The following is a 57,671-nucleotide window of genomic DNA, read 5'->3' on the forward strand; positions in this document are numbered from 1 at the left end:
AATCAATCAGGGTTTCTACGATGAGCACTTTCTTGCCTGCCGAAACATGCGATACTAGCGCCACATGCCTTATTCAGGAGCTATAAAAGGTGGCAAAGTCCGTACCCGCTATTTTTCTCGACCGTGACGGCACAATTAATGTTGATCACGGCTACGTACACGAAATCGACGAGTTCGAATTTATCGACGGTGTTATTGATGCAATGCGCGAGCTTAAAACACTGGGCTATGCGCTGGTAGTTGTCACCAACCAGTCAGGGATTGCGCGCGGCAAATTTACCGAAGCGCAGTTTGAAACATTAACAGAGTGGATGGACTGGTCACTGGCCGATCGCGATGTCGACCTCGACGGTATCTATTATTGTCCACACCACCCGCAAGGCAGTGTGGAAGAGTATCGCCAGGTTTGTGATTGTCGTAAGCCGCATCCCGGTATGCTGATCTCGGCCCGCGATTTCCTGCACATTGATATGGCCGCGTCTTATATGGTGGGCGACAAATTAGAAGATATGCAGGCTGCGGTTGCGGCAGGAGTCGGGACAAAAGTGTTAGTGCGAACCGGCAAGCCCATTACTGCGGAAGCAGAAAATGCGGCAGATTGGTTATTAAATAGTCTTGCTGATCTGCCATCGGCGATAAAAAAGCAGCAAAAATAAGCATTGTGGTTAAAAGGTGAGCGGTTGAAATAAAACTGCATTTTTCCGCTTGTCTTCCTGAGTCGACTCCCTATAATGCGCCTCCATCGACACGGCGGATGTGAATCACTTCACACAAACAGCCGGTTCGGTTGAAGAGAAAAATCCTGAAAATCAGGGTTGACTCTGAAAGAGGAAAGCGTAATATACGCCACCTCGCGACAGAGCGCTAAAGCGCGTCGCAACTGCTCTTTAACAATTTATCAGACAATCTGTGTGGGCACTCAGAGTGACATGGATTCTTAACGTCGCAAGACGAAAAATGAATACCAAGTCTCAAAGAGTGAACACGTAATTCATTACGACGTTTAATTCTAAGAGCATCAAACTTAAATTGAAGAGTTTGATCATGGCTCAGATTGAACGCTGGCGGCAGGCCTAACACATGCAAGTCGAACGGTAACAGGAAGCAGCTTGCTGCTTTGCTGACGAGTGGCGGACGGGTGAGTAATGTCTGGGAAACTGCCCGATGGAGGGGGATAACTACTGGAAACGGTAGCTAATACCGCATAATGTCGCAAGACCAAAGAGGGGGACCTTCGGGCCTCTTGCCATCGGATGTGCCCAGATGGGATTAGCTAGTTGGTGAGGTAACGGCTCACCAAGGCGACGATCCCTAGCTGGTCTGAGAGGATGACCAGCCACACTGGAACTGAGACACGGTCCAGACTCCTACGGGAGGCAGCAGTGGGGAATATTGCACAATGGGCGCAAGCCTGATGCAGCCATGCCGCGTGTATGAAGAAGGCCTTCGGGTTGTAAAGTACTTTCAGCGGGGAGGAAGGGGTTAAGGTTAATAACCTTAGCCATTGACGTTACCCGCAGAAGAAGCACCGGCTAACTCCGTGCCAGCAGCCGCGGTAATACGGAGGGTGCAAGCGTTAATCGGAATTACTGGGCGTAAAGCGCACGCAGGCGGTCTGTCAAGTCGGATGTGAAATCCCCGGGCTCAACCTGGGAACTGCATTCGAAACTGGCAGGCTTGAGTCTCGTAGAGGGGGGTAGAATTCCAGGTGTAGCGGTGAAATGCGTAGAGATCTGGAGGAATACCGGTGGCGAAGGCGGCCCCCTGGACGAAGACTGACGCTCAGGTGCGAAAGCGTGGGGAGCAAACAGGATTAGATACCCTGGTAGTCCACGCCGTAAACGATGTCTATTTGGAGGTTGTGCCCTTGAGGCGTGGCTTCCGGAGCTAACGCGTTAAATAGACCGCCTGGGGAGTACGGCCGCAAGGTTAAAACTCAAATGAATTGACGGGGGCCCGCACAAGCGGTGGAGCATGTGGTTTAATTCGATGCAACGCGAAGAACCTTACCTGGTCTTGACATCCACAGAACTTGGCAGAGATGCCTTGGTGCCTTCGGGAACTGTGAGACAGGTGCTGCATGGCTGTCGTCAGCTCGTGTTGTGAAATGTTGGGTTAAGTCCCGCAACGAGCGCAACCCTTATCCTTTGTTGCCAGCGGTCCGGCCGGGAACTCAAAGGAGACTGCCAGTGATAAACTGGAGGAAGGTGGGGATGACGTCAAGTCATCATGGCCCTTACGACCAGGGCTACACACGTGCTACAATGGCATATACAAAGAGAAGCGACCTCGCGAGAGCAAGCGGACCTCATAAAGTATGTCGTAGTCCGGATTGGAGTCTGCAACTCGACTCCATGAAGTCGGAATCGCTAGTAATCGTGGATCAGAATGCCACGGTGAATACGTTCCCGGGCCTTGTACACACCGCCCGTCACACCATGGGAGTGGGTTGCAAAAGAAGTAGGTAGCTTAACCTTCGGGAGGGCGCTTACCACTTTGTGATTCATGACTGGGGTGAAGTCGTAACAAGGTAACCGTAGGGGAACCTGCGGTTGGATCACCTCCTTACCTTAAAGAACCTGCCTTTGTAGTGCCCACACAGATTGTCTGATGAAAAGTAAAAAGCAAGGCGTTTACGCGTTGGGAGTGAGGCTGAACAGAATAAGGCCGCTCGCTTTCTATTGATGAAAGCTCACCCTATACGAAAATATCACGCAGCGCGTGATAAGCAATTTTCGTGTCCCCTTCGTCTAGAGGCCCAGGACACCGCCCTTTCACGGCGGTAACAGGGGTTCGAATCCCCTAGGGGACGCCACTTGCTGGTTTGTGTGAGTGAAAGTCGCCGGCCTTTGTATCTCAAAACTGACTCAGCGAGTCATGTTTGAGATATTTGCTCTTTAAAAATCTGGATCAAGCTGAAAATTGAAACGACACACTGTTAATGGTGTGTTCGAGTCTCTCAAATTTTCGCAATCAGAGGTGAAACATCTTCGGGTTGTGAGGTTAAGCGACTAAGCGTACACGGTGGATGCCCTGGCAGTCAGAGGCGATGAAGGACGTGCTAATCTGCGAAAAGCGTCGGTAAGGTGATATGAACCGTTATAACCGGCGATGTCCGAATGGGGAAACCCAGTGCAATTCGTTGCACTATCGTTAACTGAATCCATAGGTTAACGAGGCGAACCGGGGGAACTGAAACATCTAAGTACCCCGAGGAAAAGAAATCAACCGAGATTCCCCCAGTAGCGGCGAGCGAACGGGGAGCAGCCCAGAGCCTGAATCAGCATGTGTGGTAGTGGAACGGTCTGGAAAGGCCGGCGATACAGGGTGACAGCCCCGTACACAAAATTGCATGTGTTGTGAGCTCGATGAGTAGGGCGGGACACGTGGTATCCTGTCTGAATATGGGGGGACCATCCTCCAAGGCTAAATACTCCTGACTGACCGATAGTGAACCAGTACCGTGAGGGAAAGGCGAAAAGAACCCCGGCGAGGGGAGTGAAAAAGAACCTGAAACCGTGTACGTACAAGCAGTGGGAGCCTCTTTAATGGGGTGACTGCGTACCTTTTGTATAATGGGTCAGCGACTTATATTCTGTAGCAAGGTTAACCGAATAGGGGAGCCGAAGGGAAACCGAGTCTTAACTGGGCGTTAAGTTGCAGGGTATAGACCCGAAACCCGGTGATCTAGCCATGGGCAGGTTGAAGGTTGGGTAACACTAACTGGAGGACCGAACCGACTAATGTTGAAAAATTAGCGGATGACTTGTGGCTGGGGGTGAAAGGCCAATCAAACCGGGAGATAGCTGGTTCTCCCCGAAAGCTATTTAGGTAGCGCCTCGTGAATTCATCTCCGGGGGTAGAGCACTGTTTCGGCTAGGGGGCCATCCCGGCTTACCAACCCGATGCAAACTGCGAATACCGGAGAATGTTATCACGGGAGACACACGGCGGGTGCTAACGTCCGTCGTGAAGAGGGAAACAACCCAGACCGCCAGCTAAGGTCCCAAAGTCATGGTTAAGTGGGAAACGATGTGGGAAGGCTCAGACAGCCAGGATGTTGGCTTAGAAGCAGCCATCATTTAAAGAAAGCGTAATAGCTCACTGGTCGAGTCGGCCTGCGCGGAAGATGTAACGGGGCTAAACCATGCACCGAAGCTGCGGCAGCGACACTAAGTGTTGTTGGGTAGGGGAGCGTTCTGTAAGCCTGTGAAGGTGTGCTGTGAGGCATGCTGGAGGTATCAGAAGTGCGAATGCTGACATAAGTAACGATAAAGCGGGTGAAAAGCCCGCTCGCCGGAAGACCAAGGGTTCCTGTCCAACGTTAATCGGGGCAGGGTGAGTCGACCCCTAAGGCGAGGCCGAAAGGCGTAGTCGATGGGAAACAGGTTAATATTCCTGTACCAGGTGTTACTGCGAAGGGGGGACGGAGAAGGCTATGTTGGCCGGGCGACGGTTGTCCCGGTTTAAGCGTGTAGGTGTGTGTTCCAGGTAAATCCGGTTCACTTTAACACTGAGGCGTGATGACGAGGCACTACGGTGCTGAAGTGACAAATGCCCTGCTTCCAGGAAAAGCCTCTAAGCATCAGGTAACATCAGATCGTACCCCAAACCGACACAGGTGGTCAGGTAGAGAATACCAAGGCGCTTGAGAGAACTCGGGTGAAGGAACTAGGCAAAATGGTGCCGTAACTTCGGGAGAAGGCACGCTGATATGTAGGTGAAGCGATTTACTCGTGGAGCTGAAATCAGTCGAAGATACCAGCTGGCTGCAACTGTTTATTAAAAACACAGCACTGTGCAAACACGAAAGTGGACGTATACGGTGTGACGCCTGCCCGGTGCCGGAAGGTTAATTGATGGGGTTATCCGTAAGGAGAAGCTCTTGATCGAAGCCCCGGTAAACGGCGGCCGTAACTATAACGGTCCTAAGGTAGCGAAATTCCTTGTCGGGTAAGTTCCGACCTGCACGAATGGCGTAATGATGGCCAGGCTGTCTCCACCCGAGACTCAGTGAAATTGAACTCGCTGTGAAGATGCAGTGTACCCGCGGCAAGACGGAAAGACCCCGTGAACCTTTACTATAGCTTGACACTGAACACTGGTCCTTGATGTGTAGGATAGGTGGGAGGCTTTGAAGCGCGGACGCCAGTTCGTGTGGAGCCGTCCTTGAAATACCACCCTTTAATGGCTGGTGTTCTAACGTGGGCCCGTAATCCGGGTTGCGGACAGTGTCTGGTGGGTAGTTTGACTGGGGCGGTCTCCTCCTAAAGAGTAACGGAGGAGCACGAAGGTTAGCTAATCCTGGTCGGACATCAGGAGGTTAGTGCAAAGGCATAAGCTAGCTTGACTGCGAGCGTGACGGCGCGAGCAGGTGCGAAAGCAGGTCTTAGTGATCCGGTGGTTCTGAATGGAAGGGCCATCGCTCAACGGATAAAAGGTACTCCGGGGATAACAGGCTGATACCGCCCAAGAGTTCATATCGACGGCGGTGTTTGGCACCTCGATGTCGGCTCATCACATCCTGGGGCTGAAGTAGGTCCCAAGGGTATGGCTGTTCGCCATTTAAAGTGGTACGCGAGCTGGGTTTAGAACGTCGTGAGACAGTTCGGTCCCTATCTGCCGTGGGCGCTGGAGAATTGAGGGGGGCTGCTCCTAGTACGAGAGGACCGGAGTGGACGCATCACTGGTGTTCGGGTTGTCATGCCAATGGCACTGCCCGGTAGCTAAATGCGGAAGAGATAAGTGCTGAAAGCATCTAAGCACGAAACTTGCCCCGAGATGAGTTCTCCCTGACCCTTTAAGGGTCCTGAAGGAACGTTGAAGACGACGACGTTGATAGGCCGGGTGTGTAAGCGCAGCGATGCGTTGAGCTAACCGGTACTAATGAACCGTGAGGCTTAACCTTACAACGCCGAAGCTGTTTTGGCGGATTGAGAGAAAATTTTCAGCGTGATTACAGATTAGATTAACCGGCGAAAGGCGGGTTAATAAACAGAATTTGCCTGGCGGCTGTAGCGCGGTGGTCCCACCTGACCCCATGCCGAACTCAGAAGTGAAACGCCGTAGCGCCGATGGTAGTGTGGGGTCTCCCCATGCGAGAGTAGGGAACTGCCAGGCATCAAATTAAGCAGTAAACTGATGTAAAAATCAGTGGTTGTAGAAAAATTCGGTGGAGCGGTAGTTCAGTTGGTTAGAATACCTGCCTGTCACGCAGGGGGTCGCGGGTTCGAGTCCCGTCCGTTCCGCCACTTATTAAGAGCCCTGAGTTAACACTCAGGGCTTTTTCTTTGCCTTAAATCTAATTGTTGCTAAAAACGCAAAAATCCTCTGCATTTTTCGCTCTTTTTCAACAAAACGCAAAACGTCATAATCCTCTCAGTTAACGAACATGATGAATCAAAGAGGAATTATTATGACTATCCCAGCATTCGGTTTAGGTACCTTCCGTCTTAAGGACGATGTTGTTATTGCATCCGTAAAATCGGCTCTGGCGCTCGGTTACCGTGCTGTCGATACTGCACAAATCTATGATAATGAAGCCGCAGTTGGCCAGGCAATTGCAGAGAGCGGCGTTCCGCGCAATGAGTTGTACATTACGACCAAGATCTGGATTGAGAATCTGAGCAAAGACAAGCTGATCCCTAGCCTGAAAGAGAGCCTGAAAAAACTGCGTACTGATTATGTTGATCTGACGCTGATCCATTGGCCATCACCAAATGATGCTGTATCGGTTGAGGAATTCATGCAGGCGCTGCTGGAAGCGAAAAAGCAGGGACTGACGCGTGAAATCGGTATCTCTAACTTCACTATCCCGCTGATGGAAAAAGCCATTGCAGCGGTCGGTGCTGAAAATATCGCGACTAACCAGATTGAACTGTCTCCTTACCTGCAAAACGGCAAAGTGGTTGACTGGGCGAAAGCACACGGTATTCACATCACGTCTTACATGACGCTTGCATATGGTAAGGCTCTGAAAGATGAAGTGATTACCCGCATCGCGGCGAAACACAATGCCACCGCAGCTCAGGTGATCCTGGCATGGGCGATGGATGAAGGTTACTCGGTCATTCCTTCTTCCACTAAGCGAGAAAACCTGGCAAGCAACCTGTTGGCGCTGGATCTAACGTTAGATGCCGAAGATAAAAAAGCGATCGCTGCTCTGGATTGCAACAATCGCCTGGTAAGCCCGGAAGGACTGGCTCCGCAGTGGGATTAATGCGTTAACCCCTGAATGCCTTTAACCCTCTTTAACAGCTCCTCCGGGAGCTGTTCTTATATATTCACTCAGAAAATCGATAAATGCCCGAATACGCGTACTCACGGCACGATCGCTGTAATAGACGGCGCTGAACGGCATCTCTACCGGCAGGCGTTTATCGGCCATCAGCTCCACCAGTTCACCTCGCGCAATTTCCCGATCAATCATGTAGTCCGACAGGCAGGCAATGCCGTTTCCGCTGAGGCAGAGCTGTTTAAGCGTTTCGCCGCTGTTTGACGAAATTCCACAGACAATCTCGTGAAGTTGCCCATCGCTACAAGCGATAGGCCAGGTGTTGAGGGATACGGGTTCGGTGAAACCCAGGCACAGGTGTGCTTTTAGCTCTTCCACTGTTTCCGGCTTCCCGTATCGTTCAAGATAGTCCGGCGAGGCAATAATCTTCCGATAGCTGTTAAAGAGCGGTCGGGCGCGGAGACTGGAATCCGTCAATGTGCCTGCACGGATTGCAATATCCACTTTTCTCTCGATCAAATTGATAAAGGTTTCAGAGGAAACAAGAGAAAGCGTAATTTCCGGGTAACGTTCGCGGAAAGGCTTTATCAACGGCATCAGAAAATGCAGCATCACCGGCGTGGCGGCATCGATACGGAGCACCCCGCGTGGAGTGCTGCGTGTCTCCATGATTTCCGTTTCTGCCGCCGCCATCTCCTGCAACAAAGACTGGACGCGGCGAAAATAGCGTTCACCTTCTTCTGTCAGGCTGAGCTGCCGGGTTGTGCGGTTGAGTAAACTCACGCCAAGCTTCATTTCCAGCTTTTTTACTGCCCGGCTTACCGCTGAGTTTGCCTGACCTAACTGTTCTGCCGCCCGGCTGAAACTTCCGCTTTCTACCACTGAAACAAAAATGGCGAGTTCTTCTGAAGTTGCTTTCATTTTTGCACCCGAAGCAAAATTGTATTGAGATTTTGGATATTTTTGTTATTAAACCATTCCGGCATACTGCGTGTCATCCGAATACTGATGATATGGAGCGATTTATGCCTCTCGCGTTATTTGCGCTGACAATAAGTGCTTTTGCTATTGGCACAACCGAATTTGTGATTGTAGGCCTGGTGCCGACAATTGCCGAACAACTGGCCATTTCTCTGCCTTCTGCGGGGATGTTGGTTTCCATCTATGCTCTCGGCGTGGCGATTGGCGCGCCAGTACTGACGGCATTGACTGGACGTCTGCCGCGTAAGCCGTTGTTGGTTGCGCTGATGGTCCTGTTCACGGCGGGCAACCTGCTGGCATGGCAGGCTCCTGGCTATATGACGCTGATTGCGGCCCGTTTACTGACCGGTCTGGCTCATGGCGTGTTCTTCTCGATTGGCTCCACCATTGCCACCAGTCTGGTAGCAAAAGAAAAAGCGGCTTCTGCCATTGCCATCATGTTTGGTGGTCTGACGGTTGCTCTGATGACCGGGGTTCCTCTGGGGACGTTCATCGGTCAGTATTTTGGCTGGCGCGAAACCTTTCTGGCCGTTTCTGTGTTGGGCGTGATTGCGCTGATCAGCAGTCAGTGGCTCATTCCGGCGAACATTCCGGGACGCGCCGCGGCGACGCTGCGTGACCAGTTGAGTGTCTTAACGCATCCACGCTTGTTGATCATCTATGCGATCACGGCATTGGGCTACGGCGGCGTCTTTACCGCATTTACCTTTCTGGCGCCGATGATGCAGGATCTGGCGGGTTTCTCGCCTGCCGCAGTGAGTTGGATCTTATTAGGCTATGGCGTATCCGTCGCGGTAGGTAACATCTGGGGCGGAAAACTGGCGGATAAACATGGGGCGGTGCCTGCGCTGAAGTTTATTTTCGCCGCACTGTTTGTACTATTGCTCGTCTTTCAGTTTACCGCCACTATGCATTACGCCGCGCTGGCAACGGTACTGGTGATGGGGATCTTTGCTTTCGGCAATGTACCGGGTTTGCAGGTCTATGTGGTGCAAAAAGCCGAACAATTTACGCCGAATGCGGTAGATGTGGCATCCGGCCTCAACATCGCGGCTTTTAACATCGGGATTGCGATCGGTTCTGTTGTCGGCGGACAGACGGTGGAGCACTTCGGCCTGACGCAAACACCGTGGATTGGGGCATTGATTGTGTTGGGAGCCTTCCTGTTGATGGGGATTAGTGGTCGACTGGATAAACCCGCACGCGTAGCCGTGCTGGGTTAAGTACTTGATGTAAGTGTGTGCTTACAAAACAATCTGCAATTGGTCGTTGAAAGTGTGAGCTAAAATCCCTATAACAGAAGAACCAGTCCGGCACCGGGCTGGTTGACGTTACAGAGGTTTGAAAGTCAAAAGTGCGAAAAAACACCTATGCCATGCGCTATGTTGCCGGACAACCCGCTGAGCGGATTTTGCCGCCCGGGTCATTTTCGAGCATCGGCCAGGCATTACCCGCCGGGGCGCCGTTAAGCAGTGAAGATCGGATCCGTATCCTGGTGTGGAATATCTTTAAGCAGCAGCGAGCGGAATGGCTTTCGGTGCTGAAGAATTTTGGCAAAGATGCGCACCTGGTGTTGTTACAGGAAGCGCAAACGACGCCGGAGCTGGTGAAGTTTGCGACGGCGAATTACCTGGCGGCCGATCAGGTGCCGGCATTTGTTCTGCCACAGCATCCGTCAGGGGTGATGACGCTCTCATCCGCGCATCCCGTATACTGTTGCCCACTTCGTGAGCGAGAGCCTATCCTGCGCCTGGCAAAATCGGCGCTGGTTACCGTCTATCCGTTGCCCGATACGCGACTGTTGATGGTCGTTAATATCCATGCGGTTAACTTTAGTCTGGGGGTCGATGTGTATAGTAAGCAGTTACTTCCAATCGGTGACCAGATTGCGCATCACAGTGGCCCGGTGATTATGGCCGGAGATTTTAATGCCTGGAGCCGACGCCGCATGAATGCGCTGTATCGCTTCGCGCGCGAAATGTCGTTGCGCCAGGTTCGTTTTACTGACGATCAGCGCCGTCGCGCGTTTGGTCGCCCCCTGGATTTTGTCTTTTATCGTGGTCTGAACGTCAGTGAGGCTTCAGTACTGGTCACACGCGCATCCGATCACAATCCGCTACTCGTTGAATTCAGTCCCGGCAAACCTGTGCAGTAAGGTGTGTCAGGTCTGCCGTTGGGGCAGACCTGTAGTGGTGCTGCCCTTTATCTTGCAAACAACCAAAGGACAGCATAATGACAACACACTCCCACCACGATAACGTCGAAAAGCAGTTTGGCTCCCAGGCGAATGCCTATTTAACCAGTGCCGTGCATGCAACCGGTCGCGACTTGCAGCGTCTGGCTGAGCGTCTGTCTGCGTTCCCTCATGCCAGCGTACTGGATATGGGCTGTGGCGCCGGGCATGCAAGCTTTATCGCCGCGCAGAATGTGAAACAAGTGGTGGCTTACGATTTATCTTCGCAGATGCTTGACGTTGTGGCGCAGGCGGCAAAAGAGAAGGGATTAGCCAACATCACCACCAGGCAGGGCTATGCCGAAAGCCTGCCGTTTGAGGATGCTGTCTTTGACGTTGTTATCAGTCGTTATTCCGCGCATCACTGGCATGATGTGGGCAGAGCGCTGCGCGAAGTTAATCGGGTATTAAAACCGGGCGGTGTCCTGATTATTATGGATGTCATGTCCCCAGGGCATCCGGTCCGCGATATCTGGTTACAGACGGTGGAGGCATTGCGCGACACCTCGCACGTTCGCAACTATTCCAGCGGCGAATGGCTGGCGCTGATGAATGATGCAAACCTGATTGTTGATTCGTTGATAACCGACCGTTTGCCGCTGGAGTTTAGTTCATGGGTGACGAGAATGCGCACGCCCGCTGAACTGGTAGATGCGATTCGTCTGTATCAGGTAAGCGCCTCTGCGGAGGTGAAAGCTTACTTCGCTTTACAGGACGAGGGATCGTTTACCAGCGATACCATCATGGCCGAAGCGCACAAAGCGGCATAAAGAAAAAAGGCACCGGGGGAAATCGGTGCCTTTTAATATTGTGAGCTATCAGGAGTCTGGCGTGTTGTTGTTTTTCACAAACAACGTCAGTTGATCGCCGGGCTTCAGATTGTCCGTATCGTTGTTCCAGCGCATGACATCTTTGATGTTAACGCCGTGACGTTTAGCAATGCTCGAAAGCGAATCGCCCTTACGTACACGATAGGTAATGCTGTCGCTGTTTTTAGCCAGTTGCTGTGCACTGTTACCGGCACCCACCGTCAGACTTTGGCCCACTTTCAGCGTTGAACCACGCAGCTTATTCCACTGCTGCAGATCCTTCGTGCTCACGCCGAGACGTGAAGCAATGCCTGAAAGCGTATCGCCAGAGCGAACGGTGTAACTACGACTGTTCAGCGGGGTGTTATCAGCCACCAGAGTGGACTGTACGGCAGCAATTTCGCCAGAGGCCAGAGATTCACGCAGTTTCTCTGCATGCTTCTTTGGTACCATTACGTATTGCGGACCGCTTGCGCCCAGCGTGGAGCCTTTCACACCAGCATTAAAGGTCTTCAGCTTGCTGACGGGAATCCCCGCCATATCGGCAACCTGCGCCATTTCAACCGGACTGCTTAAACGAACACGCGCCAGTGCACGACTTTCGTCTGTGGTTGGCAGACGTACGCCATAACGTTTGCTGTTCTTGAGAATATCACTCAGGGCCAGCATTTTTGGCACGTACAGCTTCGTTTCCTGAGGCAACGGCAACGACCAGAAGTCGGTGGATTTCCCACGCGCTTTGTTCGTTTTAATCGCCTTCATGACCCGACCTTCACCGCTATTATAAGCCGCAACGGTCAGCAGCCAGTCGCCGTCAAACATTTTGTTCAGACGTTGCATCATGTCGAGCGCTGCGGTTGTGGAAGCCACCACATCGCGACGCGCGTCATAACTGCGGGTCTGTTTTAAACCATAATTGCGCCCCGTGCTCGGAATGATCTGCCAGATGCCTGCGGCATTGGCGCCAGACGTCGCATGAGGATCAAAAGCGCTCTCCACTATGGGTAGTAGTACCAGTTCCATTGGCATGTTACGTTTCTTAACTTGCCCGGCTATCCAGTACATATACGGCTCTGCCCGTAAAGTTACATCGTGGAGATAGCTCTTATTGCGTAAATATTTCTGTTTTTGTTCGCGAATCCGGTCGTTTTCCGGAATTCCCATCTTTAGCTCGTCGCCAATGAAAGCCCACAAGTCTTGATCCGGCGCGAGGGACGTCCCATCGTCCATCCATCGAGCCTGACTCGTAAACTTTCCTGCTTCCCCTTGACCAGCTGCAGAAAGGCTCTGTGCGTGCTGTTGGACATTACCGGCGTTTTGAGACGACTGGCAACCCACGAGCAGGACAGAGGCGAGTAAGATCGCTTTTGCCTTCATGTGTGTGTCAATAGTTGCTTAAAAGACGACCGATCATAACGGCGAAGTTTTGAAAAGGCAACCTGCAATTATCAGAAGCTGTCTTTCTTTGACCTTAACCAGGCAAATCGCTCTTCAGGGTGTTGCAATATTGTTTCTTTGTTAATTTCATTAATTAAATCAATATCTTCTGTTCTCAAAAAAATATTATTTTGCCGCTCATTTTTCAGAATAACGGGGAGTGTCATTTGTTTTTTTACCCGTAACTCATTAACTTTACGATAATAATCATTTATGAACGAATCGTGCGGCAGGATGCTCAGAGCAAACTTCATATTTGCTAAAGTATACTCATGGGCGCAACAAATGAGTGTATCGTCTGGAAGTGCGGATATTTTTTTAACTGATTGATACATCTGACTCGCTGTGCCTTCGAACAGGCGTCCACAACCACCCGAAAACAGCGTATCTCCGCAGAAAAGATAAGGATGGCTAAAGTAACAGATATGTCCTAAAGTGTGACCGGGTGTAGCAAATATACTAAATTCATGCCCCAAAATGAGGGCGGAATCGCCATCTTCGACTATATGAGTGACCCCCTTATCTTGTGTCTCTGCTGGTCCGTAAACCACTAGTTTAGGAAAGTTCTGTACCAGTTCTTTCACGCCACCCACATGGTCCTGATGATGATGAGTGAGTAGAATAGCCTCTGGTTGCCACTGGTTTTCGGCAATCGCTTTTAACACCGGCGCGGCGTCGCCCGGGTCCACGATCAGACAACGTCCTTCATCATTACTCAGAACCCAGATGTAATTGTCCTGAAACGCCGGAATACTGTTAAGATTCATAAATTACCTCTCTGTCTATGCATAACGGATGGTTGTGATGAAACCGGCAAGGAACCCTCAAACAGTCGTAGCACCCGATCGCTGGAGCGATTTGCCCTGGGGAGAGTACTATCGTGAGGCGCTGGAAAAACAGCTTAACCCGTGGTTTGCAAAAATGTATGGTTTTCACCTGCTTAAGGTGGGCAATTTAAGTGCAGAAATCAACTCGGAAGCCTGTGCGGTTTCGCATCAGGTTAACGTTTCTGCCAAAGGCTCGCCGGTTCAGGTTCAGGCCGATCCGCTTCATCTCCCTTTTGCCGATAAATCGGTCGACGTCTGTCTACTGGCGCACACGCTACCCTGGTGCGCCGATCCCCACCGCTTGTTACGTGAAGCCGATCGGGTACTCATTGATGATGGCTGGCTGGTACTGAGCGGATTCAACCCGGTGAGCCTGATGGGGCTGCGCAAGCTGGTGCCGGTACTGCGTAAATCGTCGCCTTATAATAGTCGTATGTTTACGCTGATGCGCCAACTGGACTGGCTGTCGCTGCTGAATTTTGAAGTGCTGCACTATAGCCGTTTTCACGTCCTGCCGTGGAAAAAGCAAGGAGGAAAGATGTTGAGTGCACACCTTCCTGCGCTGGGCTGTATGCAGATGATTGTGGCGCGTAAGCGAACGATTCCGCTTACGCTCAATCCGATGAAACAGAACAAGGCGAAAGCGCGCATACCGCAGGCCGTTGGCGCGACCCGGCAATATCGCAAGCCGGACGTTTAAGCTTCGGGCTGATAACCAACGTCTTCCTGAGTAGGATTCATGGCGGCGGCACGGGCAAGCTCATCGCAACGCTCGTTTTCTGGATGGCCGGCATGGCCTTTTACCCACTCCCATTTGATCTGATGCTGCCCGAGAGCGGCATCAAGACGCTTCCAGAGATCGACATTTTTTACCGGTTTTTTGTCGGCAGTTTTCCAGCCGCGTTTTTTCCAGTTATGAATCCATTGGGTGATCCCCTGGCGCACATACTGACTGTCAGTGCTCAAAATGACTTCACAATGTTCTTTCAGGGCTTCCAGGGCGACGATCGCCGCCATCAGCTCCATGCGATTATTGGTCGTGAGGATATAGCCCTCATTAAAGGTTTTTTCGCGCCCGCGATAGCGTAAAATTGCCCCGTAACCGCCCGGACCTGGATTGCCCAGGCACGAACCGTCGGTGAAAATTTCTACCTGTTTAAGCATCTCTGGTAGACTTCCTGTAATTGAATCGAACCGTAAAACGACAAGTCTGACATAAATGACCGCTATGAGCACTGCAATTACACGACAGATCGTCCTCGATACCGAAACCACCGGTATGAACCAGATCGGCGCGCACTACGAAGGGCACAAGATCATTGAGATCGGTGCTGTAGAGGTGGTGAACCGCCGTCTGACGGGGAATAACTTCCATGTCTATCTGAAGCCTGATAGGCTGGTGGATCCGGAAGCGTTCGGCGTCCACGGAATTGCGGATGAGTTCCTGCTGGACAAGCCGACATTTGCCGAGGTGGCGGATGAATTTCTCGATTATATCCGCGGGGCGGAACTGGTCATTCATAACGCGTCGTTTGATATCGGCTTTATGGACTACGAGTTCAGCAAGCTCAACCGCGATATCCCGAAAACCAATACCTTCTGTAAAGTTACCGATAGTCTGGCGCTGGCGAGGAAGATGTTCCCTGGCAAGCGTAATAGCCTGGATGCATTGTGCTCGCGTTATGAGATAGACAACAGCAAGCGTACGCTGCACGGCGCATTGCTCGATGCCCAGATTCTGGCTGATGTTTATCTGATGATGACCGGCGGTCAGACGACGATGGCGTTTTCGATGGAAGGGGAAACCCAGCAGCAGGGCAATACGGGGATCCAGCGGCTTGTACGTCAGGCCAGCAGGCTACGCGTCGTTTTCGCCACCGATGAGGAAGTGGCGGCCCATGAATCGCGCCTCGACCTGGTGGAAAAGAAAGGGGGAAGTTGCCTCTGGCGGGCGTAGAAAGTCGGCAAATGGGGTAAAAACCGCCGCTCGGGTGATTTTTAGAGCAAACGATTAAAAACGTGAGAAAAAGCGTTGACGAGGTGTCTGGCAATCCGTAATATGCGCTTCGTTCCCAAGTGGAACACATCGCGGAGCGGTAGTTCAGTTGGTTAGAATACCTGCCTGTCACGCAGGGGGTCGCGGGTTCGAGTCCCGTCCGTTCCGCCACTATTCAGGAAGCCTGAGTCAGTAATGATTCAGGCTTTCGTCGTTTTTATCTCGTCAAAAAATCAGCGCAGAATAAACGGGTCGGCATCCTGCCAGGCCGGAAACGTCTCCCGATACGCTTTCAGCGCACTCAAAGAAAGTTCCGCGTCAATGCGAGTAGCCTGATGGGCTTCCGCTGTCGCAATGATTTCGCCCTGTGGACTGATAACCCGACTGTCGCCACGATAGTGATGCCCGTTGCCGTCGGTGCCGACGCGGTTACATCCAGCCACCCAGACCTGATTTTCAATCGCGCGAGCCGCCAGCAACGTCTGCCAGTGCTGAGAACGAGGCGCCGGCCAGTTGGCGACATACAGCGCCAGATCATAATCATTCAAATTGCGTGACCATACCGGAAACCGCAGGTCATAACAGACCTGCGGGAGAATGCGCCACCCGCGCCATTCCACGATCACGCGGCGGTTGCCTGGCTGGTAATGATGATGTTCGTCAGCCATTCGAAACAGGTGGCGTTTATCATAAAAGTGCACGTTACCTTCTGGCTCGACCAGTAAAAAACGGTTCACCGCGCCACGTTCTGTCTGAAGCGCGGCGCTACCGGCAATCAGAGCGTTTGTTCGCTGCGCCTGTTTTTGCATCCATGAAATCACCTCCTCCTGAGTGGGCGCTTCTCTGGCAGCCTCCATCGCAAACCCCGTGGTGAACATTTCGGGTAAGACGATGAGATCGCGCCCCATTACCGGTTCCAGTAAAAGGTCAAAGTGACGCAAATTGGCGGGTCCATCCATCCAGACCAGCGGTTGTTGCAGCAGCGTAATTTTCAAACCAGGCACGGTAGGGTCTCCTTGTTGAACAGCATTCTGACACTGTAGCACGTGATTTCAGGAAACGCGGATGATAAAAAGCCCCGCCGAAGCGAGGCTAAAAGGTCATGCGTAAGCGTTACGCGGCTTCGACTTTACGCACTTTCTCTGGCAGCTTTACCGGCTTTGTCGCCAGCTCCTCGGGTTCAAAATCGTCCACATTGATGCTGCGCAGTCGGCTTTCTTCCGCTTTGACCAGAATCGCCGCTTCGTCTTTATCAATGAGCCCTTTGGCCAGCGCATTTTGCGCCAGTTCATCCAGACGGGTGAACGGCAGGTTTTTGCCAATCTCTTTGCAAATACGCTGATGAATAGGGTCGGCGGCCATCACATCCAGCAGCGCTTCTTCCAGTAATCCCACCGGGTTATGCTCGCTCGGCGTCAGATACTGTCCACGGCCGATACGGTCACGGGTGGCGCTCGGTACCTGCAATATCTTCGCGACTTTATGATCCAGCTTATCGGAAGGGGCCAGGTAGTGACGACCGGTCGGGAAGATCACCACGTTCAGCAGGCCAGCCACCAGGCGGTTCGGGAAGTTCTGCAGCAGATCGTCGATTGCCTGTTCCGCTTTATACAGTGCATCCTGCACACCCCAGTGAACCAGCGGCAGGTCCGCTTCATGACGGCCTTCGTCGTCGTAACGTTTCAGAACCGCAGAGGCCAGATACAGCTGGCTCAACACATCACCCAGACGAGCAGATATGCGCTCGCGGCGTTTGAGACTTCCGCCCAGCACAGCCATCGACACGTCAGAGAGTAGCGCCAGGTTCGCGCTCAGGCGGTTAAGATGCTGATAATAACGCTTCGTCGCATCGCGGGTGGGCGTTTGGCTGGTTAAACCACGCGTCAGACCCAACCAGAAGCTGCGCACTTTGTTGCTGCCGACGTGGCCGATATGTTTAAACAGGAGTTTGTCGAACGCATTCACATCGTTATTCTGTGCGGCCGCCATCTCTTCGAGGACATACGGATGGCAGCGAATTGCCCCCTGACCGAAGATCATCATGCTACGGGTCAGAATGTTCGCGCCTTCCACGGTGATGGCGATCGGCGCGCCCTGATAGGCCCGCGCCAGGAAATTACCTTCGCCCAGCATAATGCCCTTGCCACCGGTGATATCCATCGCGTCAATAATTGACTGCTGACCACGATGAGTACAGTGATACTTGACGATTGCCGACAGCACTGCCGGTTTCTCACCGAGCATAATGCCGTAGGTGATGAGGGACGCAGCGGCATCCATTACGTAGGCGTTACCGGCAATGCGTGCCAGCGGTTCTTCAATCCCTTCCATTTTACCGATAGAGATTTTGAACTGACGACGAATGTGGGCATAAGCACCGGTAGCCATCGCAACGGATTTTACGCCGCCGGTCGAGTTAGACGGCAGGGTAATCCCGCGGCCCACCGACAGACATTCCACCAGCATACGCCAGCCCTGACCGGCCATTTTCGGGCCGCCGATGATGTAATCGATCGGAACAAATACATCGTTACCGCGAGTCGGACCGTTCTGGAACGGGACGTTCAGCGGGAAGTGACGACGACCAATTTCCACGCCCGGCGTCGAGGTTGGGATTAACGCGCAGGTGATCCCCAGTTCTTCTTCGCCGCCCAGCAGCTTATCCGGGTCAGAAAGTTTAAATGCCAGTCCCAGGACGGTGGCGATAGGCGCGAGGGTGATATAACGCTTGTTCCAGGTCAAACGCATCCCCAGCACCTGCTGGCCTTGCCATTCGCCCATACAAACAATACCGGTATCCGGAATGGCGCCCGCATCAGAACCCGCTTCCGGGCTGGTCAGCGCAAAGCAAGGGATCTCCTGACCACGCGCCAGACGAGGCAGGTAATGGTCTTTCTGCTCTTGTGTACCGTAATGTTGCAGCAGCTCGCCTGGGCCTAAGGAGTTCGGCACGCCCACGGTAATCGCCAGGATCCCGGAGACGCCAGAAAGTTTTTGCAGCACGCGAGACTGGGCGTAAGCGGAGAATTCCAGCCCGCCGTACTCTTTCTTAATGATCATCGCGAAGAAGCGATGTTCTTTCAAAAACGCCCACAGTTCCGGCGGGAGATCGGCCAGCTCGTGGGTGATCTGGAAGTCGTTCGCCATGCGGCACGCTTCTTCCACCGGGCCGTCGATGAACGCCTGCTCTTCGGCGGTCAGACGCGGCTGCGGATAGTTGTGCAGTTTTTTCCAGTCCGGATTGCCCTGAAACAGATCGCCTTCCCACCAGGTGGTACCGGCATCAATCGCTTCTTTCTCCGTACGTGACATCGGCGGCATCACCTTACGGAAGCCACGGAACACCGGCGCGGAGATCATCGATTTACGCATCGGCGTCACATTGAACGGGACGAGGAGAATGGCCAGCGGAACCAGCAGCCAGATATTCCACAGTCCGGCCACGCCAAGCGCGGCCGTCCATGCGAGCAGAATCAGGCTGCTGAGGAACAGGCTCACGCGGTGATAAAACAGCGCGCCGAGCAGAACAATCGTAGCGAGAATACTCAAAATCATCATAACGAAAAGCTCCCTTGCTTGTAGGAGGTCTGACCACTTGTGATGATATGGTTGTAGTGGATGTGAATTCTTTTAGCAATGTGTTTACAAAATAATTACAACAAAGCTCACATTGTTGCCGATTTCTGCGGCACGAAAAATCAAAAGCCGTCGCCATTGATGTGGCTTATGCTTCTCGCTGCCAGTGCTATCCGGTACACTGCATCCTGTCATTTACATTCATGCTGAAGGATATCCTCATGTACCAGGATCTTATTCGTAACGAACTGAACGAAGCGGCGGAAACGCTGGCGAATTTTTTAAAAGATGATGCCAATATTCACGCCATTCAGCGCGCGGCGGTCCTGCTGGCAGACAGTTTTAAAGCAGGAGGTAAGGTACTGTCCTGCGGTAACGGCGGCTCTCATTGTGACGCCATGCACTTTGCCGAAGAACTGACCGGGCGTTATCGCGAAAACCGTCCGGGCTATCCGGCCATTGCGATTTCCGACGTTAGCCACATCTCCTGCGTCAGCAATGATTTCGGTTACGACTACGTCTTTTCCCGTTATGTGGAAGCGGTAGGGCGCGAAGGCGATGTGCTGTTAGGCATCTCAACCTCCGGCAATTCGGGTAACGTGATCAAAGCCATCGCCGCGGCACGCGAGAAGGGAATGAAGGTCATCACCCTGACCGGTAAAGACGGCGGCAAAATGGCCGGTACTGCCGATATCGAAATCCGCGTTCCGCATTTCGGCTATGCTGACCGTATTCAGGAAATTCATATTAAAGTGATTCATATCCTGATTCAGTTGATCGAAAAAGAGATGGTTAAGTAAGTCTTCGCCGGGGGTTTTGCGCCCCCGCAGTTGTGGAGGTGATGTATGTGCGAACTGCTCGGGATGAGCGCCAATGTGCCTACCGATATCTGCTTTAGTTTTACCGGGCTGGTTCAGCGTGGAGGGGGAACCGGACCGCACAAAGACGGCTGGGGCATCACCTTCTATGAAGGCAAAGGCTGCCGGACGTTCAAAGATCCGCAACCCAGCTTTAACTCCCCCATCGCCAGACTGGTACAGGACTACCCGATCAAATCCTGTTCCGTGATTGCCCATATTCGCCAGGCGAATCGGGGCGAAGTGGCGCTGGAGAATACCCATCCCTTCACGCGTGAACTGTGGGGCCGCCACTGGACCTACGCGCACAATGGTCAGCTTTCGGGCTATAAAACGCTGGAAACCGGCAATTTTCGCCCGGTGGGTGAAACCGACAGCGAAAAGGCATTCTGCTGGTTGCTGCACAAACTCACTCAGCGCTATCCGCGCACGCCTGGCAACATGACGGCAGTGTTCAGGTATATCGCAACGCTGGCGGGCGTACTGCGTGAGAAAGGGGTCTTTAACATGCTGTTGTCTGACGGGCGCTATGTGATGGCATTCTGCTCGACGAATCTGTTCTGGATCACGCGCCGTGCACCGTTTGGCGTCGCCACGTTGCTCGATCAGGATGTGGAGATAGATTTTCAGAAAGAGACCACACCGAACGATGTGGTCACCGTCATTGCCACGCAACCACTGACAGGCAACGAAACCTGGCAAAAGATTATGCCAGGCGAGTGGGCGTTATTTTGTCTCGGGGAGCGTGTAGTTTGACGCCAGCTGCGGCTGAACCACTTCATGACTCAACGGTTTGCTGACGACATAGCGGCCATCGACAACCGACACGGTCGGTGGCTTGCGGGTCTGCTCGAAATAATCGTATCCCGGTTTTAACTGCGACCAGAACTCTTTGTAATACGAATACTTGTGACGCTGCATATTGGCATCGGTCATGCGGAAGGGATAAATACTGACCTGCACACTCGACTGACCAAAGACCAACGCACCGGTGACAAACTGGAAAATCTCATCAATGCCGCTGTCGGTCATGGCGTAACAGCCAACCGAGACGCAGGCACCGTGAATCATCAGATATTTGCCTTCATAACCATGAGCACGGTCATAGGCATTGGGGAAGCCTATATTAATGGCTTTATAAAAGCGGCTGTCAGGTTTGAGCTGGCTACGCTGGACGTTATAAAAACCTTCAGGACTTTTAAAATCGCCCTGGCGTTGTTTTGGACCTAATCCGCCGGAGTAATTACAAATTTTGTAGCTGTCGAGAAGTTGATACTGTTCGCCCATCTTGACGTAGAGATCGAGCGTGCGCTCTTCCTTGAAGATCTGAATATAGACCGGCGATCCCATCAATTGCTGCTTATACTCTTTGCTGATGGGGGTTGTGGAGCTATTGCTACTCAGCAAGCCGGCGAATGACACGCACGGGATCAAAAGCATCGCAATAAATAATGCGATTTTACGCATACTGCTTGTTCCTTGATAAAACGATTGCACACGCCAGAACGGCAAAAATAAGATCCCCAAATCGGACTAATCTGGATTTGGAACGCTCACATTAACACCACGACAGTTTTTCGCAAGCCCCTCGTGGTGCGTTTACAATTTATACAGAACGTTAGCGACACTGGCTGTCAGAACCGGCCCGATTTTGTCCATTTCCGCAGAACGGATGTCAGGCTCGTTGCCAGGGGCATGGCGGATACAATTCACTGATAATAAACCATTAATTTTTTAATTATTGATTATTAAGCCTGGTCAGTTCCTCGCCTGGTTAAACTGTCGCCTCACTGTTTATTTAGGTTATGTTTTTTTATGTTTTTATCCGGTGCTCCGCGCGCCATTCTGCCGGGGCTACTCTCGTTATGTCTCCTTTATTCACCGTTATCTGCAGCCGTCTCTTCACATCAGACGTTTAGCTATGCCGCGACGTTGCGGATGCATAACCGTGAACGTCTGCTCAGTAAATATCAGGCGAAGCGCAGAAGGCAGGCGCATTACATTGTTTCCGGAACCCCGCAGAGCAAGAGAGCGTTGCGCCAGCACAACCGTGAGTTGCTTGAACAGCATCCAGAATGGTTCCCGGGGCCGCTGCGCGCGGACAACCATCGCTGGCAGGAACTGGCAGAAAATAAGGCGTTCCTCACTAGCGACCATTTGCAGAACATCACGGAAGTGGCGATTCATCGCCTTGAGGCGCAACTGGGGAAACCGTACGTATGGGGAGGCGTCAATCCGGATCGCGGATTCGACTGTAGTGGGCTGGTTTTCTACGCCTACAATAAAATCCTGGCGGCCAAATTACCGCGCACGGCAAATGAAATGTATCATTACCGTCGGGCAACCATTGTCGCTAACCGTGACCTGCGCCGTGGCGATCTGCTGTTCTTCCATATACACAGTCAGGATATCGCCGACCATATGGGTGTTTATCTGGGGGATGGACAGTTTATCCAGTCCCCGCGTACGGGCGAAACCATCCGGGTGAGCCAATTGACCGATCCGTTCTGGCAGGATCACTTCCTCGGCGCACGCCGGATCCTCAAGGAAAATACCATCATCTAACAGGCAAGCAGCAACAGGATGATGAAGACAAGCATCATCGTGCCTGCCAGCAACAGATCGACGGGTTCGATGAGCGCGACGTGCGCGGGCATCGCGTCATCTGTTGATTGCGTTTCATTATGTTGTTGCAACTCTTGCTGGCGCACAAACTCCCGGTATGTGCGCCAGTACAATCTGGCGTCATCATGCTGAGCGTCGTTTTCTGAAGGGGATGGGATATTCTGTTGAATGGTCACTCATCAATCCTTTAACTTGAGCAGGCATTTGAAATGCAACCTCCTTGTCGCGTCATCTTTATAAAGCGGCAGAAAAAACGCCGACTTAAACAGCCGGGTAATTATTTAACTCAGTGCCCCCATAATTTTCAGCTCCAGTTCATCTGCCACTTCGTTATAAGACAGAACGTTCAGACCCGGCGCGAAGAGTCGGGCATAGCGCGCCAGCAGCGGACGTAGCGACGGCGCGACCAGCAGCACCGGCTCTTTGCCTGCGGCTTTCATCTGCTCCTTAATTTGCGGCATATTGCTCTGGAACTGATTGAGCATGTTCGGATCCACCGGCACGCTATCGAGCATCACCTTACCGCTCTGCTGCGCCTGATTCACCACGTTAGAAAGCAGGTTTTCCAGTTCGTTATTCAGCGTATAGACCGCCAGTTCCTGCTTGCGGACAAACGGGTGCGTAATGCTGCGACGCAGCGCAAGGCGGATATCAGCGACCAGCAGAATGGGATCTTTCGTTACGCTACTGCTGGCAACCAGCACGGTGGCGATAGTCACAATGTCGCGCAGTGATACGCCTTCAGTCAGCAGCGCCCGATACACTTTCAGCAACTGGCTGTAGTTGAGCGCGGCGCTGAGATCTTCCGCCAGGCGCGGTGCCATTGACGAGAGACGGTTATGCAGCTGCGTAATGTCATCATAATTAAACAGATCGGGAATATAGTTGCGCACCACCTTATTCACGTGCGTGGCAATCACGCTGGCGCTGTCGATCACCTGATACCCCATATTCAACGCTTTCGCCTTCTGCGCTGCCTGGATCCAGGTCACCGGCATCCCGTACGCCGGGTCATTACCCAGAATGCCATCTATCTCGCCGTAAGTTTCGCTGGAAGGCAGCGCCATCAGGCGGTCAGAGGGAATATCGGCTTCATCGGCCTTAATCCCGTTGATATAGATCGCGTACTGGCTGGGCTTTAACCTGAAATTTTCACGAATGCGAATTTCCGGCAGCAGCACGCCGTTGGTATCGGAGATCACCTGGCGCACGCCACGGATACGCTGGGTCAGCGGATTGCCTTTTGATTTATCCACCAGTGAGACCAGCTTATACCCCAGGCTCAGGCTGATTGGCTCAATCAGCGGGATGGTTTCCCAGGTAATCTGCTGCTCGGTCGTTTCGACGATTGTTTTCGTCAGCGTTTCGAGGTTTTTCTCTTCAGCCTCAGCGGCTTTCGGGCGTTTACTCATCCGCCAGGCGGTAAAGCCCAGCAGACCGCTGAACGCGAGGAACGGGAAATGTGGCATTCCCGGCACCACTGCCAGTACAAACATAATGCTGGTGGCGGTATACAGCACCGACGGGTTGGCCAGTAACTGTGCGCGAACATCGGTGGCGATATCGCCATTGTCACTGACGCGGGTCACGATGATCGCGGCGGCGGTAGAGAGCAGAAGAGAAGGGATCTGCGCCACCAGACCGTCACCGATGGTCATCAGCACGTACTGCTGGAATGCCGCTTCGGCACTGAGATTGTATTTAAAAATCCCGATGCACACGCCGCCGATCAGGTTGATCGCCAGAATCATCATCCCGGCGATGGCGTCGCCGCGCACGAACTTCGAGGCCCCGTCCATCGCGCCATAGAAATCGGCTTCGCCGGCGACGTCCTTACGTCGCGTCTGCGCCTGCTGCTGGTTGATAAGCCCGGCATTCAGGTCGGCGTCGATCGCCATCTGTTTGCCTGGCATCGCATCAAGGGTAAAGCGGGCGGACACTTCGGAGATACGTTCAGCGCCTTTGGTGACGACGATGAAGTTGATTGTGAACAGCGTCAGTAAATCCGATCGAGAAAACATTGTGGCGGCGTTGCATGGCCAGTCGATCTTTAATGGCGGGGGCTTAACGGCGCTGAATAAAATTGGTCAAAAGCCGATTACCGCGATGGCAAGCAGGAGTAGCACCCCGCGTAATAAGTCCACCACCGAGGAAACGAACTCAGCAAAAGAACGGATAAAAGTGAGTGAGGCAACCGAAAGAAAAGCGCGTGATGTGAATGAGAAAACGGCGCTGCTGAAAAGAAAATCCGCCTCAGAATTAGGTGAATTGGCCACCAGTATTAATACTGTTGCGCGAAATGCGCACATGGAAACTAACCTGGAAATGGAGATAGTGCCCCAGGGGTTACGTGTGCTGATTAAAGACGACCAAAACCGCAGTATGTTTGAGCGTGGCAGTGCACGGATCATGCCGTTCTTTAAATCGCTTCTGGTTGAGCTGGCGCCGGTTTTTGACTCGCTGGACAATAAGATCATTATTACCGGGCATACGGATGCCATGGGTTATAAAAATAATATTTATAACAACTGGAACCTGTCAGGGGACAGAGCGTTATCCGCACGTCGCGTACTGGAAGAAGCGGGGATGCCGGAGGATAAAGTGATGCAGGTTAGTGCGATGGCTGACCAGATGCTGCTGGATACCAATAATCCGGAAAGCGCAGGAAACCGACGCATCGAAATAATGATTCTGACCCAGAGCGCAGCCGATACTTTGTATCAATATTTTGGTCAGCATGGTGAAAAAGTGGTTCAACCGTTGGTGGAGAAACTGGATAAAAAACAGCACCTCGCTGCATTACATCGCAACCCGATACCACAGTAGTCACGACGCTGGAATTCGTCGCGTTGTTCGGGTGAGCGATCGCTTCCCATTTATTGATTTCACTGTATACTTAAACAGTGTTTCGGGAGGTGGGTGATGCGTAAAATCATACATGTTGATATGGACTGTTTTTTCGCCGCGGTTGAGATGCGGGACAACCCGGCGTTGCGCGACATCCCTATTGCCATTGGCGGCAGCCGTGAGCGCAGAGGCGTTATCAGCACCGCCAACTATCCCGCCCGTAAATTTGGCGTGCGCAGCGCGATGCCGACCGGTATGGCGCTGAAACTGTGTCCGCACCTCACGTTATTACCGGGCCGTTATGAGGCCTACAAAGAAGCCTCCCGCCAAATCCAGTCCATTTTCGCCCGCTATACCTCATTAATTGAGCCGCTGTCACTGGACGAGGCGTATCTGGACGTCACGGACAGTACACACTGTCATGGGTCAGCCACGCTTATCGCTCAGGAAATACGCCAGACGATTTTCAACGAGCTGCAACTTACCGCCTCGGCGGGCGTGGCGCCGGTGAAGTTTCTGGCCAAAATTGCCTCCGATCTGAATAAACCCAACGGACAGTATGTCATTACGCCGGATGATGTGCCGGCGTTCCTCAGTACGTTGCCGCTGGGGAAAATTCCCGGCGTCGGTAAAGTGTCTGCGGCAAAACTGGAAAGCATGGGGCTACGCACCTGCGGTGATGTCCAGCAGTGCGATTTGGCGACATTACTTAAGCGCTTCGGTAAGTTTGGGCGGGTATTGTGGGAGCGTAGCCAGGGAATCGACGAACGGGATGTCAATAATGAACGCTTACGCAAATCGGTCGGCGTGGAACGCACCATGGCGGAAGATATTCATCAGTGGTCTGACTGTGAGGCGATCATTGAGCAGTTATATCCGGAACTCGAACGGCGACTGGCGAAAGTCAAACCCGATTTATGCATTGCTCGCCAGGGGGTAAAGCTCAAGTTCAATGACTTTCAGCAAACCACCCAGGAACACGTCTGGCCGAAGCTGAATAAAGAAGACCTGATTTCTACTGCGCATAAAACCTGGGATGAGCGGCGGGCAGGGCGGGGGGTAAGGCTGGTGGGGCTGCACGTAACGCTACTCGATCCGCAACTGGAACGGCAGTTATTGCTGGGGTTATAAAGAGCAAAATGCCGGATAAGGCGCAACGCGCCGCCATCCGGCATTTTTATAGCACGACAGCCGTAACTTACTTCGTCGGAATCGCTTTCAGCAGTTCGGTCAGAAGCGTCCAGTAATGACTGACGCTTTCGATATGCACCTGCTCATCCGGTGAGTGTGGACCGGTAATGGTTGGCCCGATAGAGACCATATCCATATCCGGGTACGGTTTCTTAAACAGACCGCACTCCAGACCCGCGTGGATAATCTGGATGTTCGGCGTCTTGTTGAACAGACGCTGATAGGTTTCGCGCACCAGATGCATCACCGGTGAGTTCGCATCCGGCTGCCAGCCAGGGTAGCTCCCTTTCGCTTCGGTTTTCGCGCCTGCCAGTTTCCCCAGCGAATCCAGCATGCTAACGACATAGTCTTTACCGGTGTCGATCAGCGAACGGATCAGGCAATGGATTTCGACGTTGTCGTCGGTCATGGTGACGACGCCCACGTTCAGTGAGGTTTCAACCACGCCTTTTGCGACGTCGGAATTGCGGATCACACCGTTCGGCGTGGCGTTCAGCAGACGGATAAAGCCATCGCGAGATTGTGCGGTCAGTGCGGCTTTATCGCTCGCGGCGCTCTCCAGCAGAACCACCAGGTTTTTCTCTTTTTCAGCCAGTTCGTTTTTCAGAATGTCCTGATAAGCGTTAACCCGCGCTTTCAGAGCCTCTACGTTGTCTGCCGCAACGGCAACGGTCGCAAAGGCTTCACGTGGAATTGCGTTACGCAGCGTACCGCCGTTGAAATCGACCAGACGCAGATCCAACTCTTCAGCATGACCGGCCAGGAAACGAACCAGCAGTTTGTTCGCGTTGCCAAGACCAACGTGGATTTCGCCACCGGAGTGACCGCCTTTCAGCCCTTTCAGCGTCAGCTTAAAGGTCTGGAAACCTGCCGGAACGGCTTCGCGGGTCAGCGGCAGGTTAGAGGTGAAGTCGATCCCTCCTGCGCAACCCATGTAGATCTCACCTTCTTCTTCCGAGTCGGTGTTGATCAGAATATCCGCCTGCAGCCAGTTGGCCTGCAGACCAAATGCACCGTCCATCCCCGCTTCTTCGGTCATGGTCAGCAGCACTTCCAGCGGTCCGTGAACGACGCTGTCGTCAGCCAGAACCGCTAATGCGGAAGCCATCCCGATGCCGTTATCGGCGCCCAGTGTGGTACCACGCGCTTTCACCCATTCGCCATCAATATAAGGCTGGATCGGATCTTTGGTGAAATCGTGCACAGTGTCGTTGTTTTTCTGCGGCACCATGTCCAGGTGCGCCTGCAGAACCACCGGTTTACGGTTTTCCATTCCCGCACTGGCCGGTTTGCGAATCAGGATATTCCCTACCTGGTCGCGCTCGACGTGGAAACCTTTCTCGTTTGCCCAGCCGATGATGTGCTCAGCGAGCTGCTCTTCATGATAGGACGGGTGAGGAATTGAACAGATTTTTGCAAAAATATCCCACAGCGGTTGCGGGGAGAGTTGAGATAGTTCAGACACGATAATTCTCCTTGTATACCCGTCATACTTTAGGTGGTATTCAGGCTATAGATGCGCTGCAAACAGGCTTGCAGGTCACAGGGTTAGCAGGTTAATTATTACCACAAGTCTGGCTTGCGAGATGCGCTTGAGAATACCACTTTCTGCGCCCGCTGCGAGTATAAAGCACGTAAAAAGAGGGCCCGATTCCGCGAAACACTGGTTTTTGGTGGCTCAGATCTCTATAATCTCGCGCAACCTATTTCCCCCTCGAACACTTTTTAAGCCGTAGATAAACAGGCTGGGACACTTCACATGAGCGAAAAATACGTCGTCACCTGGGACATGCTGCAGATCCATGCACGCAAACTGGCAAACCGCCTGATGCCTTCAGAACAGTGGAAAGGCATCATTGCCGTTAGTCGTGGTGGTCTGGTGCCGGGCGCATTGCTGGCACGTGAACTGGGCATTCGTCATGTCGATACCGTATGCATTTCCAGCTACGATCACGACAACCAGCGTGAACTGAAAGTTCTGAAACGCGCTGAAGGCGATGGTGAAGGCTTTATCGTCATCGACGATCTGGTGGATACCGGTGGTACCGCCGTGGCTATCCGTGAAATGTACCCAAAAGCGCACTTTGTCACTATCTTCGCGAAACCGGCGGGTCGTCCGTTAGTCGATGATTACGTGATTGATATCCCGCAGGATACCTGGATTGAGCAGCCGTGGGACATGGGCGTGACCTTCGTTCCGCCGATTTCTGGCCGCTAATCTCTGACTTTTTCAACGCCTGGCACAGCCGGGCGTTGTTCTATTTAGCCGGTGTCGGGTTACAATAAGCCTCAGTGAGTACTTCAGGAGGCTGTACGCATGTCACAGGCTAATCTAAGCGAAATCCTGTTCAAACCCCGTTTCAAACACCCCGAAACGTCGACCCTGGTCCGCCGTTTTAATGCCGGGATGCAGCCGCCTGTGCAATCGGCGCTGGATGGCAAGAATATTCCCCACTGGTATCGCATGATTAACCGCCTGATGTGGATCTGGCGCGGGGTGGATCCGCGAGAAATTCTGGATGTTCAGGCGCGCATCGTGATGAGTGACGCCGAGCGCACCGATGCCGATCTTTACGATACGGTGATCGGTTACCGTGGCGGCAACTGGATTTATGAATGGGCAAAACAGGCGATGGACTGGCAGCAGAAAGCCTGCCAGGAAACGGACCCTGAGCGCAGTGGTCGCTACTGGCTACACGCTTCGACGCTGTACAACATCGCTGCCTATCCGCACCTGAAAGGGGACGATCTGGCGGAACAGGCGCAGGCCTTATCTAACCGTGCCTATGAAGAAGCCGCGCAGCGACTGCCCGGTACGCTGCGTGAGATGGAATTTAGCGTGCCTGGCGGCTCGCCCGTCACCGGGTTCTTGCATATGCCGAAAGGCGACGGCCCGTTTCCGACGGTGCTGATGTGCGGCGGTCTGGATTCAATGCAAACCGATTACTACACCCTGTATGAGCGTTATTTTGCGCCGCGCGGCATCGCCATGCTGACGCTGGACATGCCTTCCGTCGGTTTCTCGTCAAAATGGAAGCTCTCTCAGGACTCCAGTCTGTTGCACCAGCATGTGCTGAAAGCGCTGCCGAATGTGCCGTGGGTGGATCATACCCGGGTGGCGGCGTTCGGATTCCGTTTTGGTGCCAACGTGGCGGTGCGTCTGGCCTATCTTGAATCACCGCGTCTGAAAGCGGTGGCCTGCCTCGGTCCGGTTGTCCATGCGTTGCTGAGCGATCCGTTACGTCAGGGAGCGGTACCGGAAATGTATCTTGACGTTCTGGCAAGTCGACTGGGGATGCACGATGCGTCCGATGAAGCGTTGCGCGTGGAGCTTAATCGCTATTCGCTGAAGGTGCAGGGACTGCTTGGCAGACGCTGCCCGACGCCAATGCTGTCGGGCTTCTGGAAGAACGATCCGTTCAGTCCGGAAGAGGAGTCGCGTTTAATCACGTCTTCATCTTCTGACGGTAAGCTGCTGGAGATTCCCTTCAATCCGGTGTATCGCAATTTTGACAACGCGTTACAGGAAATCACCCGCTGGATTGAAAAGAGATTGTGTTAATAATTTGCTAAATTCTACTGTTTTGGTAAAACAGTTGCTTCACAACAGGAGATCGCAATGACGTTACCGAGTGGACACCCGAAGAGCAGATTGATCAAGAAATTCACCGCGCTTGGCCCTTATATCCGCGAAGGAAAGTGCGAAGATAATCGATTCTTTTTCGATTGTCTGGCTGTTTGCGTCAACGTGAAGCCCGCGCCTGAACTGCGCGAATTCTGGGGCTGGTGGATGGAACTGGAAGCGCACGAAAAGCGTTTTACCTACAGCTACAAATTTGGTCTGTTCGACAAAGCGGGCGACTGGAAGACTGTGGCGATCAAAGATAAAGAAGTCGTTGAGCGACTGGAATATACCCTGCGCGAGTTTCACGAGAAGTTGCGTGAGCTGTTAAACACGCTGCATTTGTCACTGGAGCCTGCAGACGATTTCCGTGATGAGCCGGTGAAGCTAACGGCGTAATCCAAAAAAGAGGCCGGATGAATCATCCGGCCTCTCTGTTTTTAGCCGGATAAGTCAACTCATCCGGACCATTCTGGCATCAGAACTGATAGGTCATACCCAGCGCCACGATGTCATCGCTGTTGACGCCCAGTTTGTTGTTGTCATCAATCTGGTTGATTTTATAATCAACAAACGCCGACATATTCTTGTTGAAATAATAGGTCGCGCCGACGTCGATATATTTCACGATATCTTCATCACCAATACCTTCAATATCTTTGCCTTTCGACTGAACGTAACCGATGGACGGACGCAGGCCGAAATCAAACTGATATTGTGCGACGGCTTCGAAGTTTTGCGCTTTGTTGGCAAAACCACCGGAGATCGGCGCCATGTTGCGGGTTTCAGAATAGATGGTCGCCAGATAGATGTCGTTGCCATCGTATTTCAGACCGGTCGCCCAGCCTTCAGCATTCTGGCCATGACCGCGCGCCTGCTGGTTTTGCTCATTGGTACGGTCAGAGTTGGCATAGGCGCCAATGATCGCGAAATCGCTGCCGCCGAAGTCGTAGCTCAATGATGTCCCGAACCCGTCACCGTTTTGTTTCTTCACGTCACGGTCTTCGTTTTTGCCCTGATATTGCAGGGTCATGTTCAGACCGTCGATCACGCCGAAGAAGTCGGTGTTCCGGTATGTCGCCAGACCGCTGGCGCGTTTGGTCATAAAGTTATCGGTCTGCGCCAGGCCGTCACCACCAAATTCCGGGAACATATCGGTCCAGGCGGCAACGTCATACAGTGCGCCCAGGTTACGACCATAATCGAAAGAGCCGATATCTTTTAGCTTGACCCCGGCAAACGCCAGACGCGTTTTCTGACCAGATTCGCTTTCGGTTTTGTTGCCCGCAAATTCCGCTTCCCAACGGCCGTAACCGGTCAGTTGATCGTTAATTTGCGTTTCGCCTTTAAAACCAAAGCGAACATAGGTCTGGTCGCCGTCTTTGCTGTCATTGTCGCTGAAATAGTGCATCGCTTTGACTTTGCCATACACATCCAGTTTATTACCGTCTTTATTAAACACTTCCGCTGCCTGCACGGATGCCGATGCCACAATACCCATCACCACTAATGCCAGAGTGCTCTTTTTCATTTTCAGTCCTGATTTAACGTACGCGCTATTATTTACTGGGTGTGATCCCCGTTGAAAGACAGGAGGGTTTTAACGTTCTGGAGTGAAGGTTTTATGACAACGTAAGAATAATTTTAAAAAAGGATGTTTTTCTGTTTCAGTAATAAAAACGTCAAAAATTGCCGCTACGCTTGCTGATCCAGCACAACAAAATTACATGCTTTGTGCGCTGCTTGTTGGCAACCGGGGCCAGTCCTGCTAAAACGTTCGTTTACTATCATTTTCCCTATTTTGAACGGCAGAGAATCATGAGTGACAGCCAGACGCTGGTGGTAAAACTCGGCACCAGTGTGCTAACGGGCGGATCGCGCCGCCTGAACCGTGCCCACATCGTAGAACTTGTTCGTCAGTGCGCGCAGTTGCATGCCGCAGGACACCGTATTGTTATCGTCACGTCGGGCGCTATCGCCGCCGGGCGTGAACATCTCGGATATCCGGAACTGCCGGCGACCATTGCCACCAAGCAACTGCTGGCGGCGGTCGGGCAGAGCCGACTGATCCAACTGTGGGAACAGCTGTTTTCGATTTACGGCATTCACGTCGGGCAGATGCTGCTGACGCGGGCGGACATGGAAGACCGGGAACGCTTTTTGAATGCGCGCGACACTCTGCGTGCCCTGCTGGATAACAATATCGTTCCGGTGATCAATGAGAACGATGCAGTTGCCACAGCGGAAATTAAAGTGGGCGACAATGACAATCTCTCCGCGCTGGCGGCGATCCTCGCCGGGGCAGACAAACTGCTGCTGCTGACCGATCAACAGGGGTTGTTCACCGCCGATCCACGTACCGACCCGCAGGCCGAACTGATTAAAGATGTCTACGGGATTGATGACGCGTTGCGCGCAATCGCCGGCGACAGCGTATCGGGGCTGGGAACGGGCGGCATGGGCACTAAGTTGCAGGCCGCTGACGTCGCCTGCCGCGCCGGGATTGACACGATTATCGCCGCTGGCAGCAAGCCGGGCGTGATTGGTGATGTGATGGAAGGCATCTCTGTCGGTACCCGCTTCCATGCACAGGCCTCTCCGCTGGAGAACCGCAAGCGCTGGATCTTTGGCGCGCCGCCTGCTGGTGAAATCACCGTAGATGAAGGCGCGACGGCGGCGATTCTGGAACGCGGCAGTTCATTGCTACCGAAAGGCATTAAAAGCGTGACAGGCAACTTCTCACGTGGTGAAGTGATCCGCATCTGTAATCTGGAGGGGCGTGATATTGCCCACGGCGTGAGCCGCTACAACAGCGACGCGCTGCGCCGCATTGCCGGACACCACTCTCAGCAGATTGACGCGATTCTGGGTTACGAATATGGCCCGGTCGCCGTTCATCGCGATGATATGATTACCCGTTAAGGAGCAGATAAATGCTGGAACAAATGGGCATTGCTGCCAAAGCCGCGTCGTACAAACTGGCGCAACTCTCCAGCCGCGAAAAAAATCGCGTGCTGGAACAAATAGCTGATGCGCTTGAAGCGCAAACGGAAACTATCCTGAACGCCAACGCGCAGGACGTGGCCGAAGCGCGTACGAACGGTCTGAGCGAGGCGATGCTTGATCGCCTGGCGCTGACGCCGGCGCGCCTGAAAGCGATTGCTGATGACGTCCGTCAGGTCTGCAATCTGGCGGATCCGGTTGGGCAGGTGATTGACGGAGGGCTATTGGACAGCGGGCTGCGTCTGGAGCGTCGCCGTGTGCCGCTGGGCGTGATTGGCGTGATTTATGAAGCCCGCCCGAACGTCACCGTCGATGTCGCCTCCCTGTGCCTGAAAACGGGCAATGCGGCGATTCTGCGCGGCGGTAAAGAGACATATCGCACCAATGCCGCCACCGTGCGGGTGATCCAGCAGGCGTTAATCTCCTGCGGGCTACCGGAAGCGGCGGTACAGGCCATTGAAAGCCCCGACCGTGCGCTGGTGAATGAGATGCTGCGCATGGACAAATATATCGACATGCTGATTCCGCGTGGCGGCGCGGGTCTGCATAAGCTGTGCCGCGAGCAGTCGACCATTCCGGTGATCACCGGTGGGATTGGGGTGTGTCATATCGTTGTCGACGACAGCGCAGAGATTGCCCCGGCGCTGAAGATTATCGTCAATGCGAAAACGCAACGTCCGAGTACTTGTAACACAGTAGAGACGCTGTTAGTGCACCAGGACATCGCGGCGCGTTTTCTGCCTGCGCTGAGTCAGCAGATGGCGGAGAACGGTGTAACGCTGCATGCGGATGAACGGTCGCTTGCCCTGTTGAGATCAGGCCCGGCAAACGTGGTGGCAGTCAAAGCGGAAGAATTTGACGACGAGTTCCTGTCGCTGGATTTGAACGTCAAAATCGTCGCGGACCTGGATGACGCCATCGCGCATATTCGCGAGCACGGCACTCAGCATTCCGACGCCATCCTGACGCGCACCATGCACAACGCGAACCGTTTTGTGAACGAAGTGGATTCGTCCGCGGTATACGTCAACGCTTCGACCCGTTTTACCGATGGCGGACAGTTTGGTCTCGGTGCGGAAGTTGCCGTCAGTACGCAAAAATTACATGCCCGTGGTCCTATGGGGCTGGAAGCGCTGACTACCTATAAGTGGATCGGCTTTGGTGACGATACGATTCGTGCCTAAATAACGCCGGGTGATGCAAAATCAGCCACTTGATTCGCAAGGCTATTGACGCATCGCCCGGTTAGTTTTAACCTTCTACCCCGTGTTCACACTCGTGGTCACGTCCTCTTCAGGGCCGATATAGCTCAGTTGGTAGAGCAGCGCATTCGTAATGCGAAGGTCGTAGGTTCGACTCCTATTATCGGCACCATTTCAAACGCTTTCCAGGCCGACAGAAATCAATTAAAGCCCATCTACTGCGGTTTATAGCCCGATCTTATCTCTTGTTATCAACGGGACTCAACCGGAATCTAGTCACAGCCGGGGGCATCAGTGGGGGCATTCTGTGTTCGGTCCAGGAGGATGCCCCCGATCAAGCTTCATACGCGACAGGGTTGCTATATCCAGAGATAAATACGCCTCTGATGGCCGTCTGGCGACGTAATCCTCAAAACAGGTGCTGGTTCATTCTGATCAAGGTCGTCATACACAAGCTATGAGTGACAGTCGTTTCCGAAATCACACGGACTAAAGGGTTGTAGTATGAGTCGTCGTGGTAAATGCCACGACAACGCCGTTGCAGAAAGTTTTTCCCGCTATTGAAGCGTGAACGGATAAAGAAATAGTTCTACGGAACGCGTGAAGAAGCCGCAGTGATATTTTTGATTACATCGAAATATTTATAACAATAAACGTCGATATGGTTCTGGCGATCGGATGCCACCGGCAGAAAGTGAAAATCAATATTATCAACGGCTCTGAAGTGTCTGGATTATCCGTGGCGATTCACGCATCAAAATAATTTCGATATAAGCAGCCTCTTCCGCAAGGTCAATAAGGAAAAACTGATTTGTTGATTGGTGTAATTCTATTGATGCTAATATTTGATGTTTATGATTTTTTGGGGTGGCAGTAAAATATCACAAAATGATAATTAAATGAATTTTTTGATAAATCGACATGAATATGCATAATTTTATGATATAAAAGTTAACACCAGATCAGGAAAATGATGTTTTCAAAAAGTGAAGTGTCGGGACTTTATTGATTGGCGAAGGTGTTAATTTAAAATAATTACACTTTATTTTCTTTTGTCATGTTTAACATATCCTTTTTTATTAGCTGAATATAAATTAGTTTAATTGTTGATGTTATCTATGAGGGTCGTGGAGAGTTTGCTGTGAACAAAATATATTCACTTAAATATTGCCCTGTTACGCAAGGGCTCATTGCTGTATCTGAGCTGGCCAGCCGGGTGGTTAAACGAACAAGCCGGAAATTAAAGCAAATATCACTTATTAGCGTCTCTGTGACTTGTTTATCTTTTCCGATGATGTCACAGGCTGGTATTGTTCGAGACGATATTTCTTATCAGTTATTTCGCGACTTTGCAGAGAATAAAGGACTCTTTGTTCCCGGTGCTACTGATATCCCCGTCTATGATAAAAATGGTCAGCTTGTAGGTCGTCTGGATAAAGCACCAATGGCGGATTTCAGTAGCGTAAGTACCAGTGGGGTGGCCACACTGATTTCGCCGCAGTATCTGGCCAGTGTGAAACATAACAGTGGTTATCAAAGTGTCAGTTTCGGTGATGGGAAAAATACTTATACGATAGTCGATCGTAATGATCACCCCTCTACTGATTTCCATGCACCACGCCTGAATAAACTGGTCACTGAAGTTGCCCCTGTCAGCGTTACAGCTGAAGGTACCAAAGTTAATGCCTATAAAAATACTGAACGTTATACGGAGTTTTATCGTGTGGGGAGTGGAGCGCAATATACAAAAGACAGGGATGGAAAATTAACCAGGATTGCAGGCGGATATGCTTTTAAAACAGGGGGAACAATTGGTACTCCCCTCATTTCAAACGGAACCATTGTTACCAACCCCGGCCAGACTTTCAATCCGGTTAATGGGATCATACCAAGTTATGGCGTTCCCGGAGACAGTGGTTCACCGCTTTTTGCTTACGACTCATTGCAAAAAAAATGGGTCATGGTTGGTGTTTTAAGATCCTATGCTGGCCTTACTGGAGCAACAAGTTGGTGGAACGTTATTCCGACCGATTATCTGAATAAGGTTATGGAAGAGGATTTCGATACCCCTGTCGCTGCTGTCTCTGGTAAAGAACCTCTTGCCTGGCATTTTGACCAGAATACCGGTACTGGCACATTGTCTCAGGGGACAACAACCTGGGATATGCACGGTCAGAAAGGAAAAGACCTCAATTCGGGCAAAAATCTGGTGTTCAGTGGACAGAACGGCACAATTCTCCTGAAAGACAGCGTAACGCAGGGGGCCGGCTATCTGGAATTTAAAGACAGTTACACAGTGTCCGCTGACGCCGGAAAAACATGGACAGGTGCAGGTATTATTACAGACAAGGGGACCAATGTGACCTGGAAGGTCAACGGCGTTGCCGGTGACAACCTGCATAAACTTGGTGAAGGGACGCTGACCGTAAGCGGTATCGGGGTTAATCCCGGCGGGCTTAAAACCGGGGACGGGACTGTCATTCTGGCTCAAAAGCCTGATGCCGCAGGAAATGTCCAGGCTTTCAGCTCAGTCAATCTTGCCAGTGGACGTCCGACCGTTGTGCTTGCGGATTCACGACAGGTTAACCCGGATAATATCTCCTGGGGTTATCGGGGAGGGGTGCTTGACCTGAACGGTAACGATATCACTTTCACTCGTCTGCGGGTGTCTGATTATGGTGCGGTCATTGCAAACAAGGCCGCGAATAAATCCCACCTGTCACTGAATTTGTCTACAGCAAATAATGAAGAAGTCAGCGTCCCGATTGGTACTGTTAATCCGTTTGGCGGAAAAGGTACACCCGGAAGCTTATACAGCCGTAATCTGAATGGACAGACATCCTACTATATTCTTAAATCCGCCACCTATGGTAATACCCTGTGGGGGAACAGCCTGAATGACCCGAAACAATGGGAATTTGTCGGTACTGATAAAAACAAAGCCATTCAGACTATAAAAGACCAGGTCCTGGCCGAACGTGCAAAACAGCCTGTTATCTATCATGGCCAGTTGACCGGGAATATGGATGTCACTATCCCTCCGTTACCGGGAGGAAGAACAGCTATATTTGATGGCAGTGTAAACCTGCCGGAAGGTAGCCTGAGCCAGGACGGTGGCACCCTGGTATTCCAGGGGCATCCGGTTATCCATGCTTCAGTCAACGGCAGTGCCCCTGTCTCCCTGACCCAGAAAGACTGGGAGAACCGTCAGTTCACACTGAAAACGCTGTCACTGAAGAATGCTGACTTCCATCTTTCACGTAATGCTGTCCTGAACGGTGACATTCAGTCGGACAACAGCCATATAGCACTGGGAAGTGACAAGGTTTTTGTAGATAAAAATGACGGGACGGGAAATTATGTCAGCGCGGTTGAAGGCGTTTCCACCCCGGATACCGTGAATGACAGGAGCCAGTATCAGGGCAATATCACGCTGCAGAAAGGCTCCACGCTGGACATTAACAACCGCTTCACCGGCGGGATTGAGGCTCATGACAGTCAGGTAAACGTCACCTCATCTGAGGCCGTGCTGCAGAACAGCGGTGTCTTCGTGAACTCTGCTCTCTCCGTTCGTGACGGCGGTCATCTGAAAGCACAGAAAGGGCTCTACAGTGACGGCCGGGTTCAGATTGGGAAGAACGGTACACTTTCCCTGAGCGGAACGCCGGTTACCGGCTCAGACGGTCAGTTCACGCCGATGTTGTCTATGACAGAAGGATACGATTTGACCGGCAACAATGCCACTCTGGACATCCGCAACTGGGCACATGTTTCCGGGGACATTCATGCAACCAGCCCGTCCGCTGTCCGTATTGGAACGGATGCGCCCGGGACGCTGTCTTCCTCCGTTTCGTCCGCACTGGCTGAAGGAATGTTTGGTGGATATAACGCGGCATACTACGGTGCCATCACCGGCGGTAAGGGAAACGTCAGCATGAACAATGGGCTCTGGCAGCTGACCGGAGATTCCACCGTCAACAACCTGACGGCCCGTAACAGCCGGGTACAGTCTGAAGAAAAGGGCGCCTTCCGCACCCTGACGGTAAACACGCTTGATGCCACGGGCAGTGACTTTGTCCTGCGTACTGACCTGAAAAACGCCGATAAAATCAGCGTGACGGGGAAAGCCGGCGGTTCAGACAACACCCTCAACGTCAGCTTTATGAAGAACCCGACTCCGGGGCAGTCCCTGAACATCCCGCTGGTCAGTGCGCCGGCCGGCACGGCAGGGGATGTCTTTAAGGCCGGTACCCGGGTCACGGGGTTCAGCCGGGTGACACCGACGCTGCATGTCGACACCACCGGCGGCAGTACGAAGTGGATTCTGGATGGTTTCAGAGCAGAGGCTGATAAAGCCGCTGCGGCGAAGGCGGACAGTTTCATGAATGCCGGCTACAAAAACTTCATGACGGAAGTGAACAACCTGAACAAACGTATGGGTGAACTGCGTGACACGAAAGGCGACGCCGGAGCCTGGGCCCGTATCATGAACGGCGCTGGTTCAGCAGACGGCGGGTACAGTGATAACTACACCCACGTTCAGGTCGGTTTTGACAAAAAACATACGCTGGACGGTGTGGACCTGTTCACTGGTGTCACGATGACCTATACCGACAGCAGCGCAGACAGTGATGCGTTCAGCGGGAAGACAAAATCCGTGGGCGGCGGTCTGTATGCTTCAGCGCTGTTTAATTCCGGTGCCTATATCGATTTGATTGGTAAATATATTCACCATGACAATGATTACACGGGCAACTTTGCCGGTCTGGGGACGAAGCATTACGGTACGCACTCCTGGTATGCCGGTGCCGAAACAGGTTACCGTTATCACCTGACGGAGGACACCTTTATTGAGCCGCAGGCCGAACTGGTTTATGGCGCGGTGTCCGGCAAAACGTTCCGCTGGAAAGAGGGAAATATGGACCTGAGCATGAAGAACAAGGACTTCAGTCCACTGGTCGGCCGGACAGGTGTGGAGCTGGGCAAAACCTTCAGCAGTAAGGACTGGAGCGTGACGGCCCGGGCCGGCACCAGCTGGCAGTTCGACCTGCTGAATAACGGCGAGACCGTACTTCGTGATGCGTCCGGAGAGAAACGGATTAAAGGGGAGAAGGACAGCCGGATGTTGTTCAATGTCGGCATGAATGCGCAGATAAAGGACAACATGCGCTTCGGGCTGGAGTTTGAGAAATCCGCCTTTGGTAAATACAACGTGGACAACGCAATAAACGCGAATTTCCGTTATATGTTCTGACAGATATTAGTGGAGAGTGTCATGAGACACTCTCCACTAAAGTCGGAAGTCTTCGATGAGGTCTCCAGATTATCGATCATAGAGATATCCCTTTGTTGATTTTTCATTTTTTGTTGCCTGGATTTCACCGGCGAGCGCATTTATGCCGATTTTGATTATTTCCTTTATTCGGAAAATTAATCGTTTTCACAATGAGGGGACAAACGTAATGCTCCCCTCGGGTTCTCCTTATGAGAAACGGATTAACCCGCACCGATATTTCTACTGATTTTCAAACTCAGAATTTTCGCGCGCGCGGCGCTGTATTAATCCCCTGCCTGGTCATATAGTGCCTGCAGTACCTGAATATCAGCTTAAGGAGAAGATGATGAAGCGTATCGATTTGCACATGCATTCGGTATACAGCGACGATGCGGATTTCCCTGTCAGCGATCTGTTGACAATGGCGAAAGCGGCGAACCTGGCGGTGCTGGCGATAACCGATCACAACTCGGCGCGGTCCGTTGAGGAAGCTATTCACTATGGCAATGAAAACGCTGTGAGAGTGATGACGGGCATTGAAATTGACTGCTCGTTTGCGGGTAATAACTATCATCTGCTGGGCTACGGTTTTCGTCGTGATTGTCGGGATTTTGACGTCGTCGAGCAGAATTTCCACCATCTGGAAAGCGTCGCGACCCCGCTGAAACTGGCGAAACTTCGGGCGCTCGGGTTCCAGCTTGACGTCGATCGCCTGTATGCCCTGGCGGGCGATCGCGTTCCGCAGGAAGAGCAGATGGCGGAGTTAATTTTAGAGGATGCGCGCAATGCGAATCATGAACTGTTGCTGCCGTACCGGGCAGGGAACTCTCGCAGCGACATGCCGTTGATTAACTTCTTCTGGGATTTTTTTGGCCGCGACAAACCCTGTCATGTGAAGGTTGAACTGCCGCCCATGGCAGAGATGGCGTCGATGATTATTGATAACGGCGGTATTCCGGTGATTGCGCATATCGGTGCCAACGTAAAGGAAAAGCCGTTGTCGGTGATTGAGCAAATGTTGCCGCTCGGCGTACAGGGCGTGGAGGTTTTTTCCAGCTATCATGATGAAGCACTTCGTCGCGAACTTTATCAGTTCACGCTGGATAAAGCGTTGTTGGCGACCAGCGGCAGCGATTTCCACGGTAAAAACAAGCCCAACATCAAGATGGGCAGCAGCCAGCCCTGGGCGGCCGCACTGCCGAAGACGCTGGAAATTCTTGAAAGGGTGACGCTTTATTAACATAGACAAACCCGGCGTAACGCACCGGGTTTAATTTTTTGAGATTGCCCCTGTTATTCTTATTCATGAGCGGAAGCGGCAAATACGTTGCGGCGTCAGGCTGCCAGCTCAGGCATTTTCTCCTTCACAAAGTTTAACACTTTCTCCGCATCCAGCGACGCGTAGGGCAGGCTTTCAATAATGGCGACAGGGCGTGCATTTCCGACAATGTCATAAATTTCATTGAGCTTGTACTGAATATGCGGCGCTATGAGAAAACCGTCGAAAGCGGGCGCCACGCTTTCGAAATTATCCAGCCCCACCGCGCTTATCATGAGAGGATAGCCGCGGCTTTCAGCCAGTACCTGCATCTTTTTGGCAAGAGAATTTGCCGTATTCCCGAACAAACAACCTATCAGAAGCTTTTTCATGTTTTTGACCTCCTGAAAACGGTTCACAGAATAGGGCTGGCTGTGTTCAAAAAATGAGCGCCACATCTTATTTGCATAACAAATATATTCCAGCGTCGGTAGCGCAGACCTCTGGTGCCTCCTGCCGTGAAGACAGGTTGATGACACTTAAGTGGAACTGAGTTCCTGAACACGTCATGAAAAGGTGTGGTACGCACAGCAGTCAATTCGCATCAATGTGACAACACAGGGAGTTGGCGATAGTAAAAGGGACAGATGTCCTTTTTGTTATCGCCGCGCTCACTTTATTGTGCTATCCCATAAAGGGAAAATGGGATTGCGTCGAGGGGAAGATGAAAAATATCAATGACAGTGCCTTAAAAGAGCGGTTTATTTTAACGAACAGGTTATCGGCGATAATTAACCCCTCCCTGTTAGCGACACTGCGTCTGGTCAAAATTGATGCCGGTGAGTATCTGATGACGCAAAACACCTATTTGACGCATCTCTATTTCCTGGTTGACGGTAAACTGCAGGTCGAGCGCCATAATCCAAACGGGACGCACGCGGTTTATTCTTTTGAAACGCCTTTTTCGGTGGTTGGCGAAATGGAACTTTTCTCCATTAAGAAAAGTAAGGCTGTCGGTTCCGTTCAGGCATTAACGGACTCATGGTTACTGACCCTACCGGTCGAGGCCGTAAAAGAACACGCGATGAACGATCCCGCCTTTCTTCTTTTTATGTGCCAGAATTTAAGTCATAAACTACTGCATAATTCACTGATCCATTCCAGTGGCGCGATTTCGGTGGAATCTAAATTGCGTAAATTCTTACTTATTAAAACGCAAAACGAAGGCGCCACAATTCAACTGGAGAAAAGAGAGTCACTCGCGGCCATGTTGGGTGTTTCTGTCAGGCAACTCAATCGGGCGCTGATAAAACTTGCGCAGCAAGGGATTATTCAACACAAAAATAAAACCCTGAAGGTGATTAATCCTGTTCGCTTATCAGATTTTCCTGCTGACAAATCTGAATTGGTGTGAGTTGGAGTGGGGTAAATAATCCCGGAAGCATGAGATAATGCGCCCGTTGTGAAGGCAGGCTGGAGCGATATTTCAGCCACCAGGTACATTACGATGAGATCAACGGATGAATCTTCTTGAACTGACACTTCTGAGTGGACAATACAACGATCGTGAAACGGGCGGAAAGATCCCGTGGAATGATCCGGATTTCAGCCGCAGGATGCTGGAAAACCATTTGTCGCAGGAACACGACTGGGCCAGTCGTAAACTCTCGGTCATTGAACAACAGGTTGACTGGATCGCCCGCCAGCTTCCCGCGGGCGCAACAATACTTGATTTGGGATGCGGCCCCGGATTTTACACTCAACGTCTCGCGCAGCGCGGATTTGATTGCACTGGCGTCGATTTTTCTCCGGCCTCTGTGCAGTGGGCGCGAGAACAGGCGCAGAGCGCAGCGCTGGATATTGATTATCAGGAACAGGACGTCCGCGACTACCAGCCTGATGGCACGTTTGATTTCGTTATGATGACCTTCGGTGAAATCAATGTCTTCAGTTTTGAGGATGCGCAACGGCTGGTGGCGCGTAGTGCAGCCTGGCTGAAGCCGGGGGGCAAGTTGCTGATTGAAGTGCATACGTTTGACGAGGTCAAAAGACAGGGGATGGCTCCCGCGTCCTGGCAGCGGTGTCCAGAGGGGCTTTTTCTCGCCGAACCGCATCTTTTATTAAGCGAAAATCGCTGGAATGAAGAAACGCAAACCAGCACCACGACGTTCTGGGCGCTCAAGGCCGACGCCAGCGTTGTGCATTTTAGCAGCCAGACGCGGGCCTGGCGGGATGACGAGTATTTGCAGTTGCTGGCGCAGTGCGGTTTTCACACGACGACGCGTATTGCCGCTGAAGAGTGGCCGGTCAGTGAAACCTTTGCCGGCAAGCTCTACGCCCTGATGGGACGTCGAGAGACGGTATAAACGACAATTGCTCTGTGCTGCAACCAGAGAAAACCGATGCCCGATGGCTTACGCTGTCGGGCTTTTTCGCTATAACGGAGAACCTTACCTGGCAAGGGCATGATTCATCCTCAGGATTCAGCCATGTCATTCGGGCGACGGCGAAGCGATTCAACCTCCCGTGCAAGTATCTCAGTAAAAAAATGCCCTGGAAGATACAGCTCGATCCTTCGCGCTTCCCGGGACAATGCTTGTAGATAACACCTTGTTTACTAAAAAATTGATAGGCAATTATTTGCAAGCCTTTAAAGTCAATCATTATCCTTGTTTATCAAACATAAAATCTACAAAACTAGACATCTATCGAGTTTTCATCTTAAAGTCCCGATGTTGGCACTAGACAAAACTGTCTTATGGTTATCAAATGGTTAAATAATATTTCGCTGGATGTGAATGATCGACCAGATAGATGAATGGTCGGCGGGTAATTCAGCGGCTACAAGCAAGACAACACACCATTTCGGGAGAAATTATGCATTCCTCTGTTAATAAAAACGAAAGCCGAACGTTCTTCGGCCATCCCTATCCGCTGGGGTCACTGTTCTTCACGGAGATGTGGGAACGGTTTTCGTTTTATGGCATTCGTCCGTTACTGATTCTGTTCATGGCCGCGACCGTCTACGACGGTGGCATGGGACTGGCGCGGGAAAATGCGTCTGCTATCGTCGGTATTTTTGCCGGCAGTATGTACCTGGCAGCGCTGCCGGGCGGCTGGCTCGCGGATAACTGGCTCGGGCAGCAACGCGCGGTGTGGTACGGCTCGATCCTGATCGCGCTCGGCCATCTGTCGATTGCCCTGTCGGCCTGGATGGGCGACAACCTGTTTTTCATCGGTTTGATGTTTATCGTGCTGGGGTCGGGTCTGTTCAAAACCTGTATCTCGGTCATGGTGGGAACCCTCTATAAGAAAGGCGATGCCCGCCGCGATGGCGGTTTTTCGTTGTTCTACATGGGGATTAACATGGGGTCATTCATTGCCCCGTTGATCTCTGGCTGGTTAATCAAATCTCACGGCTGGCACTGGGGCTTTGGTATCGGTGGGATCGGGATGCTGGTCGCGCTGATTATCTTCCGCGTGTTTGCCGTTCCTTCCATGAAACGCTATGACCGCGAAGTGGGGCTTGATTCGACCTGGAACAGCCCGGTGGTGAAGAGAAACGGCGTGGGACGCTGGTTGCTGGCGCTGGCCGTTGGTGTTGCCATCATTGTGACGCTGATTGCCCAGGGCGTGATTGTCATTAATCCGGTCGCCGTTGCCAGCATGCTGGTCTACGTTATTGCCGCGTCTGTGGCGCTCTACTTTATCTATCTGTTCGTGTTTGCCGGGTTGACCCGCAAAGAGCGCGCCAGACTGTTGGTCTGCTTTATTTTACTGGTTTCTGCGGCCTTTTTCTGGTCGGCGTTTGAGCAGAAACCAACCTCGTTCAACCTGTTCGCGAACGACTACACCAACCGCATGATCGGTGATTTCGAAATTCCAGCCGTCTGGTTCCAGTCGATCAACGCCCTGTTTATCATCCTGCTGGCTCCGGTCTTTAGCTGGGCCTGGCCGGCACTGGCGCGCCGAAATGTGCGCCCGAGCAGTATCACCAAGTTTGTTATCGGTATTCTGTGCGCGGCAGCGGGCTTTGGCCTGATGATGATGGCGGCGCAGAATGTCCTGAGCAACGGTGGAGCAGGCGTATCGCCGTTCTGGCTGGTGGGCAGCATCCTGATGCTGACGCTGGGTGAGCTGTGTCTGAGCCCGATTGGTCTGGCGACCATGACGCTGTTAGCGCCCGAAAGAATGCGGGGTCAGATGATGGGCCTGTGGTTCTGCGCCAGCGCTTTAGGTAACCTGGCGGCGGGTCTGATTGGTGGGCACGTTAAGGCTGACCAACTGGACATGCTGCCTGATCTCTTCGCCCGCTGCTCCATTGCATTGCTGATTTGTGCAGCAGTACTGATTGTGCTGATTGTTCCGGTGCGTCGGATGCTGGAAAACGCGCAAACGAAAACGGAGCAAAAACCGGCGTAAAATGCCTGACCGATAATTAACACTCGCAGATAAAACCGGTGCCTGATGCGCCGGTTTTATTTTTTCTTGCCAGGTATAATCTTTATTCTGACGAACAAACGCCCGTCTCATAATCGTTAATGCTATTCCCACCAGAACATGCTTCAGGCTGAAAAAACGTCGGCCTGTTGTCGCTATGTTGCCGGAGATGATCGGCGAAATACCGTCACTCTTCCTCACAAAATGAGGTTTCACATGATCCTTTATGTCTGATTAATGAGGAAAGATCTTAAGTGGAGATTAATTATTCTTAAACACCTCATTTCTGAACTGCATTTAAAGAAATAATATGCTGTATATAATTCTATTTAAGGAATTATATTCTTTTATTGTTTTGTTTTTAAGATGATTGAATTGTCATCATGGCTAAGATCATTTCATTTGTTCTCACGCCTGATATCTGGAAAATATTGCCTAAATACCGCAATGAGACTCAGGGCGTTTGGGTCGGAAGGACATACGTTACATTGCCGTGACTTTTACTTAACGCATTCACAAATACACTGCATTTAATCATGCGATGTATAGCGTGCTGTTATTTCGATACAGTGGAATTGATATGAAGAGAAAAGAATTTAAATTAACAACCATGGCGTTGTTAATCAGTAGTCTGTTAATGGCAAATAATGTCTGTGCTGCCATTCATGATGTAGATGGTATTATTAGCGGAAGCGGGATCATCGCTAAAGATCAGGAATATAAAATCATTAGCACCGCAGGGGAAAACAATACGATCTCCGTGGCGAATAATGGTGGTGTAACCATTACCAACCCAGGCGGAACGCCCACGGTCTCGGGTGGGGGCGAATTTGAAAACGGTGACTTTTTAATTTCCAACGGGACAGTGATTGTTGCCAACAGCGGAACCATTAATTTAGGTTCAGGGACTACCGTGAATCATATCATCGGCGATGTCATTCCAGGCACCGTCGAGGGGCGACCAGACATTCCGCTGGATAATGATTATCAGTTCATGTATGCGGTGGGTATCGTTCAGGTGGGTGGTAACAGTGCAGCCTATCTCGCGCAAAAAGGCTCGATCGTTGCCGATAATTTGACGATAAATATGAGTCAAAAGCGTGATGGCAAAGATATTGCGGGCATTCTGGGCAATAAACACAATGGCGTCTTTACCTTAACCGGCACCACCACGGTTAATTCTGCGGTGACCGGGGCGAATGGGAAGAATTTCGCGATCTATGCAAAGTCGGGATCGAAAATCAACGCTGAAAATTTGATCGTCAATAGTAAGGGGACATTCTACGCCGTCGGCCTCGATTCGGAATCCAGTGTGGATGCCGACCGTTCACTGATTCGTTATAAAAATGCCACGATTACATCCGTCGCCGATCAGTATGCGGACGGTATCAGTTCTAACGGGGCTGACGTTGAAGCGTTGGGCGACACCGCTATTGATGTCACCGTGAACGATGCGAATGGCGTGATTTCCGGGATCTGGGTTTCAGATGGTCTCACCGGCGTTGATCTGGATGCACATGTGACCATGGCAGGAAAGACGAGCCTGCTGCTGAAGTCAGGCGCGGAGAGTACGGTTCTCAGTGGTGTCGAGTCCGTGGGCGCTTCGCAGTTTACCAGTAACGACCTGAATATCACGCTGGATACTCAGGGGCATCAGCAAACAACCGGTACCGGCATTCGGGCCAGTAAAGAAGATGCGCTCACGGCGGGTAAAATCGACATTAATGGTCGTCTGAACATTGATGTTGTCGATACTACCCGCAGCGGGAGCTGGAACTACGTCCGTGCGGACAAGGGCGGCGAAATCACGCTGAACGGTGGGGTACAGATGGGGGTTAGCTACAACGACCCGGATGCCACTGCCATTCTGGCGGAAAATGCCGACTCCCGTGTGACGATTAACCCGCAGAAAATCGACGTTGTCGGGACGATTGAAGCCCTGGATTCCGCCGTGGTTGATGTGAATGCGATTAACCAGTCGCGTTTCGTCGGCGGGATGGTCACCAGCGGCAATGCAGTGAATAACCTGTCGCTGGCCGACGGCTCGGCCTGGAACATGACCAAAAGTTCTCAGCTCACCAACCTGACGCTGAATGACTCCACGCTGACCTTTATGCCAGCCGCCACAAACCGTCGTATGCTGACGCGTGATACCGCGAGCTTCAAAACCCTGACAGTGGACGGTGATTACACAGGCACTAACGGTAATCTCGTGATGAACACCCAACTGGGCGATGACAGCTCACCGACTGACCGGATGATCGTTGCGGGCAACACCTCCGGCACCACGAACGTTAAAGTACTGAACGCCGGGGGCGCGGGCGGTCTGACGACGTCGGGCATCGAACTGATTAGCGTTGGCGGCAATTCTGACGGTGTGTTTAAACAAAATGGCCGTATCGTGGCCGGTGCGTATGACTACACCCTGCATCGCGGTGAAGGCGAGAATAATAAAAACTGGTATCTGAGCAGCGCCCTGTCTCCGGTTACTCCGCTGGATCCTCTGAATCCTACCGATCCGCAGCCGCCAACTCCGACGCCGCGCGAACACGCGGTGCGTCCGGAAGCCGGTCTGTACGGCATGAACCTGCAGGCGGCAAACACGCTGTTCAATACCCGTTTGCAGGATCGTCTGGGCGAAACGCATTACGTGGACGCGCTGACCGGCAAAGAAGCCGTCACCAGTATGTGGCTGCGTAACGTGGGCGGTCATACCCGTCAGAAAGACAGCAGTGGTCAACTGGATATGCAGGCCAACCGTTATGTCATGCAACTGGGCGGCGACATTGCGCAGTGGTCTTCGGACAACACTGACCGCTACCATCTGGGCCTGATGGCCGGTTATGCCAACCAGAAAGCGCGCGCCGAAAACCAGCGTAACGGTAACCGGGCCGACAGCCGCATCAGTGGTTACAGCGTTGGTTTGTACGGCACCTGGCTGCAGGACAACGCGACGCATGAAGGCGCGTATGTCGATAGCTGGGCGCAGTACAGCTGGTTTGATAACACCGTTTCTGGTCGTGATGTCGAATCTGAAGAGTATGATTCTAAGGGCTTCACCGCCTCTGTTGAATCCGGCTACACCTGGAAACTGGCCGAACTCAGCGAGCGTAACGCGCTGTATATTCAGCCAAAAGCCCAGATCACCTGGATGGGCGTGAAGGCAGATGAGCACAAAGAAGTTAACGGTACCCGCGTTGAAGGTAACGGCGATGGCAACATCCAGACCCGCGTCGGCGTCCGTCTGTTCGGCAAGGGCCACAACACACTGGACGACGGCAAAGACCACACCTTCCAGCCGTTTGTCGAAGCCAACTGGATCCACAACAGCAAAGACTTTGGCGTCTCAATGAACGGTGAAAATGTGAATCTGAAAGGCGCCCGCAATATCGGCGAACTGAAAGCCGGTGTTGAAGGCCAGTTGACGAAGAACGTCGCCCTGTGGGGCAACGTCGCTCAGCAGGTTGGTAACAACGGCTACAGCGACACTTCAGCGATGATCGGTATTAAAGCGTCGTTCTGATGCCAAGTGCCGGGAGGCGGTTTCGCTTTACCCGGCCAGGCAAAAAACCTGTAGGCCGGATAAGGCGCAACGCGTCGCCATCCGGCAGTATGGGCATGAAATCCTCTATCTAAACAGTATGTTACCGATGCGTAATCCCTTCATAAATTAAACGTAACGCCAGCAGGCCAATTATCGCGCCGATGATGCGACTGGCGACGCGCTGTATTCTGCCGTATGCCCGACGCACGGCAGGCAACGAAAAGGCCTGGCTCAGAAAGACGCGCCAGATAACCGAAGAGAGCACAATCCCGGCCCAGGCCATCATCCTTGCCCACATGGGCGTGTCGGCACTCAGCGTAACGGAGAAGATACTGATAAAAAACAGGACGGTTTGCGGATTTGACAGATCGGTCAGTAAGCCACGACGAAAGAACACGGTCCATGGCGCGCTAACGGGTTGCTGCAGCGTTGGCATCTGCGGTGTGGCCTGGTGACGCATACTGTTCCAGGCAAACCACAGCAGATACGCGCCGCCGCCAATTTTGATCACCGAAAATACCGCCTCGCACTGGGTGATCAGTGTCGCCATGCCAAACAGCCCCAGCCCGGAATAGATAGCGTCACCTGACGCAACGCCCAGACCGGTTAATACTCCTGCGCGCCGTCCGGAGGCCAGACTGGTTTGCACGACCACAAACAGATTGGCGCCGGGGTTGAAGAAGGTTAACACGAACAGGCTGACGGTGAGGAAAACCGCATGTAGAGGTTCCATAAACCACATTTCCCTGAGCTGGATAACGTCACTCCATCTTATTTACAACAAAATCTGAGGGATGCGAATGGGATCACAAAGGGAGGCGAGTGAAAAAAACCACCCGTGTTACCACGGGTGGTAGAAAGTCAGAAGCTGTATTTCAGTCCTAACATTCCCTGCGTATCGCTGTAGCCGTTGTCGCCAATTTGCTGGGCGACGTTGCCCCACAGTTGCAGACGCTGGCTAAGCTGGCCTTCAACGCCCACTTTCAGTTCGCCAATATTGCGGTTGCCTTTCACGTCGTTGCTGATGTCATCCATCTTCACGCTGTAGCTACGGGTGTTGTGAAGCCAGTTGGCTTCGACAAACGGCTGGAAGGTGCGGTCTTTGCCGTCATCCATGGCGTTATGGCCTTGCAGATAGGCTTTGACGCCAAGACGCGTTTGCAGGTTGCCGTCGGTTTTATCCACCACCCGGGTGCCGTTTTTCTCAACGTGCGTATCGGCCTGCACGTCCATCCAGGTGATTTGCGCTTTAGGCTGGATGTACAGCGCCTTACGCTCGCTGAATTCGGCCAGTTTCCAGGTGTAGCCTGTTTCGACAGAGGCGGTGATGCCGTCTGAATCATACTTTTCAGACGCCAGGCCCTGTCCGGACACGGTGTTGTCAAACCAGTTGTAGAGCATCCAGCCATCGACATACGCACCGGTTTTATCGGCGTCGTTGGCATACCAGGTGCCGTACAGACCGGCGCTGTAGCCGCTGATTTCCCCGCGAGAGGTGTATCCGGTCAGGCTGGAGTGGCTGCGGCTCTTGCTGTTGGCGTAACCGGCCATCAGACCCAGATGCCAGCGATCGAGACCGTCGGTGCTCCATTGCGCGATATCGCCGCCCAGTTGCATCACGTAGCGGTTGCTCTGGGTGCTGATCTGCCCGGAACTGTCTTTGAAGCGGTTATGCCCACCGACATGACGCATCCACAGGCTGGTAACCTTCTGCTCGCCGGATAACACGTCGGTGGACTGGGTTTCACCCAGACGATCGTGAAGCCGGGTGGTGAACAGCGTGTTGGCGGCAAGGGTGTTCGCCAGATAGCTGCCGGTTTCCGGGCGATACTGATGCGGACCTTCCGGTGTCGGAGACTCTGGAATTACGGGTTCTTTCGGCTCAGTTGGTGGAACCGGTTCTGGCAAGGCCAGGCTGGTCAACGACCAGTTCTGGTTATCTCGTTTCACAAGGTCGTAGTCATATGCGCCTGCGACAATACGGCCTTCTTTCACAAAGGTACCGTTTGAAGTCCCTTCAACGTCGATAATACGGATACCTTCAATCGTCGCGGCTCCGTTACCGCCCGCGTTACTGACGCTGACGCGCGTGATGCCGTGGGTATCACCTTTCACAATCAGCTTATCCGTTGGCGACAGGTCATCACCCAGCACAGTGCGCAAGGCCAGCAAGCCGTTGTTTCCGGTGTAATCACCGTTAATTGTCAACAGGGTTGGGCTAAAGGCTGCTTGCACTTGCGACGGGGAAGAGAGTATCGCTGTGCCTGCCAGCTCCAGCGAATTCAGCGTCTGTGAATAGCCGTTAAGATCCAGCTGCGCACCGCTGTCCACGCGGTAACCGGATCTTGCACTCAGGGTATTTTCTGCCCCGGCGCGCAATGTACCATTTGCGACGTGGGTAGGGCCCTGATAGGTGTTAGCGCCTGTCAGCGTGGTCGTCCCAGAGCCGAAATGGTTGACTTCGCCAATACCTGTGATTTTGGCCGAGAGTACGAAGTCGTCGCTGTTGTGATTAAAGTTGAGCTCTGCCGTGCTCATACCGCTGGTGTTGCCAAGGTAGATCCACGGCAGGTCCAGTGTTCCCGCAGCCTGTTGTGCTTCGCCCTTTGCGCCGCCAATATTCAGGATGCCGGTACTGCCTTCTCCCACTGCCAGCCAGATTAAGTTACCCGAGCGGACCGTTGCGCCGTTGCTGACGGTGAGGATCCCGGTGGCGTCATTGGGTGTTGTTGCGAACCCCCCGAGGTAAATACCTTCCGTCACATCCAGCAGCGAGTTTTCACCGTCCACGAGGGCGACACCGTAGCCATTACGACTGGTGTTATTCGTATTGCCGACGTAGCCAATGTTCATGTGTTCGCTTAAGGAGAGGGTTCCGCCGCGGGTAATCACCAGGTTACCGCGCCCCTGATCGCCGACCACGCTCCAGACGGAAGAGACGGACGAATTTGCGCCATCGATGGTAACCGTTCCCTGCGCGTTTGCAGCATATTCTCCAATACGTAATTCATCAATGCCGCTGATTTTACTACCGTTATTCACCAGCAGCGTACCTGAACCATCATGGGTCCCGAGTACCAGATTCAAATTGCCCAGTGTCCAGGTCGCACCATTCGTCAGCGTCACGCTGCCGTTTGCGCCATTACCGATCATACCGGCGGCGGTGGTGATAGCCCGACCATCGATCAGCAGTGAGCCGTCGGAGTTATCACCCACCCAAAGACTGCGGAAGTTATTCCATGCGGGGTCGGTATTTTCCGTGGCGGAAAGCGTAATATTTTGTCCATTATTAATAATGACAGTATCCCCCACACCTGTTGGTGGGGAAATATTATTATTGGCTACCGCAGTGGACGTTAAAGCCATGGAAATTGCAATGGCTAATAGAGTTTCAGGGAAACACTGTGCATTTATTTTCATATATTGACTCTTCCTTAAGATTTAAATATTACATCCAGGCCAGGCATAAGCCAGAAAAGCCAGTGCTGAATACACGGCTATTTGTCGGGTTGCTCATGCAAATAAAATTCTGATGATTTTTAATATTATTTGCCGTTGGCGATATAGCGTAATCGTTTTGCCGCAGGCTTGCATTCGATATTGATAGGCTGAGTCTATTAACCGTCGTTAACAGAGTGAAAATATTTAAGTGATGGCTAATTATTTGATTACAAATGTTTATTGTTTTTGGCTATCCCTCCAGGAATAATGCAAATATAAGGCGGAAAACAACAGGATAGGCGAGGATTTTGATAAGATAGACTGAATAGATGCGAAGGATTAACATTAGTGTGAGTGTCGCTTTAATATGTTTAATTGCGGACGGGAATAATGTTTTTTAAGAATTTTAGGCTGGCTAATTATCATTGTTTTGATGAACGTCAATTTTTACATTGGTATTAATCTGAATGTTTTTTGTCGATGTTAAGATTATTGCCAATAAGTTGGAAAGGGTTTTGATAATAATCTTAAGTGGAGTTGTTCTGAACAGGGTTATGCATATTTACGCAATAATGAGAGATTTATTAAAAGACGGGGGTATCGGTCATTATTTTATTTATATGCAGAAAGTGACTTAACTTTACCGTAGTATGCAAAAAAGTACTGAGCAGGCCGAAACCACAAAAGCAACCTATCACTGAAAGGTCTCTGGATTTTTTCTGGAAGCTGAACTAGTTATTAATCATCCCTGAACAGCGGCATGGATTCAGCGGTGATGATAGCGTCATAACATAACCTGGAGCTTCTCTATGAAAACTGGATATAAACTCTTGATTGGTGCGTTGGCTTTTGTGGCGACAAATGCGTTTGCAGCGGAGCTGTTAACAAAAGCTGAGTTTGAGAAGGTGGAGTCGCAGTACACCCTGATTGGCAACATCAATACCAGCAATGAAACGTCCACTCAGGATGCGAAAGAAGATCTGCTCAAAAAAGCGGATGAGAAAGGGGCTGATGTGGTCGTGCTGACTTCCGGTCAAACCGACAACAAAATTCATGGCACTGCCAATATCTACAAGAAAAAGTAATTCGTAAGCGTGCCGGATGGCGCTGGCCTGGTGAAATGTGTAGGCCGGGTAAGACGCTGTGTGTCGCCATCCGGCCGTTCATTCCTTCAGCCGTCGCCAGAATGTGGTTCTGCTGATCCCCAGATAACGCGCGGCGGCGCGCTTATCGCCGTTAAACTGCGCCAGCACCTGCTGTGGCGTAGCGGAAGGCGAAGGGGATGACGGCGATTCGTTCTCCGCCAGTTCCGGCAGTATCTGCTGTAATAAATGTTCATTCAGTTGTGGCATCGGTTCAACGCTTAAAAACAGTGCCAGCCGTTCCATCATATTGCGCAATTCGCGAATATTTCCCGGCCACTGATAGTGCAACAGCGCACCGGCACTCTGCGCCAGTCCGGCGCGCACCGACTCGGTAAATGGTACGGAGAGCGCGGCCAGCGATTGTTTTAAAAAACCTTCCGCCAGCGGCAGGATATCGGCGGGGCGCTCCCGTAGAGCCGGTAACGACAGACGTAAAATACTCAGGCGATAAAACAGATCGCGACGAAACTGCCCGCGTTTCATCTCGTCTTCCAGATTGCAGTGGGTGGCGCTAATCACCCGCACTGTCACCGGAATGGGGTGATGTCCACCCACCCGGGTGACCTCTTTTTCTTCCAGCACGCGCAGCAGTCGGGTTTGCAGCGGCAGCGGCATTTCGCCGATTTCATCGAGAAACAGCGTTCCGCCGTGGGCGATTTCAAACAGCCCGGCACGACCACCGCGTCGCGATCCGGTGAAGGCGCCTTCCTCGTAGCCAAACAGCTCCGCTTCCAGCAACGATTCGGCGATCGCCCCGCAATTCACCGCGACGAACGGATGCGCCGTTTTGTCGCCGCGCGTGCCAGGACGCGTACAAAACTCGCGGTGAATGGCCTGGGCTGCCAGTTCTTTCCCGGTGCCGGTTTCCCCCTGAATCAGGACAGAGGCGGGTGAACGGGCATACAGCATAATGGTATGGCGCACCTGTTCCATCTGTGCGGACTCGCCACGAATATCCCCCAGCCCATAGCGGGTGCGCAGCGCCTGATCGGAGGCATAATGACCGTGGCGACGTTGGGTCAGGCGGGTCATGTCCAGCGCATCGCTAAAGGCCTGACGCACCGTGGCGGCGGAATAGATAAAGATACCGGTCATGCCTGCCTCTTCCGCCAGATCGGTGATCAGTCCCGCGCCAACCACCGCGTCAATGCCGTTTGCTTTCAACTCGTTAATCTGCCCGCGCGCGTCTTCTTCGGTGATATAGCTGCGTTGTTCCAGTTGCAGGTTGAAGGTTTTTTGAAAAGCCATCAGCGCGGGGAGTGTCTCCTGGTAGATCACCACGCCAATGGAGGCGGTCAGTTTTCCGGCCTTTGCCAGCGCCTGCAGAACGTCAAACCCGCTGGGTTTGATCAGGATAACTGGTATCGACAGGCGACTTTTCAGATACGCGCCGTTCGATCCGGCGGCGATGATCGCATCACAGCGTTCGGTGGTCAGCTTCTTACGGATATAGGTGACCGCTTTTTCAAAACCGAGCTGGATGGGGGTGATGGTCGCCAGATGATCAAACTCCAGGCTGATGTCGCGAAACAGATCGAACAGTCGCGTTACTGAGACCGTCCAGATAACCGGTTTGTCATCATTCACCCGCGGGGGAAGCGTTGTCGTCGCCATAGCCAACCCAAAATAAAAGGACAGAGTAATGGGTGTAGTCTTGTTTCATAATTGTTGCAATGAAACCGATCGGGACGTTTCATGAAACGTTAGCTGACACGCTTTTTTTCGCTTATCGCGGTATGCTGTGTTTTATCTTATTGTTATATCGATGGTTATTTAAAACACTCTCTTTCAAAGCGCCTTTGGCATAGCCCTTGCTTTATGTGAATCAACGGTTAGTTACAAGTTGATAACACGAGGATGGACTATGTCTCTGGATTCTCCGGGTCAGGCATTTCGCGCTGCACTCACCAAAGAAAACCCCTTACAAATCGTCGGCACCATCAACGCCAACCATGCGCTGTTGGCCCAGCGCGCCGGGTATCAGGCGATTTATCTTTCGGGCGGCGGCGTCGCGGCTGGTTCGCTGGGACTGCCGGATCTGGGCATCTCCACCCTGGACGACGTCTTGACCGACATTCGCCGCATCACCGACGTCTGCCCGCTCCCGCTGCTGGTGGACGCTGATATCGGCTTTGGTTCGTCGGCGTTTAACGTTGCGCGCACCGTCAAGTCGATGATCAAAGCCGGGGCGGCGGCGCTACACATCGAAGATCAGATTGGCGCCAAGCGCTGCGGCCATCGTCCGAATAAAGCGATTGTTTCGAAAGAGGAGATGGTCGATCGCATTCGTGCGGCAGTGGATGCCCGTACCGATCCCCACTTTGTGATCATGGCGCGTACCGATGCCCTGGCGGTGGAAGGGTTAGACGCAGCGATCGATCGCGCCCGGGCCTATGTCGAAGCGGGCGCCGACATGCTGTTCCCGGAGGCGATCACGGCGCTTTCGATGTACCGCCAGTTTGCCGATGCAGTCCAGGTGCCGATTCTTGCCAATATCACCGAATTTGGCGCTACGCCGTTGTTCACGACCGACGAACTGCGCAGTGCGAACGTGGCGATGGCGCTCTATCCGCTCTCGGCATTCCGCGCCATGAACCGGGCTGCTGAAAAGGTCTACAACGTGCTGCGCCAGGAAGGGACGCAAAAGAGCGTTATCGACATCATGCAGACCCGCAACGAACTGTATGAAAGCATCAATTACTACCAGTACGAAGAGAAGCTCGACGCGTTGTATATCAAGTAGGCCGGATGGCGGCTACGCCTTATCAGGCCTGGACGAAAACCCTCAGTACCCTACATATGACAATAATGATGAGGACAACATGAGCGACACAACGATCCTGCAAAATAATACCCATGTTATTAAGCCTAAAAAATCCGTCGCGCTGTCCGGCGTACCGGCGGGCAATACCGCGCTGTGCACCGTCGGCAAAAGCGGCAACGATCTGCACTATCGCGGCTACGATATTCTCGATCTCGCCCGGCAGTGCGAATTTGAAGAAGTCGCGCATCTGCTGATTCACGGCAAACTCCCGACCCGTGACGAACTTCAGGCATACAAAAGTAAACTCAAAGCGCTGCGCGGGTTACCGGCTAACGTCCGTACCGTACTGGAAGCGCTGCCAGCGGCATCGCATCCGATGGACGTGATGCGCACCGGCGTATCGGCGCTGGGCTGTACGCTGCCGGAAAAAGAGGGGCACACCGTTTCCGGCGCGCGTGATATTGCCGATAAGCTGCTGGCCTCGCTCAGTTCCATCCTGCTCTACTGGTATCACTACAGTCACAACGGCGAGCGTATTCAGCCAGAAACCGATGACGACTCTATCGGCGGCCATTTTCTGCACCTGTTGCACGGCGAAAAACCGACGCAGAGCTGGGAAAAAGCAATGCACATTTCGTTGGTGTTGTACGCCGAGCATGAGTTCAACGCCTCCACCTTTACCAGCCGCGTGATTGCCGGCACCGGATCGGATGTTTACTCGGCCATTATCGGCGCGATTGGCGCACTGCGCGGTCCGAAACACGGCGGGGCGAATGAGGTCTCGCTGGAGATTCAGCAGCGCTACGAAACGCCGGACGAAGCCGAAGCCGATATCCGTAAGCGCGTGGAAAACAAAGAAGTGGTGATTGGTTTTGGTCATCCGGTTTATACCATTGCCGATCCGCGTCATCAGGTCATCAAACGTGTGGCGAAGCAGCTTTCCGAAGAGGGGGGCTCGCTGAAGATGTACAACATTGCCGATCGTCTGGAAGAGGTGATGTGGGAGACGAAGAAGATGTTCCCTAACCTCGACTGGTTCTCGGCGGTCTCCTACAACATGATGGGCGTTCCCACCGAAATGTTTACCCCGCTGTTTGTCATCGCCCGCGTCACCGGCTGGGCGGCACACATTATTGAACAGCGCCAGGACAACAAAATCATTCGTCCTTCCGCCAACTATACCGGCCCGGACGATCGTGAGTTTGTGCCGATCGATCAGCGTCAGTAATTCATTACCTCTAAAGATAAAAAAACAGGAAACGTACCTTATGTCCGCTCAAATTTTAAATGTTCGCCCGGAATTCGATCGTGAAATCGTTGATATCGTGGATTACGTCGTCAACTACGAGATAGCGTCAACGGTG

The 57,671-nt window shown here is 52.4% G+C and carries 40 protein-coding genes, 4 tRNA genes, 3 rRNA genes and 3 pseudogenes (1 of these 50 cut by a window edge); 35 read left to right on the top strand and 15 right to left on the bottom strand.

What is annotated here, in order from left to right:
* The first annotated feature begins 89 nt into the window (after nucleotides 1-89).
* From gmhB to dkgB, 7 genes are all read left to right on the top strand, one after another.
* Nucleotides 90-656, top strand: coding sequence for a D-glycero-beta-D-manno-heptose 1,7-bisphosphate 7-phosphatase (gene gmhB / locus KI228_RS05235; protein WP_061070501.1), 567 nt, complete (start codon nucleotides 90-92; stop codon nucleotides 654-656).
* A gap of 370 nt (nucleotides 657-1,026) precedes the next feature.
* A 16S ribosomal RNA gene (locus tag KI228_RS05240) occupies nucleotides 1,027-2,568 on the top strand.
* A 171-nt stretch (nucleotides 2,569-2,739) separates the two neighbouring features.
* Nucleotides 2,740-2,815, top strand: a tRNA-Glu gene (locus KI228_RS05245).
* A gap of 186 nt (nucleotides 2,816-3,001) precedes the next feature.
* A 23S ribosomal RNA gene (locus tag KI228_RS05250) occupies nucleotides 3,002-5,908 on the top strand.
* A 96-nt stretch (nucleotides 5,909-6,004) separates the two neighbouring features.
* A 5S ribosomal RNA gene (gene rrf / locus KI228_RS05255) occupies nucleotides 6,005-6,120 on the top strand.
* Together the 16S, 23S and 5S rRNA genes with 2 tRNA genes alongside form the textbook arrangement of a ribosomal RNA operon.
* A 54-nt stretch (nucleotides 6,121-6,174) precedes the next feature.
* Nucleotides 6,175-6,251, top strand: a tRNA-Asp gene (locus tag KI228_RS05260).
* A 164-nt stretch (nucleotides 6,252-6,415) separates the two neighbouring features.
* The gene (dkgB, locus tag KI228_RS05265) at nucleotides 6,416-7,219 is read left to right on the top strand and encodes a 2,5-didehydrogluconate reductase DkgB (RefSeq protein ID WP_061070500.1); all 804 of its coding nucleotides are present in this window, start codon (nucleotides 6,416-6,418) and stop codon (nucleotides 7,217-7,219) included.
* Nucleotides 7,220-7,240: 21 nt separating this feature from the next.
* Here dkgB and yafC read toward each other — a convergent pair whose 3' ends face one another.
* Nucleotides 7,241-8,155, bottom strand: coding sequence for a DNA-binding transcriptional regulator YafC (yafC, locus tag KI228_RS05270; RefSeq protein ID WP_044258795.1), 915 nt, complete (start codon nucleotides 8,153-8,155; stop codon nucleotides 7,241-7,243).
* Between the two features lie 104 nt (nucleotides 8,156-8,259).
* On the opposite strand from yafC, the gene KI228_RS05275 reads away from it, so the two are divergent.
* From KI228_RS05275 to KI228_RS05285, 3 genes are all read left to right on the top strand, one after another.
* Complete coding sequence (locus tag KI228_RS05275; RefSeq protein ID WP_061070499.1) at nucleotides 8,260-9,438, top strand: MFS transporter; 1,179 nt, start codon at nucleotides 8,260-8,262, stop codon at nucleotides 9,436-9,438.
* Between the two features lie 131 nt (nucleotides 9,439-9,569).
* Nucleotides 9,570-10,370: an endonuclease/exonuclease/phosphatase family protein gene (locus KI228_RS05280; RefSeq protein WP_042997839.1), complete on the top strand. Its 801-nt coding sequence runs from the start codon at nucleotides 9,570-9,572 to the stop codon at nucleotides 10,368-10,370.
* Between the two features lie 77 nt (nucleotides 10,371-10,447).
* On the top strand, nucleotides 10,448-11,218 hold the full coding sequence (locus tag KI228_RS05285) for a class I SAM-dependent methyltransferase (RefSeq protein ID WP_054177343.1): 771 nt from the start codon (nucleotides 10,448-10,450) through the stop codon (nucleotides 11,216-11,218).
* 48 nt (nucleotides 11,219-11,266) lie between these two features.
* Here KI228_RS05285 and mltD read toward each other — a convergent pair whose 3' ends face one another.
* Both mltD and gloB read right to left on the bottom strand, forming a co-directional pair.
* Complete coding sequence (gene mltD, locus KI228_RS05290; protein WP_042997837.1) at nucleotides 11,267-12,634, bottom strand: murein transglycosylase D; 1,368 nt, start codon at nucleotides 12,632-12,634, stop codon at nucleotides 11,267-11,269.
* Nucleotides 12,635-12,705: 71 nt separating this feature from the next.
* Complete coding sequence (gene gloB / locus KI228_RS05295) at nucleotides 12,706-13,461, bottom strand: hydroxyacylglutathione hydrolase (RefSeq protein WP_044258798.1); 756 nt, start codon at nucleotides 13,459-13,461, stop codon at nucleotides 12,706-12,708.
* Nucleotides 13,462-13,498: 37 nt separating this feature from the next.
* On the opposite strand from gloB, the gene KI228_RS05300 reads away from it, so the two are divergent.
* Nucleotides 13,499-14,221, top strand: a complete 723-nt coding sequence (locus tag KI228_RS05300) for a class I SAM-dependent methyltransferase (protein ID WP_044265108.1) — start codon at nucleotides 13,499-13,501, stop codon at nucleotides 14,219-14,221.
* Here the strand turns inward: KI228_RS05300 and rnhA are convergent.
* The gene (rnhA, locus tag KI228_RS05305) at nucleotides 14,218-14,685 is read right to left on the bottom strand and encodes a ribonuclease HI (RefSeq protein WP_042997834.1); all 468 of its coding nucleotides are present in this window, start codon (nucleotides 14,683-14,685) and stop codon (nucleotides 14,218-14,220) included. The genes KI228_RS05300 and rnhA overlap by 4 nt on opposite strands.
* Before the next feature lie 64 nt (nucleotides 14,686-14,749).
* Between rnhA and dnaQ the strand changes: the two genes are divergently transcribed.
* Both dnaQ and KI228_RS05315 read left to right on the top strand, forming a co-directional pair.
* Complete coding sequence (dnaQ, locus tag KI228_RS05310) at nucleotides 14,750-15,478, top strand: DNA polymerase III subunit epsilon (protein ID WP_044258800.1); 729 nt, start codon at nucleotides 14,750-14,752, stop codon at nucleotides 15,476-15,478.
* A 133-nt stretch (nucleotides 15,479-15,611) separates the two neighbouring features.
* Nucleotides 15,612-15,688: transfer RNA gene (locus tag KI228_RS05315), tRNA-Asp, on the top strand.
* Nucleotides 15,689-15,750: 62 nt separating this feature from the next.
* Here KI228_RS05315 and KI228_RS05320 read toward each other — a convergent pair.
* Both KI228_RS05320 and fadE read right to left on the bottom strand, forming a co-directional pair.
* Complete coding sequence (locus tag KI228_RS05320) at nucleotides 15,751-16,521, bottom strand: amidohydrolase (protein ID WP_061070498.1); 771 nt, start codon at nucleotides 16,519-16,521, stop codon at nucleotides 15,751-15,753.
* A 109-nt stretch (nucleotides 16,522-16,630) separates the two neighbouring features.
* Nucleotides 16,631-19,075: an acyl-CoA dehydrogenase FadE gene (fadE, locus tag KI228_RS05325; RefSeq protein ID WP_042997831.1), complete on the bottom strand. Its 2,445-nt coding sequence runs from the start codon at nucleotides 19,073-19,075 to the stop codon at nucleotides 16,631-16,633.
* Between the two features lie 239 nt (nucleotides 19,076-19,314).
* Between fadE and lpcA the strand changes: the two genes are divergently transcribed.
* Together lpcA and KI228_RS05335 are read left to right on the top strand one after the other, a co-directional pair.
* Entirely contained in the window at nucleotides 19,315-19,893 is a 579-nt protein-coding gene (lpcA, locus tag KI228_RS05330) for a D-sedoheptulose 7-phosphate isomerase (protein ID WP_028017728.1), read from the top strand.
* A gap of 45 nt (nucleotides 19,894-19,938) precedes the next feature.
* Entirely contained in the window at nucleotides 19,939-20,706 is a 768-nt protein-coding gene (locus KI228_RS05335) for a class II glutamine amidotransferase (RefSeq protein WP_044258806.1), read from the top strand.
* Here the strand turns inward: KI228_RS05335 and dpaA are convergent.
* On the bottom strand, nucleotides 20,677-21,417 hold the full coding sequence (gene dpaA, locus KI228_RS05340) for a peptidoglycan meso-diaminopimelic acid protein amidase (protein WP_042997828.1): 741 nt from the start codon (nucleotides 21,415-21,417) through the stop codon (nucleotides 20,677-20,679). The two genes, KI228_RS05335 and dpaA, sit on opposite strands and share 30 nt — an antisense overlap.
* A gap of 348 nt (nucleotides 21,418-21,765) precedes the next feature.
* Between dpaA and KI228_RS05345 the strand changes: the two genes are divergently transcribed.
* Nucleotides 21,766-22,515: a C40 family peptidase gene (locus KI228_RS05345; RefSeq protein ID WP_071888436.1), complete on the top strand. Its 750-nt coding sequence runs from the start codon at nucleotides 21,766-21,768 to the stop codon at nucleotides 22,513-22,515.
* Here the strand turns inward: KI228_RS05345 and KI228_RS05350 are convergent.
* Both KI228_RS05350 and KI228_RS05355 read right to left on the bottom strand, forming a co-directional pair.
* On the bottom strand, nucleotides 22,512-22,751 hold the full coding sequence (locus KI228_RS05350; RefSeq protein ID WP_042997826.1) for a hypothetical protein: 240 nt from the start codon (nucleotides 22,749-22,751) through the stop codon (nucleotides 22,512-22,514). The two genes, KI228_RS05345 and KI228_RS05350, sit on opposite strands and share 4 nt — an antisense overlap.
* Before the next feature lie 105 nt (nucleotides 22,752-22,856).
* Nucleotides 22,857-24,575: pseudogene (locus tag KI228_RS05355) on the bottom strand (flagellar biosynthesis protein FlhA); the annotation flags it as partial.
* Between KI228_RS05355 and lafU the strand changes: the two are divergent.
* Together lafU and dinB are read left to right on the top strand one after the other, a co-directional pair.
* Nucleotides 24,541-25,401, top strand: a complete 861-nt coding sequence (lafU, locus tag KI228_RS05360) for a putative lateral flagellar export/assembly protein LafU (protein ID WP_172961318.1) — start codon at nucleotides 24,541-24,543, stop codon at nucleotides 25,399-25,401. The pseudogene KI228_RS05355 and the gene lafU sit on opposite strands and share 35 nt — an antisense overlap.
* 96 nt (nucleotides 25,402-25,497) lie before the next feature.
* On the top strand, nucleotides 25,498-26,553 hold the full coding sequence (gene dinB / locus KI228_RS05365; protein ID WP_044265098.1) for a DNA polymerase IV: 1,056 nt from the start codon (nucleotides 25,498-25,500) through the stop codon (nucleotides 26,551-26,553).
* A 67-nt stretch (nucleotides 26,554-26,620) separates the two neighbouring features.
* Here the strand turns inward: dinB and pepD are convergent, their stop codons facing one another.
* Nucleotides 26,621-28,078 (bottom strand): cytosol nonspecific dipeptidase, encoded by a 1,458-nt coding sequence (gene pepD / locus KI228_RS05370; RefSeq protein ID WP_042997822.1) that lies wholly within the window; start codon nucleotides 28,076-28,078, stop codon nucleotides 26,621-26,623.
* Between the two features lie 294 nt (nucleotides 28,079-28,372).
* Here pepD and gpt point away from each other — a divergent pair, with 294 nt between their 5' ends.
* From gpt to crl, 3 genes are all read left to right on the top strand, one after another.
* Nucleotides 28,373-28,831, top strand: a complete 459-nt coding sequence (gpt, locus tag KI228_RS05375) for a xanthine phosphoribosyltransferase (RefSeq protein ID WP_042997821.1) — start codon at nucleotides 28,373-28,375, stop codon at nucleotides 28,829-28,831.
* A gap of 99 nt (nucleotides 28,832-28,930) precedes the next feature.
* The gene (frsA, locus tag KI228_RS05380) at nucleotides 28,931-30,175 is read left to right on the top strand and encodes an esterase FrsA (RefSeq protein ID WP_044258817.1); all 1,245 of its coding nucleotides are present in this window, start codon (nucleotides 28,931-28,933) and stop codon (nucleotides 30,173-30,175) included.
* Between the two features lie 57 nt (nucleotides 30,176-30,232).
* Nucleotides 30,233-30,634 carry a sigma factor-binding protein Crl gene (gene crl / locus KI228_RS05385; protein ID WP_042997819.1) on the top strand — a complete coding sequence of 134 codons (402 nt, stop codon included), beginning with the start codon at nucleotides 30,233-30,235 and terminating at the stop codon, nucleotides 30,632-30,634.
* A gap of 79 nt (nucleotides 30,635-30,713) precedes the next feature.
* Here the strand turns inward: crl and phoE are convergent, their stop codons facing one another.
* Nucleotides 30,714-31,766 carry a phosphoporin PhoE gene (phoE, locus tag KI228_RS05390; protein WP_042997818.1) on the bottom strand — a complete coding sequence of 351 codons (1,053 nt, stop codon included), beginning with the start codon at nucleotides 31,764-31,766 and terminating at the stop codon, nucleotides 30,714-30,716.
* A gap of 287 nt (nucleotides 31,767-32,053) precedes the next feature.
* On the opposite strand from phoE, the gene proB reads away from it, so the two are divergent.
* From proB to KI228_RS05420, 6 genes and pseudogenes are all read left to right on the top strand, one after another.
* On the top strand, nucleotides 32,054-33,157 hold the full coding sequence (gene proB / locus KI228_RS05395; protein ID WP_042324793.1) for a glutamate 5-kinase: 1,104 nt from the start codon (nucleotides 32,054-32,056) through the stop codon (nucleotides 33,155-33,157).
* Between the two features lie 11 nt (nucleotides 33,158-33,168).
* A complete protein-coding gene (proA, locus tag KI228_RS05400; RefSeq protein ID WP_061070496.1) occupies nucleotides 33,169-34,422 on the top strand; it encodes a glutamate-5-semialdehyde dehydrogenase in 1,254 nt (417 codons plus the stop codon).
* A 114-nt stretch (nucleotides 34,423-34,536) separates the two neighbouring features.
* A tRNA-Thr gene (locus tag KI228_RS05405) sits at nucleotides 34,537-34,612 on the top strand.
* A gap of 199 nt (nucleotides 34,613-34,811) precedes the next feature.
* Nucleotides 34,812-35,163: pseudogene (locus tag KI228_RS05410) on the top strand (IS3 family transposase); the annotation flags it as partial.
* Between the two features lie 418 nt (nucleotides 35,164-35,581).
* Nucleotides 35,582-39,694 carry a S6 family peptidase gene (locus tag KI228_RS05415; RefSeq protein WP_061070495.1) on the top strand — a complete coding sequence of 1,371 codons (4,113 nt, stop codon included), beginning with the start codon at nucleotides 35,582-35,584 and terminating at the stop codon, nucleotides 39,692-39,694.
* Nucleotides 39,695-40,058: 364 nt separating this feature from the next.
* A complete protein-coding gene (locus KI228_RS05420) occupies nucleotides 40,059-40,955 on the top strand; it encodes a PHP domain-containing protein (protein WP_224267569.1) in 897 nt (298 codons plus the stop codon).
* A 95-nt stretch (nucleotides 40,956-41,050) separates the two neighbouring features.
* Here the strand turns inward: KI228_RS05420 and KI228_RS05425 are convergent, their stop codons facing one another.
* The gene (locus tag KI228_RS05425; protein WP_043002012.1) at nucleotides 41,051-41,365 is read right to left on the bottom strand and encodes a PTS sugar transporter subunit IIB; all 315 of its coding nucleotides are present in this window, start codon (nucleotides 41,363-41,365) and stop codon (nucleotides 41,051-41,053) included.
* A gap of 332 nt (nucleotides 41,366-41,697) precedes the next feature.
* Here KI228_RS05425 and KI228_RS05430 point away from each other — a divergent pair, with 332 nt between their 5' ends.
* From KI228_RS05430 to KI228_RS24275, 4 genes and pseudogenes are all read left to right on the top strand, one after another.
* Nucleotides 41,698-42,387, top strand: a complete 690-nt coding sequence (locus KI228_RS05430) for a Crp/Fnr family transcriptional regulator (RefSeq protein ID WP_043001670.1) — start codon at nucleotides 41,698-41,700, stop codon at nucleotides 42,385-42,387.
* Between the two features lie 106 nt (nucleotides 42,388-42,493).
* Nucleotides 42,494-43,327: pseudogene (locus KI228_RS05435) on the top strand (class I SAM-dependent methyltransferase); the annotation flags it as partial.
* Between the two features lie 523 nt (nucleotides 43,328-43,850).
* Entirely contained in the window at nucleotides 43,851-45,395 is a 1,545-nt protein-coding gene (locus KI228_RS05440; protein ID WP_043001668.1) for a peptide MFS transporter, read from the top strand.
* 598 nt (nucleotides 45,396-45,993) lie between these two features.
* The gene (locus tag KI228_RS24275) at nucleotides 45,994-48,936 is read left to right on the top strand and encodes an autotransporter outer membrane beta-barrel domain-containing protein (RefSeq protein WP_061070494.1); all 2,943 of its coding nucleotides are present in this window, start codon (nucleotides 45,994-45,996) and stop codon (nucleotides 48,934-48,936) included.
* Between the two features lie 121 nt (nucleotides 48,937-49,057).
* On the opposite strand, the gene KI228_RS05450 is transcribed toward KI228_RS24275, so the two are convergent.
* Both KI228_RS05450 and KI228_RS05455 read right to left on the bottom strand, forming a co-directional pair.
* Nucleotides 49,058-49,690 (bottom strand): LysE family transporter, encoded by a 633-nt coding sequence (locus KI228_RS05450; protein WP_044258897.1) that lies wholly within the window; start codon nucleotides 49,688-49,690, stop codon nucleotides 49,058-49,060.
* A 128-nt stretch (nucleotides 49,691-49,818) separates the two neighbouring features.
* The gene (locus tag KI228_RS05455; protein ID WP_224267570.1) at nucleotides 49,819-52,323 is read right to left on the bottom strand and encodes an autotransporter outer membrane beta-barrel domain-containing protein; all 2,505 of its coding nucleotides are present in this window, start codon (nucleotides 52,321-52,323) and stop codon (nucleotides 49,819-49,821) included.
* An 884-nt stretch (nucleotides 52,324-53,207) separates the two neighbouring features.
* Between KI228_RS05455 and yahO the strand changes: the two genes are divergently transcribed.
* On the top strand, nucleotides 53,208-53,483 hold the full coding sequence (yahO, locus tag KI228_RS05460; RefSeq protein WP_043001665.1) for a DUF1471 family periplasmic protein YahO: 276 nt from the start codon (nucleotides 53,208-53,210) through the stop codon (nucleotides 53,481-53,483).
* Between the two features lie 78 nt (nucleotides 53,484-53,561).
* Here yahO and prpR read toward each other — a convergent pair whose 3' ends face one another.
* A complete protein-coding gene (prpR, locus tag KI228_RS05465; RefSeq protein ID WP_212807549.1) occupies nucleotides 53,562-55,157 on the bottom strand; it encodes a propionate catabolism operon regulatory protein PrpR in 1,596 nt (531 codons plus the stop codon).
* Between the two features lie 250 nt (nucleotides 55,158-55,407).
* Here prpR and prpB point away from each other — a divergent pair, with 250 nt between their 5' ends.
* From prpB to KI228_RS05480, 3 genes are all read left to right on the top strand, one after another.
* On the top strand, nucleotides 55,408-56,286 hold the full coding sequence (gene prpB / locus KI228_RS05470; protein ID WP_044268728.1) for a methylisocitrate lyase: 879 nt from the start codon (nucleotides 55,408-55,410) through the stop codon (nucleotides 56,284-56,286).
* 79 nt (nucleotides 56,287-56,365) lie between these two features.
* Nucleotides 56,366-57,535 carry a bifunctional 2-methylcitrate synthase/citrate synthase gene (gene prpC / locus KI228_RS05475; RefSeq protein WP_043001662.1) on the top strand — a complete coding sequence of 390 codons (1,170 nt, stop codon included), beginning with the start codon at nucleotides 56,366-56,368 and terminating at the stop codon, nucleotides 57,533-57,535.
* 40 nt (nucleotides 57,536-57,575) lie between these two features.
* Nucleotides 57,576-57,671, top strand: the 5' portion of a protein-coding gene (locus KI228_RS05480; protein WP_044327221.1) for a bifunctional 2-methylcitrate dehydratase/aconitate hydratase. The gene runs 1,356 nt beyond the window's last position; 96 of the gene's 1,452 nt are visible here — the first part of the coding sequence; it begins with the start codon at nucleotides 57,576-57,578; its stop codon lies beyond the right edge, outside the window.

This window comes from Citrobacter amalonaticus (assembly GCF_018323885.1).
Classification (GTDB): Bacteria; Pseudomonadota; Gammaproteobacteria; order Enterobacterales; family Enterobacteriaceae; genus Citrobacter_A; species Citrobacter_A amalonaticus.

Excerpts from the sequence above, each read along its gene's own strand:
- prpB (WP_044268728.1), top strand. The coding sequence starts at position 55,408 with ATGTCTCTGGATTCTCCGGGTCAGGCATTTCGCGCTGCACTCACCAAA.
- crl (WP_042997819.1), top strand. The coding sequence starts at position 30,233 with ATGACGTTACCGAGTGGACACCCGAAGAGCAGATTGATCAAGAAATTC.
- KI228_RS05440 (WP_043001668.1), top strand. The coding sequence starts at position 43,851 with ATGCATTCCTCTGTTAATAAAAACGAAAGCCGAACGTTCTTCGGCCAT.
- gloB (WP_044258798.1), bottom strand. The coding sequence starts at position 13,461 with ATGAATCTTAACAGTATTCCGGCGTTTCAGGACAATTACATCTGGGTT.
- phoE (WP_042997818.1), bottom strand. The coding sequence starts at position 31,766 with ATGAAAAAGAGCACTCTGGCATTAGTGGTGATGGGTATTGTGGCATCG.
- lpcA (WP_028017728.1), top strand. The coding sequence starts at position 19,315 with ATGTACCAGGATCTTATTCGTAACGAACTGAACGAAGCGGCGGAAACG.
- proB (WP_042324793.1), top strand. The coding sequence starts at position 32,054 with ATGAGTGACAGCCAGACGCTGGTGGTAAAACTCGGCACCAGTGTGCTA.
- mltD (WP_042997837.1), bottom strand. The coding sequence starts at position 12,634 with ATGAAGGCAAAAGCGATCTTACTCGCCTCTGTCCTGCTCGTGGGTTGC.
- fadE (WP_042997831.1), bottom strand. The coding sequence starts at position 19,075 with ATGATGATTTTGAGTATTCTCGCTACGATTGTTCTGCTCGGCGCGCTG.
- proA (WP_061070496.1), top strand. The coding sequence starts at position 33,169 with ATGCTGGAACAAATGGGCATTGCTGCCAAAGCCGCGTCGTACAAACTG.
- dnaQ (WP_044258800.1), top strand. The coding sequence starts at position 14,750 with ATGAGCACTGCAATTACACGACAGATCGTCCTCGATACCGAAACCACC.
- KI228_RS24275 (WP_061070494.1), top strand. The coding sequence starts at position 45,994 with ATGAAGAGAAAAGAATTTAAATTAACAACCATGGCGTTGTTAATCAGT.
- prpR (WP_212807549.1), bottom strand. The coding sequence starts at position 55,157 with ATGGCGACGACAACGCTTCCCCCGCGGGTGAATGATGACAAACCGGTT.
- gpt (WP_042997821.1), top strand. The coding sequence starts at position 28,373 with ATGAGCGAAAAATACGTCGTCACCTGGGACATGCTGCAGATCCATGCA.
- KI228_RS05275 (WP_061070499.1), top strand. The coding sequence starts at position 8,260 with ATGCCTCTCGCGTTATTTGCGCTGACAATAAGTGCTTTTGCTATTGGC.
- rnhA (WP_042997834.1), bottom strand. The coding sequence starts at position 14,685 with ATGCTTAAACAGGTAGAAATTTTCACCGACGGTTCGTGCCTGGGCAAT.
- KI228_RS05335 (WP_044258806.1), top strand. The coding sequence starts at position 19,939 with ATGTGCGAACTGCTCGGGATGAGCGCCAATGTGCCTACCGATATCTGC.
- KI228_RS05285 (WP_054177343.1), top strand. The coding sequence starts at position 10,448 with ATGACAACACACTCCCACCACGATAACGTCGAAAAGCAGTTTGGCTCC.
- dpaA (WP_042997828.1), bottom strand. The coding sequence starts at position 21,417 with ATGCGTAAAATCGCATTATTTATTGCGATGCTTTTGATCCCGTGCGTG.
- yafC (WP_044258795.1), bottom strand. The coding sequence starts at position 8,155 with ATGAAAGCAACTTCAGAAGAACTCGCCATTTTTGTTTCAGTGGTAGAA.
- KI228_RS05455 (WP_224267570.1), bottom strand. The coding sequence starts at position 52,323 with ATGGCTTTAACGTCCACTGCGGTAGCCAATAATAATATTTCCCCACCA.
- prpC (WP_043001662.1), top strand. The coding sequence starts at position 56,366 with ATGAGCGACACAACGATCCTGCAAAATAATACCCATGTTATTAAGCCT.
- KI228_RS05300 (WP_044265108.1), top strand. The coding sequence starts at position 13,499 with ATGAAACCGGCAAGGAACCCTCAAACAGTCGTAGCACCCGATCGCTGG.
- frsA (WP_044258817.1), top strand. The coding sequence starts at position 28,931 with ATGTCACAGGCTAATCTAAGCGAAATCCTGTTCAAACCCCGTTTCAAA.
- KI228_RS05420 (WP_224267569.1), top strand. The coding sequence starts at position 40,059 with ATGATGAAGCGTATCGATTTGCACATGCATTCGGTATACAGCGACGAT.
- KI228_RS05450 (WP_044258897.1), bottom strand. The coding sequence starts at position 49,690 with ATGGAACCTCTACATGCGGTTTTCCTCACCGTCAGCCTGTTCGTGTTA.
- KI228_RS05345 (WP_071888436.1), top strand. The coding sequence starts at position 21,766 with ATGTTTTTATCCGGTGCTCCGCGCGCCATTCTGCCGGGGCTACTCTCG.
- yahO (WP_043001665.1), top strand. The coding sequence starts at position 53,208 with ATGAAAACTGGATATAAACTCTTGATTGGTGCGTTGGCTTTTGTGGCG.
- dkgB (WP_061070500.1), top strand. The coding sequence starts at position 6,416 with ATGACTATCCCAGCATTCGGTTTAGGTACCTTCCGTCTTAAGGACGAT.
- KI228_RS05425 (WP_043002012.1), bottom strand. The coding sequence starts at position 41,365 with ATGAAAAAGCTTCTGATAGGTTGTTTGTTCGGGAATACGGCAAATTCT.
- KI228_RS05430 (WP_043001670.1), top strand. The coding sequence starts at position 41,698 with ATGAAAAATATCAATGACAGTGCCTTAAAAGAGCGGTTTATTTTAACG.
- dinB (WP_044265098.1), top strand. The coding sequence starts at position 25,498 with ATGCGTAAAATCATACATGTTGATATGGACTGTTTTTTCGCCGCGGTT.